Source organism: Escherichia sp. WS3227_2 (assembly GCF_046486495.1).
Lineage (GTDB): Bacteria > Pseudomonadota > Gammaproteobacteria > Enterobacterales > Enterobacteriaceae > Escherichia > Escherichia coli.
This window is the reverse complement of record NZ_JBJQLG010000017.1, coordinates 1-57,049: the sequence shown is the minus strand read 5'-3', so window position 1 is coordinate 57,049 and position 57,049 is coordinate 1. Positions and strand designations below refer to the sequence as shown.

The 57,049-nt window shown below is 51.7% G+C and carries 53 protein-coding genes, 4 tRNA genes and 2 pseudogenes (1 of these 59 cut by a window edge); 37 read left to right on the top strand and 22 right to left on the bottom strand.

All coding sequences use genetic code 11. From position 1 onward, the window contains the following. From thrP to ACJHXB_RS20775, 6 genes are all read left to right on the top strand, one after another. Positions 1 to 696, top strand: the 3' portion of a protein-coding gene (gene thrP, locus ACJHXB_RS20800) for a bifunctional threonine/serine APC transporter ThrP (RefSeq protein ID WP_000774739.1). The gene continues 690 nt to the left of window position 1, outside the view; 696 of the gene's 1,386 nt are visible here — the last part of the coding sequence; its start codon lies off the left edge, out of view; its stop codon occupies positions 694 to 696. A gap of 102 nt (positions 697 to 798) precedes the next feature. Beyond that, positions 799 to 875, top strand: a tRNA-Arg gene (locus ACJHXB_RS20795). A 58-nt stretch (positions 876 to 933) separates the two neighbouring features. Continuing rightward, positions 934 to 1,009: transfer RNA gene (locus tag ACJHXB_RS20790), tRNA-His, on the top strand. Between the two features lie 20 nt (positions 1,010 to 1,029). Further along, a tRNA-Leu gene (locus tag ACJHXB_RS20785) sits at positions 1,030 to 1,116 on the top strand. A 42-nt stretch (positions 1,117 to 1,158) separates the two neighbouring features. After that, positions 1,159 to 1,235, top strand: a tRNA-Pro gene (locus ACJHXB_RS20780). Between the two features lie 146 nt (positions 1,236 to 1,381). Further along, the gene (locus tag ACJHXB_RS20775; protein WP_000941560.1) at positions 1,382 to 2,617 is read left to right on the top strand and encodes an anaerobic sulfatase maturase; all 1,236 of its coding nucleotides are present in this window, start codon (positions 1,382 to 1,384) and stop codon (positions 2,615 to 2,617) included. Between the two features lie 101 nt (positions 2,618 to 2,718). Here ACJHXB_RS20775 and aslA read toward each other — a convergent pair whose 3' ends face one another. The 5 genes from aslA to hemC form a co-directional block, all read right to left on the bottom strand. Further along, on the bottom strand, positions 2,719 to 4,374 hold the full coding sequence (gene aslA / locus ACJHXB_RS20770; protein ID WP_000395846.1) for an arylsulfatase AslA: 1,656 nt from the start codon (positions 4,372 to 4,374) through the stop codon (positions 2,719 to 2,721). Positions 4,375 to 5,052: 678 nt separating this feature from the next. Continuing rightward, positions 5,053 to 6,249, bottom strand: a complete 1,197-nt coding sequence (gene hemY, locus ACJHXB_RS20765; protein ID WP_000921783.1) for a protoheme IX biogenesis protein HemY — start codon at positions 6,247 to 6,249, stop codon at positions 5,053 to 5,055. Positions 6,250 to 6,251: 2 nt separating this feature from the next. Further along, positions 6,252 to 7,463: a uroporphyrinogen-III C-methyltransferase gene (gene hemX, locus ACJHXB_RS20760; RefSeq protein WP_000139107.1), complete on the bottom strand. Its 1,212-nt coding sequence runs from the start codon at positions 7,461 to 7,463 to the stop codon at positions 6,252 to 6,254. A 21-nt stretch (positions 7,464 to 7,484) separates the two neighbouring features. Continuing rightward, positions 7,485 to 8,225 carry a uroporphyrinogen-III synthase gene (hemD, locus tag ACJHXB_RS20755; protein ID WP_000026078.1) on the bottom strand — a complete coding sequence of 247 codons (741 nt, stop codon included), beginning with the start codon at positions 8,223 to 8,225 and terminating at the stop codon, positions 7,485 to 7,487. Continuing rightward, complete coding sequence (gene hemC, locus ACJHXB_RS20750; RefSeq protein ID WP_001303155.1) at positions 8,222 to 9,163, bottom strand: hydroxymethylbilane synthase; 942 nt, start codon at positions 9,161 to 9,163, stop codon at positions 8,222 to 8,224. Before hemC ends, hemD begins: the two co-directional genes overlap by 4 nt. A 386-nt stretch (positions 9,164 to 9,549) precedes the next feature. Between hemC and cyaA the strand changes: the two genes are divergently transcribed. Continuing rightward, positions 9,550 to 12,096, top strand: coding sequence for a class I adenylate cyclase (gene cyaA, locus ACJHXB_RS20745; RefSeq protein ID WP_000281680.1), 2,547 nt, complete (start codon positions 9,550 to 9,552; stop codon positions 12,094 to 12,096). A gap of 39 nt (positions 12,097 to 12,135) precedes the next feature. Here the strand turns inward: cyaA and cyaY are convergent, their stop codons facing one another. Beyond that, positions 12,136 to 12,456: an iron donor protein CyaY gene (gene cyaY / locus ACJHXB_RS20740; RefSeq protein WP_000999947.1), complete on the bottom strand. Its 321-nt coding sequence runs from the start codon at positions 12,454 to 12,456 to the stop codon at positions 12,136 to 12,138. 125 nt (positions 12,457 to 12,581) lie between these two features. Next, positions 12,582 to 12,767 (bottom strand): annotated as a pseudogene (locus ACJHXB_RS20735) (DKNYY family protein); the annotation flags it as partial. A gap of 158 nt (positions 12,768 to 12,925) precedes the next feature. Here ACJHXB_RS20735 and lptM point away from each other — a divergent pair. The 6 genes from lptM to uvrD all read left to right on the top strand — a co-directional run bounded on the left by lptM (position 12,926) and on the right by uvrD (position 18,549). Continuing rightward, positions 12,926 to 13,129: an LPS translocon maturation chaperone LptM gene (gene lptM / locus ACJHXB_RS20730; protein ID WP_000799887.1), complete on the top strand. Its 204-nt coding sequence runs from the start codon at positions 12,926 to 12,928 to the stop codon at positions 13,127 to 13,129. A gap of 36 nt (positions 13,130 to 13,165) precedes the next feature. Further along, positions 13,166 to 13,990 carry a diaminopimelate epimerase gene (dapF, locus tag ACJHXB_RS20725; RefSeq protein WP_001160658.1) on the top strand — a complete coding sequence of 275 codons (825 nt, stop codon included), beginning with the start codon at positions 13,166 to 13,168 and terminating at the stop codon, positions 13,988 to 13,990. After that, entirely contained in the window at positions 13,987 to 14,694 is a 708-nt protein-coding gene (locus tag ACJHXB_RS20720) for a DUF484 domain-containing protein (RefSeq protein ID WP_000812800.1), read from the top strand. The genes dapF and ACJHXB_RS20720 overlap by 4 nt, the downstream gene beginning before the upstream one ends. Next, positions 14,691 to 15,587: a tyrosine recombinase XerC gene (gene xerC, locus ACJHXB_RS20715; protein ID WP_000130702.1), complete on the top strand. Its 897-nt coding sequence runs from the start codon at positions 14,691 to 14,693 to the stop codon at positions 15,585 to 15,587. Before ACJHXB_RS20720 ends, xerC begins: the two co-directional genes overlap by 4 nt. Continuing rightward, positions 15,587 to 16,303: a 5-amino-6-(5-phospho-D-ribitylamino)uracil phosphatase YigB gene (gene yigB / locus ACJHXB_RS20710; RefSeq protein WP_001213584.1), complete on the top strand. Its 717-nt coding sequence runs from the start codon at positions 15,587 to 15,589 to the stop codon at positions 16,301 to 16,303. The genes xerC and yigB overlap by 1 nt, the downstream gene beginning before the upstream one ends. Positions 16,304 to 16,386: 83 nt before the next feature. After that, the gene (gene uvrD / locus ACJHXB_RS20705) at positions 16,387 to 18,549 is read left to right on the top strand and encodes a DNA helicase II (protein WP_000383407.1); all 2,163 of its coding nucleotides are present in this window, start codon (positions 16,387 to 16,389) and stop codon (positions 18,547 to 18,549) included. A gap of 54 nt (positions 18,550 to 18,603) precedes the next feature. Here uvrD and ACJHXB_RS20700 read toward each other — a convergent pair whose 3' ends face one another. Both ACJHXB_RS20700 and ACJHXB_RS20695 read right to left on the bottom strand, forming a co-directional pair. Continuing rightward, complete coding sequence (locus ACJHXB_RS20700; protein WP_087891133.1) at positions 18,604 to 19,506, bottom strand: S-adenosyl-l-methionine hydroxide adenosyltransferase family protein; 903 nt, start codon at positions 19,504 to 19,506, stop codon at positions 18,604 to 18,606. 82 nt (positions 19,507 to 19,588) lie between these two features. Beyond that, entirely contained in the window at positions 19,589 to 20,353 is a 765-nt protein-coding gene (locus ACJHXB_RS20695; protein ID WP_000951172.1) for a phosphodiester glycosidase family protein, read from the bottom strand. A gap of 161 nt (positions 20,354 to 20,514) precedes the next feature. On the opposite strand from ACJHXB_RS20695, the gene ysgD reads away from it, so the two are divergent. Together ysgD and corA are read left to right on the top strand one after the other, a co-directional pair. Then, positions 20,515 to 20,571: a protein YsgD gene (gene ysgD / locus ACJHXB_RS20690; RefSeq protein ID WP_211180520.1), complete on the top strand. Its 57-nt coding sequence runs from the start codon at positions 20,515 to 20,517 to the stop codon at positions 20,569 to 20,571. Positions 20,572 to 20,722: 151 nt separating this feature from the next. Beyond that, positions 20,723 to 21,673 carry a magnesium/cobalt transporter CorA gene (gene corA / locus ACJHXB_RS20685; RefSeq protein ID WP_000947159.1) on the top strand — a complete coding sequence of 317 codons (951 nt, stop codon included), beginning with the start codon at positions 20,723 to 20,725 and terminating at the stop codon, positions 21,671 to 21,673. 35 nt (positions 21,674 to 21,708) lie between these two features. Here the strand turns inward: corA and ACJHXB_RS20680 are convergent, their stop codons facing one another. From ACJHXB_RS20680 to yigI, 4 genes and pseudogenes are all read right to left on the bottom strand, one after another. Next, positions 21,709 to 22,206 (bottom strand): DUF943 family protein, encoded by a 498-nt coding sequence (locus tag ACJHXB_RS20680; RefSeq protein ID WP_000837551.1) that lies wholly within the window; start codon positions 22,204 to 22,206, stop codon positions 21,709 to 21,711. Beyond that, positions 22,203 to 23,051, bottom strand: a complete 849-nt coding sequence (locus ACJHXB_RS20675; RefSeq protein WP_001059676.1) for a YPO3983 family protein — start codon at positions 23,049 to 23,051, stop codon at positions 22,203 to 22,205. The genes ACJHXB_RS20680 and ACJHXB_RS20675 overlap by 4 nt, the downstream gene beginning before the upstream one ends. Positions 23,052 to 23,361: 310 nt before the next feature. Continuing rightward, positions 23,362 to 24,251, bottom strand: a pseudogene (gene rarD / locus ACJHXB_RS20670) (EamA family transporter RarD). Positions 24,252 to 24,302: 51 nt separating this feature from the next. After that, the gene (gene yigI / locus ACJHXB_RS20665) at positions 24,303 to 24,770 is read right to left on the bottom strand and encodes an acyl-CoA thioesterase YigI (protein WP_001277142.1); all 468 of its coding nucleotides are present in this window, start codon (positions 24,768 to 24,770) and stop codon (positions 24,303 to 24,305) included. 164 nt (positions 24,771 to 24,934) lie between these two features. On the opposite strand from yigI, the gene pldA reads away from it, so the two are divergent. The 3 genes from pldA to rhtC all read left to right on the top strand — a co-directional run bounded on the left by pldA (position 24,935) and on the right by rhtC (position 28,442). Next, positions 24,935 to 25,804: a phospholipase A gene (gene pldA, locus ACJHXB_RS20660; RefSeq protein ID WP_001259693.1), complete on the top strand. Its 870-nt coding sequence runs from the start codon at positions 24,935 to 24,937 to the stop codon at positions 25,802 to 25,804. 124 nt (positions 25,805 to 25,928) lie between these two features. Continuing rightward, positions 25,929 to 27,758 (top strand): ATP-dependent DNA helicase RecQ, encoded by a 1,830-nt coding sequence (recQ, locus tag ACJHXB_RS20655; protein ID WP_024177878.1) that lies wholly within the window; start codon positions 25,929 to 25,931, stop codon positions 27,756 to 27,758. Between the two features lie 63 nt (positions 27,759 to 27,821). After that, positions 27,822 to 28,442, top strand: coding sequence for a threonine export protein RhtC (gene rhtC / locus ACJHXB_RS20650; protein ID WP_000928844.1), 621 nt, complete (start codon positions 27,822 to 27,824; stop codon positions 28,440 to 28,442). 61 nt (positions 28,443 to 28,503) lie between these two features. On the opposite strand, the gene rhtB is transcribed toward rhtC, so the two are convergent. Continuing rightward, positions 28,504 to 29,124 (bottom strand): homoserine/homoserine lactone efflux protein, encoded by a 621-nt coding sequence (gene rhtB, locus ACJHXB_RS20645; protein WP_000171710.1) that lies wholly within the window; start codon positions 29,122 to 29,124, stop codon positions 28,504 to 28,506. 110 nt (positions 29,125 to 29,234) lie between these two features. On the opposite strand from rhtB, the gene pldB reads away from it, so the two are divergent. The 3 genes from pldB (at position 29,235) to bioP (ending at position 32,040) form a co-directional block, all read left to right on the top strand. Continuing rightward, positions 29,235 to 30,257, top strand: coding sequence for a lysophospholipase L2 (pldB, locus tag ACJHXB_RS20640; RefSeq protein ID WP_000487671.1), 1,023 nt, complete (start codon positions 29,235 to 29,237; stop codon positions 30,255 to 30,257). A 7-nt stretch (positions 30,258 to 30,264) separates the two neighbouring features. Continuing rightward, positions 30,265 to 31,065, top strand: coding sequence for a sugar/pyridoxal phosphate phosphatase YigL (yigL, locus tag ACJHXB_RS20635; protein WP_000285353.1), 801 nt, complete (start codon positions 30,265 to 30,267; stop codon positions 31,063 to 31,065). A 75-nt stretch (positions 31,066 to 31,140) separates the two neighbouring features. After that, entirely contained in the window at positions 31,141 to 32,040 is a 900-nt protein-coding gene (bioP, locus tag ACJHXB_RS20630) for a biotin transporter (RefSeq protein ID WP_001196244.1), read from the top strand. Here the strand turns inward: bioP and metR are convergent. Continuing rightward, positions 31,928 to 32,881 (bottom strand): HTH-type transcriptional regulator MetR, encoded by a 954-nt coding sequence (gene metR, locus ACJHXB_RS20625; RefSeq protein ID WP_000573612.1) that lies wholly within the window; start codon positions 32,879 to 32,881, stop codon positions 31,928 to 31,930. The two genes, bioP and metR, sit on opposite strands and share 113 nt — an antisense overlap. Before the next feature lie 117 nt (positions 32,882 to 32,998). Between metR and metE the strand changes: the two genes are divergently transcribed. Beyond that, complete coding sequence (metE, locus tag ACJHXB_RS20620) at positions 32,999 to 35,260, top strand: 5-methyltetrahydropteroyltriglutamate--homocysteine S-methyltransferase (RefSeq protein WP_000153942.1); 2,262 nt, start codon at positions 32,999 to 33,001, stop codon at positions 35,258 to 35,260. Positions 35,261 to 35,381: 121 nt separating this feature from the next. Here the strand turns inward: metE and ACJHXB_RS20615 are convergent, their stop codons facing one another. The 4 genes from ACJHXB_RS20615 to ACJHXB_RS20600 all read right to left on the bottom strand — a co-directional run bounded on the left by ACJHXB_RS20615 (position 35,382) and on the right by ACJHXB_RS20600 (position 38,134). Beyond that, positions 35,382 to 35,504 carry a hypothetical protein gene (locus tag ACJHXB_RS20615; RefSeq protein WP_410233534.1) on the bottom strand — a complete coding sequence of 41 codons (123 nt, stop codon included), beginning with the start codon at positions 35,502 to 35,504 and terminating at the stop codon, positions 35,382 to 35,384. Positions 35,505 to 35,544: 40 nt separating this feature from the next. Continuing rightward, on the bottom strand, positions 35,545 to 35,790 hold the full coding sequence (locus ACJHXB_RS20610; RefSeq protein WP_000627420.1) for a hypothetical protein: 246 nt from the start codon (positions 35,788 to 35,790) through the stop codon (positions 35,545 to 35,547). Continuing rightward, positions 35,780 to 36,928, bottom strand: a complete 1,149-nt coding sequence (tssD, locus tag ACJHXB_RS20605; RefSeq protein ID WP_001280045.1) for a type VI secretion system tube protein TssD — start codon at positions 36,926 to 36,928, stop codon at positions 35,780 to 35,782. Before tssD ends, ACJHXB_RS20610 begins: the two co-directional genes overlap by 11 nt. A gap of 393 nt (positions 36,929 to 37,321) precedes the next feature. After that, complete coding sequence (locus tag ACJHXB_RS20600; protein ID WP_001366745.1) at positions 37,322 to 38,134, bottom strand: dienelactone hydrolase family protein; 813 nt, start codon at positions 38,132 to 38,134, stop codon at positions 37,322 to 37,324. Positions 38,135 to 38,395: 261 nt separating this feature from the next. On the opposite strand from ACJHXB_RS20600, the gene udp reads away from it, so the two are divergent. The 9 genes from udp to tatD all read left to right on the top strand — a co-directional run bounded on the left by udp (position 38,396) and on the right by tatD (position 46,301). Further along, complete coding sequence (gene udp, locus ACJHXB_RS20595; protein ID WP_000045180.1) at positions 38,396 to 39,157, top strand: uridine phosphorylase; 762 nt, start codon at positions 38,396 to 38,398, stop codon at positions 39,155 to 39,157. Between the two features lie 140 nt (positions 39,158 to 39,297). Further along, entirely contained in the window at positions 39,298 to 40,725 is a 1,428-nt protein-coding gene (rmuC, locus tag ACJHXB_RS20590; RefSeq protein ID WP_000347717.1) for a DNA recombination protein RmuC, read from the top strand. A gap of 94 nt (positions 40,726 to 40,819) precedes the next feature. Next, a complete protein-coding gene (gene ubiE, locus ACJHXB_RS20585) occupies positions 40,820 to 41,575 on the top strand; it encodes a bifunctional demethylmenaquinone methyltransferase/2-methoxy-6-polyprenyl-1,4-benzoquinol methylase UbiE (protein WP_000227958.1) in 756 nt (251 codons plus the stop codon). A gap of 13 nt (positions 41,576 to 41,588) precedes the next feature. After that, complete coding sequence (gene ubiJ, locus ACJHXB_RS20580; RefSeq protein ID WP_001295259.1) at positions 41,589 to 42,194, top strand: ubiquinone biosynthesis protein UbiJ; 606 nt, start codon at positions 41,589 to 41,591, stop codon at positions 42,192 to 42,194. Further along, positions 42,191 to 43,831 (top strand): ubiquinone biosynthesis regulatory protein kinase UbiB, encoded by a 1,641-nt coding sequence (gene ubiB, locus ACJHXB_RS20575; RefSeq protein WP_000187543.1) that lies wholly within the window; start codon positions 42,191 to 42,193, stop codon positions 43,829 to 43,831. The genes ubiJ and ubiB overlap by 4 nt, the downstream gene beginning before the upstream one ends. A gap of 78 nt (positions 43,832 to 43,909) precedes the next feature. Next, the gene (gene tatA, locus ACJHXB_RS20570; RefSeq protein ID WP_001295260.1) at positions 43,910 to 44,179 is read left to right on the top strand and encodes a Sec-independent protein translocase subunit TatA; all 270 of its coding nucleotides are present in this window, start codon (positions 43,910 to 43,912) and stop codon (positions 44,177 to 44,179) included. Between the two features lie 3 nt (positions 44,180 to 44,182). Further along, positions 44,183 to 44,698 carry a Sec-independent protein translocase protein TatB gene (tatB, locus tag ACJHXB_RS20565; protein ID WP_000459594.1) on the top strand — a complete coding sequence of 172 codons (516 nt, stop codon included), beginning with the start codon at positions 44,183 to 44,185 and terminating at the stop codon, positions 44,696 to 44,698. A gap of 2 nt (positions 44,699 to 44,700) precedes the next feature. Next, entirely contained in the window at positions 44,701 to 45,477 is a 777-nt protein-coding gene (gene tatC, locus ACJHXB_RS20560; RefSeq protein WP_000109943.1) for a Sec-independent protein translocase subunit TatC, read from the top strand. Positions 45,478 to 45,518: 41 nt separating this feature from the next. Beyond that, positions 45,519 to 46,301, top strand: a complete 783-nt coding sequence (gene tatD / locus ACJHXB_RS20555; protein WP_001299486.1) for a 3'-5' ssDNA/RNA exonuclease TatD — start codon at positions 45,519 to 45,521, stop codon at positions 46,299 to 46,301. Here tatD and rfaH read toward each other — a convergent pair. Next, entirely contained in the window at positions 46,298 to 46,786 is a 489-nt protein-coding gene (rfaH, locus tag ACJHXB_RS20550; protein WP_001192406.1) for a transcription/translation regulatory transformer protein RfaH, read from the bottom strand. The genes tatD and rfaH overlap by 4 nt on opposite strands. Before the next feature lie 166 nt (positions 46,787 to 46,952). On the opposite strand from rfaH, the gene ubiD reads away from it, so the two are divergent. Together ubiD and fre are read left to right on the top strand one after the other, a co-directional pair. Next, a complete protein-coding gene (gene ubiD / locus ACJHXB_RS20545) occupies positions 46,953 to 48,446 on the top strand; it encodes a 4-hydroxy-3-polyprenylbenzoate decarboxylase (protein WP_000339783.1) in 1,494 nt (497 codons plus the stop codon). A gap of 45 nt (positions 48,447 to 48,491) precedes the next feature. Then, complete coding sequence (gene fre, locus ACJHXB_RS20540; protein ID WP_001469374.1) at positions 48,492 to 49,193, top strand: NAD(P)H-flavin reductase; 702 nt, start codon at positions 48,492 to 48,494, stop codon at positions 49,191 to 49,193. Positions 49,194 to 49,382: 189 nt separating this feature from the next. On the opposite strand, the gene fadA is transcribed toward fre, so the two are convergent. Together fadA and fadB are read right to left on the bottom strand one after the other, a co-directional pair. Beyond that, positions 49,383 to 50,546, bottom strand: a complete 1,164-nt coding sequence (gene fadA, locus ACJHXB_RS20535; protein WP_000438698.1) for an acetyl-CoA C-acyltransferase FadA — start codon at positions 50,544 to 50,546, stop codon at positions 49,383 to 49,385. A 9-nt stretch (positions 50,547 to 50,555) separates the two neighbouring features. Further along, complete coding sequence (gene fadB / locus ACJHXB_RS20530; protein ID WP_001525976.1) at positions 50,556 to 52,745, bottom strand: fatty acid oxidation complex subunit alpha FadB; 2,190 nt, start codon at positions 52,743 to 52,745, stop codon at positions 50,556 to 50,558. A gap of 189 nt (positions 52,746 to 52,934) precedes the next feature. On the opposite strand from fadB, the gene pepQ reads away from it, so the two are divergent. From pepQ to hemG, 4 genes are read left to right on the top strand one after another with little or no spacing between them, the layout of a single operon-like run. Then, positions 52,935 to 54,266, top strand: coding sequence for a Xaa-Pro dipeptidase (gene pepQ, locus ACJHXB_RS20525; RefSeq protein WP_000444560.1), 1,332 nt, complete (start codon positions 52,935 to 52,937; stop codon positions 54,264 to 54,266). Then, positions 54,266 to 54,880: an IMPACT family protein gene (locus ACJHXB_RS20520; RefSeq protein WP_001366764.1), complete on the top strand. Its 615-nt coding sequence runs from the start codon at positions 54,266 to 54,268 to the stop codon at positions 54,878 to 54,880. The genes pepQ and ACJHXB_RS20520 overlap by 1 nt, the downstream gene beginning before the upstream one ends. 38 nt (positions 54,881 to 54,918) lie before the next feature. After that, the gene (gene trkH / locus ACJHXB_RS20515; protein ID WP_000545669.1) at positions 54,919 to 56,370 is read left to right on the top strand and encodes a Trk system potassium transporter TrkH; all 1,452 of its coding nucleotides are present in this window, start codon (positions 54,919 to 54,921) and stop codon (positions 56,368 to 56,370) included. Positions 56,371 to 56,381: 11 nt separating this feature from the next. Further along, positions 56,382 to 56,927, top strand: coding sequence for a menaquinone-dependent protoporphyrinogen IX dehydrogenase (gene hemG / locus ACJHXB_RS20510; RefSeq protein ID WP_000853963.1), 546 nt, complete (start codon positions 56,382 to 56,384; stop codon positions 56,925 to 56,927). Positions 56,928 to 57,049: the final 122 nt, after the last annotated feature.

Sequence of the window (57,049 nt, the reverse complement as noted above, 5' to 3'; positions counted from 1 at the left end):
GTGACGCTGCGCAGTGCCGTAGGCAAAGTGCTGTGGCGTATCCTGATTTTCTACGTAGGCGCGATTTTCGTTATCGTCACCATCTTCCCGTGGAATGAAATAGGCAGTAACGGCAGCCCGTTCGTACTGACTTTCGCCAAAATCGGCATTACCGCAGCGGCGGGCATTATCAACTTTGTGGTGCTGACGGCTGCGCTCTCTGGCTGTAACAGCGGCATGTACAGTTGCGGACGTATGCTCTATGCACTGGCGAAAAACCGTCAGTTACCGACGGCGATGGCGAAAGTTTCCCGTCACGGCGTACCGGTTGCGGGTGTGGCAGTATCTATTGCTATCCTGTTAATTGGCTCATGCCTGAACTACATCATTCCCAATCCGCAGCGTGTGTTTGTCTACGTCTACAGTGCCAGCGTGCTTCCGGGGATGGTGCCATGGTTTGTGATATTGATAAGCCAGCTGCGTTTTCGTCGTGCGCATAAAGCGGCGATTGCCAGCCATCCGTTCCGCTCAATCCTGTTCCCGTGGGCCAACTACGTAACAATGGCATTCCTGATTTGCGTTTTGATCGGCATGTACTTTAATGAAGATACGCGTATGTCGCTGTTTGTCGGCATCATCTTTATGCTGGCGGTGACGGCGATTTATAAAATTTTTGGGCTTAATCGCCACGGTAAAGCGCATAAACTGGAGGAATAAGCAGCAAAACGCACAAACCGTAACCAAACGCGCAATTTATTTAAAAAGGGACTAGACAGAGGGGTGGGAAGTCCGTATTATCCACCCCCGCAACGGCGCTAAGCGCCCGTAGCTCAGCTGGATAGAGCGCTGCCCTCCGGAGGCAGAGGTCTCAGGTTCGAATCCTGTCGGGCGCGCCATTTAGTCCCGGCGCTTGAGCTGCGGTGGTAGTAATACCGCGTAACAAGATTTGTAGTGGTGGCTATAGCTCAGTTGGTAGAGCCCTGGATTGTGATTCCAGTTGTCGTGGGTTCGAATCCCATTAGCCACCCCATTATTAGAAGTTGTGACAATGCGAAGGTGGCGGAATTGGTAGACGCGCTAGCTTCAGGTGTTAGTGTCCTTACGGACGTGGGGGTTCAAGTCCCCCCCCTCGCACCACGACTTTAAAGAATTGAACTAAAAATTCAAAAAGCAGTATTTCGGCGAGTAGCGCAGCTTGGTAGCGCAACTGGTTTGGGACCAGTGGGTCGGAGGTTCGAATCCTCTCTCGCCGACCAATTTTGAACCCCGCTTCGGCGGGGTTTTTTGTTTTCTGTGCATTTCGTCACTTTCCCTTCGCAATAAACGCCCGTAATAACTCATTGCGCCACGGTATGATTTCGCCCTTAACTTATTGAAGGATGACTTCAGGCAAGGAGCGACCATGCTGCAACAGGTTCCAACGCGTGCTTTTCATGTGATGGCGAAACCGAGCGGTTCCGATTGTAATCTGAACTGTGACTACTGTTTTTATCTCGAAAAACAATCCCTTTACCGCGAAAAGCCAGTCACGCATATGGACGATGACACGCTGGAAGCGTATGTCCGTCACTATATCGCTGCCAGCGAAACCCAAAACGAAGTGGCTTTTACCTGGCAGGGCGGCGAACCAACGTTACTCGGGCTGGATTTTTACCGCCGTGCCGTGGTGCTACAGGCGAAATATGGTGCTGGCAGGAAGATAAGTAACAGCTTCCAGACTAACGGCGTGCTGCTCGATGACGAATGGTGTGCATTTCTGGCAGAAAATCATTTTCTTGTTGGGTTATCGCTGGATGGTCCGGCTGAGATCCACAATCAATATCGCGTGACCAAAGGCGGCAGACCAACGCATAAACTGGTGATGCGTGCCCTGACGCTCCTGCAAAAACATCATGTCGACTATAACGTGCTGGTCTGCGTTAATCGCACCAGTGCGTTACAACCTTTGCAAGTCTATGATTTTCTGTGTGATGCAGGCGCTGAGTTCATCCAGTTTATTCCGGTGGTCGAGCGCCTGGCTGATGAAACGGCTGCTCATGCTGGACTTATGCTACATGCTCCCGGCGATATTCAGGGCGAACTGACGGAATGGTCGGTACGCCCCGATGAGTTCGGTGAATTTTTGGTGGCGATATTCGACCACTGGATCAAACGCGACGTCGGCAAGATTTTCGTGATGAATATCGAATGGGCGTTTGCCAATTTTGTCGGTGCGCCAGGAGCGGTTTGCCATCATCAGCCAACCTGTGGACGCTCGGTGATTGTTGAACACAACGGCGACGTTTACGCCTGCGATCACTATGTTTATCCGCAATATCGACTGGGGAATATGCTTCAGCAGACAATTGCAGAAATGGTAGATTCCCCGCAACAGCAGGTGTTTGGTGAAGATAAATTTAAGCAGTTACCGGCGCAGTGTCGCAGTTGCTACGTGTTAAAAGCGTGCTGGGGAGGCTGTCCGAAACACCGCTTTATGCTCGATGCCAGCGGCAAACCCGGGCTGAATTATTTGTGTGCCGGGTATCAGCGTTATTTCCGCCATCTACCGCCATATCTTAAAGCAATGGCTGATTTGCTGGCGCACGGTCGTCCGGCCAGCGACATTATGCAGGCGCATTTGATGGTGGTGAATAAGTAAAAAAGCGGCCATTTTGTGGCCGCCTGCGGTTGATTGCCGGATAAGGCGTTCACGCCGCATCCGGCAAGGTCAGTGTGGCCCGATGTAGCGATAGCGCCGGCTTAATCAGATTTAATCTGCGCGCGTGGTGGATATTTTTTCAGGATCTCCATATACGCATGCATTTCGGTCTGTAGCGGTACACCCATTGGGATATGGCGCACGCCGATAGAGTCGCTTTCCTGCGGATCGGTGTACAGGTTAAACACCGACGATCCCGCCGTTTGCATTACTGTGCCGGTGAATCCACCCTGATACCCGCTCTGGGTATACGCGTACGGTTGCTGGATCAGGACGTGATACTTGAACTCATCCATACGCACAGCAGAAAGTTTACCGTTGAGGAAGTAGTGCTCGGCCTTACGGTTAGACTGACCATTTGTTCCCAGGAAGAAAGATGTCTGGTCCACACCATCGATAAAGGTGGTTTTCGGTACTAAATTCGCTACTTTCGCCCCAGGATGCCCCGCCAGATCCAGCGCCGTAGGGAAGAGATCCGCCAGATCGACAATGCCGTCAGATTTACGCGGTTGGATCATGCCTTTCCAGTAAACGAAGGTTGGCACACGAACGCCGCCTTCCCATGTAGAACCTTTCGCACCGCGGAACGGCGTGCGACCGTGCGGCGGAACTTCGGCTTCCGGACCGTTATCAGAGGTGAACACAATCAGCGTGTTATCAAGCTGACCGTTTTTCTCCAGTGCTTTATACAGATTGGCGAAGATATCGTTCATCTCCACCATGCAGTCGCCGTAAGAGGTGCGCGCCGGAGAGCTACCCGCATATTTCGCATTTGGGTAGTTATCGAAGTGACAGCCGCGAGTGCCGTAGTAGAGGAAGAAAGGCTTATCGCTCTTCGCCATCTTGTCGAGGAACTTAACGCCATATTCCATCCAGCGTTGATCCAGGTCTTCCATATATTTCGGCGTAATGTCGGCAATGGCTTCCTGTTCACCGCCGCGCACGGCATGAACGTCATCTTTGCTGAACGGCAGTTTTTGGATGTATTCAGAACGATCCGGGCTCAGGGCGACTTCCGGGTTGACGTGAACATCACGCCATTCGGTATACATATCGGATACCGAGTTAAAGCCGCGGAAATCATCAAAGCCAACGTTCTGCGGCTGCGACTCTTTGTTTTCCCCCATATGCCATTTCCCGATGGCCTGAGTGACGTAGCCCTGATCGTGCAGCAACTGCGGCAGAGTGGTTAACCCTTGCAGACCGCCCGGTTGCCCGTACATTGGCGGCATCAGAATGCCGTGGTGGATGGAGTATTGTCCGGTAAGAATCGTGGCGCGGGTTGGGGAAGAACTCGGTTGAGAATACGCCGAAGTTAAAATCAGCCCCTGGCTGGCAACGGCGTCGATATCTGGTGTAGGGTTACCCACCGCCACGCCGCCGCCGTTAAAGCCAACATCCATCCAGCCCACATCATCCAGCAAGAAAACAACCACGTTCGGTTTCTTACCGGTTTTTTTCTCAAGTTCTGCCAGGTTCTGCTGGGTTTCTTTGTCTTGTGCAGGATGCTGCATCACCGGCATCATGTTGTCGGCAATAGTGGTCGCCGGTTTAACCAGATACTGGTTTGGGTGATCGTATCCGGCAAAGCCTTTGCGTGCGGTGGCGGTTGACGGGGTATCTGCTGCGTTGGCCATGAGTGGAAGAGCGGCGGCGACAGCCACAACAAGAAGTTTGGGTGAAAACGAAAATTCCATGCAAAATGCTCCGGTTTCATGTCGTCAAAATGTTGACGTAATTAAGCATTGATAATTGAGATCCCTCTCCCTGACAGGATGATTGCATAAATAATAGTGATGAAAATAAATTATTTATTTATCCAGATAATGAATTGGAAAATCAGGAGAGCGTTTTCAATCCTACCTCTGGCGCAGGTGATATGTAAGGCGGTGATGTTATATCGCGTTGATTATTGATGCTGTTTTTAATTTTAACGGCAATTAATATATATGTTATTAATTGAATGAATTTTATTATTCATTATATATATGTGTAGAATCGTGCGCAGGAGAAATATTCACTCAGGAAGTTATTACTCAGGAAGCAAAGAGGATTACAGAATTATCTCATAACAAGTGTTAAGGGATGTTATTTCCCAGTTCTCTGTGGCATAATAAACGAGTAGATGCTCATTCCATCTCTTATGTTCGCCTTAGTGCCTCATAAACTCCGGAATGACGCAGAGCCGTTTACGGTGCTTATCGTCCACTGACAGATGTCGCTTATGCCTCATCAGACACCATGGACACAACGTTGAGTGAAGCACCCACTTGTTGTCATACAGACCTGTTTTAACGCCTGCTCCGTAATAAGAGCAGGCGTTTTTTTATGTATCAGAAAGGTCCCGGAGGTGCTTGCCTCCGGGTGAGAAAGAACTACTGTGGCGGGTTGTTCTGCAACGTTAACATCAAACCGTCGCGGCGCATCGCTGCAGCTTCTTCTGGTTTGTGCAGTCTGTCCAGCGCGTCGGCGAGCCATGCGTAATCGTAGGCGTCCGGACGTTGTTTCAGCGCCGCGCGGAAGGCGAGCGATGCTTCCTGCCATTCACCGTGCTTCATCAGTGACTGACCCAATGTGCTCCACAACAGCGGGCGATCACCGACGTTTTTGATTTGCTGGCGTAGCACTTTTTCCAGCTGTTCCGGGTTATTGGTTTTCAGACGCGGGATCGGCAGCAGCAGACGATCATCATACTGGCGTTTCAGGCCGTCGATGATAATTTGCTGAGCAGTATCATGATCGTCACATTCAATAAGATGTTCCGCCATTGCCACCTGTAACGCCACCTGATGACGCGTTTTCCGGCTTTGGTTTTTCCACCAGTTTCGCAAACCTTCGCTACCGTCATCGGCGCGCGCCTGATCCATCAGGCCAATCCATGCCTGTTGTTCCAGCATTGCACGATGTTCTTCATCACCAACATGGGCTTTCGCCATTGATGGGATGATATCCAGCAGCGAACTCCATGCACCTGTGCGGATATACGCCTGTTCCGCCAGACGTAATACTTCCGGATGGCGTGGCGTAACTTCCAGCAGCTTATCCACGCCGTGGCGTGCAGCATGGTTTTCATTACGGGCCAGTTGCAGACGTACACGGGTGATTTCTACCGGAATGGTGTCATTGCCGGCCAGCTCCGCTGCGCGTTCCAGATGTTGGTTGGCGCGTGCTTCATCACCACGTTGTTGCGCGGCTTCGGCAGCCAGTAGATAGTTCACCACCGGTTGTTCAGCGTGATCGGCATTTTTCGCCATCAGCTTTTCAACTTGCTGATAATCGCCTTCCGCTAGTTTCAGCAGCGCCTGTTCGGTCTGCTTACGGGCACGGCGACGCTTACGTCCGACAAACCACCCACGGGTGTGTGCGCCTGTGCGGAAGATCCGCCGCAGTAGCCACTCAATGGCAAACAGCACTACCATCGCCAGAATCAAAATAATCGCCAGGCCAGTGACGCTGGTTTCAATATTGTAGTTGTCGGTCTGGATCAGCACGTAACCCTGATGACCGGCAATCATCGGGCCAACCACTATCCCCGCAATCAGCAAAACAAAGAGCAATAACACTTTTAGCATGGTTATTCTCCTTGCGGCGCGGCTGCCGGAGTATCAGCTTGCGGTGCAGGTGCAGGTGCAGGTGCAGGTGCAGGTGCAGGTGCAGGTTTAGCTTCCGTTGTCCCCGCTGCCGGTTGTGCCAGCAGGTTACGCACGCGAGTCTGCATCAGTTTTTCCAGCATCGCCTGGCTTTGCAGGGTTTCCGGAAGATCCATCGAGATATTTTGCTGGCTTAACTGGTCCACCTCGTCGAGGAACGCTTTGGTGGTGGCATCATCAGTATCGTAGTAAGCACGTACCCAGGTGGAGACGTTCTCCAGCGCCTGGCGATAAGTCTCTTGCTGGTGACGCGGTACAGCTTGTGCTGCGACCAGCAGGCGAGAGCGAATATTTTCGCGCAGATAGATATCCTGATTCGGCGCTAACAGCGGTACGGCGGTGTCATCACGACGGCGAATCGTAATGAAGTTGTCCATAAAGTTCTGCCAGCTTTTTTGCAGATTGATACGCCATTCGCTGAGGGAACTGGAAAGCTCTTCACCGTCGGAATCCATCGGCGAACCATCGCTATCATTATCGGCCAGACGCAGATTATCTACCTGATTAGAAAGCTGATTCAGCTTAAGGATGATGCCGTCATAATCCACCTGCGATACCGCAGAAAGGCTGGCGATATCATCAGTAATTGCCCGGCGAACGGTAATCAGACTCGGGTCATTCATATCCGCCAGGCTGGCGTCTGCACTTTTCAGCAACGCTGCAGCGGTCGTGACGTCCTGATCGCTCCACAGCTTCCGTCCGGCGAGTTTCACCAGAAAATCAGCCTGAGCCAGCAGCCAGGTTTTAGCATCGCTGCCGGAAATGGTGGCGACCTTTTGTTGGACTTCATCCAACTGTTTTGCCAGCGTTTCTTGCTGACGATTCGCCTGCTCAAGCTGTACAGCTTGTTGCTTGATAATGCCTTCCAGCTCGGCTTTTTGGCTCTCCTGGGCTTTTTGCAGTGCCGTAAGTTGGTTAGCCAGGGCATCGCTGGTGGCGGTCTGATTGACGGCCTGTTGTTTACCCCAGCCATACAAACCGACGCCCGCCGCCAGAGCAATAGCGATAGCCACCGCGCTGAGAATCAATGCGGTATTGTTCTTACTCTTTTTTTCTGTTGCGACAGGTTGTGACGTGGTGTCCACGGCCTCCCTGGTCTCTTCAACCACGGCGGAGGTTTTTTCTTGTTCCGTCATTATGGCTTCCTGTTATGAGAGTTATTGTAATGCCCGTAAAAGCGCATCGTTGTCAGCGTTATCGGCGACCTTAATGTCTTGCCAGCCCAGTTCCCGGGCGAGTTTCGCCAAACGCTCACTGACGACCAATAGTCGACAGCGTAGTAACCAGTGCTCACGATACCATTGTGGGATCAGCGACCAGAGTTGCTGCAACATTTCACCGCTGGTAACAACGACCGTCGTCACCTCGCGGGATTGCCAGCGCATCGCTTCTTCTGCACCATCGTAATGGATTGCGCATCGTTGATAACATTCACAAAAAGTGACCTCAGCACCGCGCGCCGTCAGGGTATCCCCAATTAGCTCACGACCGCCATTGCCACGTAATATCAGCGCACGTTTGCCCGCAATATTTTGTAATTCAGGTAATTGTAGCAAGACTTCGCTGATTTCCCGATCCTGCGGGTAGAGAATCTTCTGTCCGCTTACGGTATGTAGCGCCAGTGCGGTGGTGCGTCCAATGGCGAAATAATCAGGTTGTCGGGGCCATTTACGATCTTGCTGATGCAGCTGTGATTGGGCAAAAGCAACCGCGTGTTGCGAGAGGGCAAACAACAGATCGCTCTCCCCCAGCGCTGCCAGTTGATCAGCAAGTTGCGGTAATTGTCGACCCGGAGAAAACTCAATCAGCGGAAAATGCCAGGCCACCTGCCCCAGTGTGCGCAGACGGCTCACTAACTCTTCTCCAGCGGGAGACGGGCGGGTGACCAGGATACTCATGCCGGGGCGTCTCCGTTATAGACTTCAGCAAGGATCTCGCGCGCGCCGTTATTCAGTAGCTCTTCTGCCAGCGAAATCCCCATTTGTTCGGCATCTTGCGGCGCACCGCGGCGTTCACCGCGAATAATCTGCGAACCGTCCGGCGCGCCGACCAGCGCACGCAGCCAGATTTCGCCATCAATAAGCTCGGCGTAGCTACCAATTGGCACCTGACATCCGCCTTCGAGACGGGTATTCATGGCGCGTTCTGCGGTAACGCGCAGTGCAGTTTCGTGGTGATTCAGCGCGGCAAGCAGCTCGCGAGTGCGTGTATCATCAAGGCGGCATTCAATACCGACCGCACCTTGTCCTACCGCCGGAAGAGAAATCTCAGGTGGCAACGCGGCGCGAATGCGTGATTCCAGACCTAAACGTTTTAGTCCGGCTACGGCAAGAATGATGGCATCGTATTCGCCGTTATCCAGTTTGCTCAGGCGAGTGCCGACGTTGCCGCGCAGGGAGCGGATAATCAGATCCGGGCGGCGTTCAGCCAGTTGGCACTGGCGACGTAAACTGGACGTTCCGACGATACTGCCTGCCGGTAACGCATCCAGACTGTCATAGTTATTGGACACAAAGGCATCGCGAGGATCTTCACGCTCACAAATAGTGACCAGTCCCAGACCTTGCGGGAATTCAACCGGCACATCTTTCATTGAATGTACGGCGATATCGGCGCGATTCTCCAGGAGCGCGACTTCCAGCTCTTTTACAAATAAGCCTTTTCCGCCTACTTTCGCCAGCGGCGTATCAAGAATCACATCGCCGCGCGTCACCATCGGTACCAGTTCAACGACCAGGCCCGGATGGCTCGCCATCAACTTGTCTTTGACATAGTGTGCCTGCCAGAGTGCAAGTGGGCTTTGGCGTGTGGCAATTCTTAAAACATTGTCTAACATGCTTGTTACCGTCATTATCATCCGTGGTCCATCCTAACATCCTTGCCAGAGCGATGTCAGTGTTGTGGTGAAACGTAGACGCCTGCGCAAACCGTAAAATGAGGTCTGGCAGTGGATCCTGACAGGCGTTTCACGCCGTCGTAATAAGGAATTTACAGAGAATAAACGGTGCTACACTTGTATGTAGCGCATCTTTCTTTACGGTCAATCAGCAAGGTGTTAAATTGATCACGTTTTAGACCATTTTTTCGTCGTGAAACTAAAAAAACCAGGCGCGAAAAGTGGTAACGGTTACCTTTGACATACGAAATATCCCGAATGCCGCGTGTTACCGTTGATGTTGGCGGAATCACAGTCATGACGGGTAGCAAATCAGGCGATACGTCTTGTACCTCTATATTGAGACTCTGAAACAGAGACTGGATGCCATAAATCAATTGCGTGTGGATCGCGCGCTTGCTGCTATGGGGCCTGCATTCCAACAGGTCTACAGTCTACTGCCGACATTGTTGCACTATCACCATCCGCTAATGCCGGGTTACCTTGATGGTAACGTTCCCAAAGGCATTTGCCTTTACACGCCTGATGAAACTCAACGCCACTACCTGAACGAGCTTGAACTGTATCGTGGAATGTCAGTACAGGACCCGCCGAAAGGTGAGCTTCCAATTACTGGTGTATACACCATGGGCAGCACCTCGTCCGTAGGGCAAAGTTGTTCCTCTGACCTGGATATCTGGGTCTGTCATCAATCCTGGCTTGATAGCGAAGAGCGCCAGTTACTACAACGTAAATGCAGCCTGCTGGAAAGCTGGGCCGCCTCGCTGGGCGTGGAAGTTAGCTTCTTCCTGATTGATGAAAACCGCTTCCGTCATAATGAAAGCGGCAGCCTGGGGGGCGAAGATTGTGGCTCCACCCAGCATATACTGCTGCTTGACGAATTTTACCGTACCGCCGTGCGTCTCGCCGGTAAGCGTATTCTGTGGAATATGGTGCCGTGCGACGAAGAAGAGCATTACGACGACTATGTGATGACGCTTTACGCGCAGGGCGTGCTGACGCCAAATGAATGGCTGGATCTCGGTGGCTTAAGCTCGCTTTCTGCTGAAGAGTACTTTGGTGCCAGCCTTTGGCAGCTCTACAAGAGTATCGATTCCCCATACAAAGCGGTACTGAAAACACTGCTGCTGGAAGCCTATTCCTGGGAATACCCGAACCCACGACTGCTGGCGAAAGATATCAAACAGCGTTTGCACGATGGCGAGATTGTATCGTTTGGCCTCGATCCGTACTGCATGATGCTGGAGCGTGTTACTGAATACCTGACGGCGATTGAAGATTTTACCCGTCTGGATTTAGTACGTCGCTGCTTCTATTTAAAAGTGTGCGAAAAGCTCAGCCGTGAACGCGCCTGCGTAGGCTGGCGTCGCGCAGTGTTGAGCCAGTTAGTGAGCGAGTGGGGTTGGGACGAAGCTCGTCTGGCAATGCTCGATAACCGCGCTAACTGGAAGATTGATCAGGTGCGTGAGGCGCACAACGAGCTGCTCGACGCGATGATGCAGAGCTACCGTAATCTGATCCGCTTTGCGCGTCGCAATAACCTTAGCGTCTCCGCCAGCCCACAGGATATCGGTGTTCTGACGCGTAAACTGTACGCCGCGTTTGAAGCATTGCCAGGTAAAGTGACGCTGGTAAACCCGCAGATTTCGCCCGATCTCTCGGAACCGAATCTGACCTTTATTTATGTGCCGCCGGGCCGGGCTAACCGTTCAGGTTGGTATCTGTATAACCGCGCGCCAAATATTGAGTCGATCATCAGCCATCAGCCGCTGGAATATAACCGTTACCTGAATAAACTGGTGGCGTGGGCATGGTTTAACGGCCTGCTGACCTCGCGTACCCGCTTGTATATTAAAGGCAACGGCATTGTCGATTTGCCTAAGTTGCAGGAGATGGTCGCCGATGTGTCACACCATTTCCCGCTGCGCCTGCCTGCACCGACACCGAAGGCGCTCTACAGCCCGTGTGAAATTCGCCATCTGGCGATTATCGTTAACCTGGAATATGACCCGACAGCTGCGTTCCGCAATCAGGTGGTGCATTTTGATTTCCGTAAGCTGGACGTCTTCAGCTTTGGCGAGAATCAAAATTGCCTGGTAGGTAGCGTGGACCTGCTGTACCGCAACTCGTGGAACGAAGTGCGTACGTTGCACTTCAACGGCGAGCAGTCGATGATCGAAGCCCTGAAAACTATTCTCGGCAAAATGCATCAGGACGCCGCACCGCCAGATAGCGTGGAAGTCTTCTGCTACAGCCAGCATCTGCGCGGATTAATCCGTACTCGCGTGCAGCAACTGGTTTCTGAGTGCATTGAACTGCGTCTTTCCAGCACCCGCCAGGAAACCGGGCGCTTCAAGGCGCTGCGCGTTTCTGGTCAAACCTGGGGCTTATTCTTCGAGCGCCTGAATGTATCGGTACAGAAACTAGAAAATGCCATCGAGTTTTATGGCGCTATTTCGCATAACAAACTGCACGGCCTGTCAGTGCAGGTTGAAACCAATCACGTCAAATTACCGGCGGTGGTGGACGGCTTTGCCAGCGAAGGGATCATCCAGTTCTTCTTCGAAGAAACGCAAGACGAGAATGGCTTTAATATCTACATTCTCGACGAAAGCAACCGGGTTGAGGTGTATCACCACTGCGAAGGCAGCAAAGAGGAGCTGGTGCGTGACGTCAGTCGCTTCTACTCGTCATCGCACGACCGTTTTACCTACGGCTCAAGCTTCATCAACTTCAACCTGCCGCAGTTCTATCAGATTGTGAAGGTTGATGGTCGTGAACAGGTGATTCCGTTCCGCACCAAATCGATTGGCAACATGCCGCCTGCCAATCAGGATCACGATACGCCGCTATTACAGCAGTATTTTTCGTGATGAACGTGCCGGAAAGCGAGGCTTATCCGGCATGCAATCTTAGCGGAAACTGACTGTTTCACCCGCCTGCTGCGTCGCCGCCTGTTCCAGCAAATCCCAGAAGGTTTCGCCGCTGCGATCGCAAATCCACTCATCGCCTTTCAGATCAAAATGGTAGCCGCCTTGTTTGGTTGCCAGCCATACCTGGTGCAGCGGCTCCTGGCGGTTGATAATGATTTTGCTGCCGTTTTCAAAGGTAATGGTCAGTACACCGCCGTTGATTTCGCAGTCGATATCGCTATCGCCATCCCAGTCGTCCAGACGCTCTTCAATGGTCAGCCACAGTTGATCAGCCAGGCGATGAAATTCACTGTCGTTCATTGTTGTATCCTGTTTTTAAGTGATGGCGGCAGTATAGCGGCATGGGGTCAGGGCTTCAAAGTTTGCACCTCTGCGGCTGCGTTCCGGCATGATTCATCTGTCAACGGAATAATAATGTCTCTATATAGCGAAAGATTGGTCTTTTCATAAGGGCGCAAATACACCACGCCTTTTCCCTGTTTCTGGTAAATATTATGTTCAGGCGCGGAAAGCCGACATCCCCATGCCGACGATAAAAACAACGAACAAGACAACAAACAAACCACATTGCGATAGTGCATAAAGCCATCCTGGCGCGAGGTGCCGATCACGAAACTGCCAGCAAAACATAAATCGCCACGTGTAAGCGTTATACTCGCAGCATTTCCTCACTTTTCAGACTTCATAAAGAGTCGCTAAACGCTTGCTTTTACGCCTTCTCCTGCGATGATAGAAAGCAGAAAGCGATGAACTTTACAGGCAATCCATAATGAAAAACGTGTTTAAGGCACTCACTGTATTACTTACTCTCTTCAGCCTGACGGGCTGCGGTCTGAAAGGTCCGCTCTATTTCCCGCCTGCAGATAAAAACGCACCACCGCCGACCAAACCGGTAGAGATGCAAACGCAATCCACGGTGCCGGATAAAAACGACCGCGCCACTGGCGATGGTCCATCCCAGGTGAATTACTAAAAGTCAGTTTCTGTACCCGCGTGATTGGAGTAAATGATGCAGTTCTCGAAAATGCATGGCCTTGGCAACGATTTTATGGTCGTCGACGCGGTAACGCAGAATGTCTTTTTTTCACCGGAGCTGATTCGTCGCCTGGCGGATCGGCACCTGGGGGTAGGGTTTGACCAACTGCTGGTGGTTGAGCCACCGTATGATCCTGAACTGGATTTTCACTATCGCATTTTCAATGCTGATGGCAGTGAAGTGGCGCAGTGCGGCAACGGCGCGCGCTGCTTTGCCCGTTTTGTGCGTCTGAAAGGGCTGACCAATAAGCGCGATATCCGCGTCAGCACCGCCAACGGACGGATGGTTCTGACCGTCACCAATGATGATCTGGTCCGCGTCAATATGGGCGAACCCAACTTCGAACCTTCTGCCGTGCCATTTCGCGCTAACAAAGCGGAAAAGACCTATATTATGCGCGCCGCCGAGCAGACAATCTTATGTGGCGTGGTGTCGATGGGAAATCCGCACTGCGTGATTCAGGTCGATGATGTCGATACCGCGGCGGTAGAAACGCTTGGTCCTGTTCTGGAAAGCCACGAGCGTTTTCCGGAGCGCGCCAATATCGGTTTTATGCAAGTGGTTAAGCGCGAGCATATTCGTTTACGCGTTTATGAGCGTGGGGCAGGAGAAACCCAGGCCTGCGGCAGCGGCGCATGTGCGGCGGTGGCGGTAGGGATTCAGCAAGGTTTGCTGGCCGAAGAAGTACGCGTGGAACTCCCCGGCGGTCGTCTTGATATCGCCTGGAAAGGTCCGGGTCACCCGTTATATATGACTGGCCCGGCGGTACATGTCTACGACGGATTTATTCATCTATGAAGCAACCAGGGGAAGAACTGCAGGAAACACTCACGGAGCTTGATGACCGGGCGGTTGTCGATTATCTGATTAAAAATCCTGAGTTTTTTATCCGCAATGCGCGCGCAGTTGAAGCGATACGTGTGCCGCATCCGGTACGCGGCACCGTTTCGTTGGTCGAGTGGCACATGGCCCGCGCGCGTAATCACATTCATGTTCTGGAAGAGAACATGGCGTTGTTGATGGAACAGGCTATTGCCAACGAAGGCCTGTTTTATCGCTTACTCTACTTGCAGCGCAGTCTCACCGCCGCCAGCAGTCTCGATGATATGCTGATGCGCTTTCACCGCTGGGCGCGCGATCTCGGCCTGGCAGGGGCGAGTCTGCGGCTGTTTCCGGATCGCTGGCGCTTAGGTGCGCCGTCGAACCACACTTATCTGGCATTAAGCCGTCAGTCTTTCGAACCGCTGCGTATTCAGCGTCTGGGGCAGGAACAGCACTATCTGGGGCCGCTTAACGGACCGGAGCTTCTGGTGGTGCTACCGGAAGCGAAAGCGGTGGGATCGGTGGCGATGTCGATGCTGGGAAGCGATGCTGATTTGGGTGTTGTGCTGTTTACTAGTCGCGATGCCAGTCACTATCAACAAGGGCAGGGAACGCAGTTACTTCATGAAATTGCGCTGATGTTGCCGGAGCTTCTGGAGCGTTGGATTGAACGCGTATGACCGATTTACACACCGATGTAGAACGCTACCTACGTTATCTGAGCGTGGAGCGTCAGCTTAGCCCGATAACCCTGCTTAACTATCAACGTCAGCTTGAGGCGATCATCAATTTTGCCAGCGAAAACGGCCTGCGAAGCTGGCAGCAATGCGATGCAACGATGGTGCGCAATTTTGCTGTACGCAGTCGCCGTAAAGGGCTGGGAGCTGCAAGTCTGGCGTTACGGCTTTCTGCGCTACGTAGCTTTTTTGACTGGCTGGTCAGCCAGAACGAGCTCAAAGCCAACCCGGCGAAAGGTGTTTCGGCACCGAAAGCGCCGCGTCATCTGCCGAAAAACATCGACGTCGATGATATGAATCGGCTGCTGGATATTGATATCAACGATCCCCTCGCCGTGCGCGATCGGGCAATGCTGGAAGTGATGTACGGCGCGGGTCTGCGTCTTTCCGAACTGGTGGGGCTCGATATCAAACACCTCGACCTGGAGTCTGGTGAAGTGTGGGTGATGGGAAAAGGCAGCAAAGAGCGCCGCCTGCCGATTGGTCGCAACGCTGTGGCGTGGATTGAGCACTGGCTTGATTTGCGCGACCTGTTTGGTAGCGAAGACGACGCGCTTTTTCTGTCGAAACTGGGCAAGCGTATCTCCGCGCGTAATGTGCAGAAACGCTTTGCCGAATGGGGCATCAAACAAGGGCTGAATAATCACGTTCACCCGCATAAATTACGTCACTCGTTCGCTACGCATATGCTGGAGTCGAGCGGCGATCTTCGTGGTGTGCAGGAGCTGCTGGGTCATGCCAACCTCTCCACCACGCAAATCTATACTCATCTTGATTTTCAACACCTTGCCTCGGTGTACGATGCGGCGCATCCACGCGCCAAACGGGGGAAATAATGCGTTTTTACCGGCCTTTGGGGCGCATCTCGGCGCTCACCTTTGACCTGGATGATACCCTTTACGATAACCGTCCGGTGATTTTGCGCACCGAGCGAGAGGCGCTTACCTTTGTGCAAAATTACCATCCGGCGCTGCGCAGCTTCCAGAATGAAGATCTGCAACGCCTGCGCCAGGCGGTACGGGAAGCGGAACCCGAGATTTATCACGACGTGACGCGCTGGCGTTTTCGTTCGATTGAACAAGCGATGCTCGACGCCGGGCTGAGTGCCGAAGAAGCCAGTGCAGGCGCACACGCAGCAATGATCAACTTTGCCAAATGGCGCAGCCGAATCGATGTCCCGCAGCAAACCCACGACACCTTAAAACAGCTGGCGAAGAAATGGCCGCTGGTGGCGATCACCAACGGTAACGCCCAGCCGGAGCTGTTTGGTTTAGGGGATTATTTTGAGTTTGTGTTGCGCGCTGGCCCGCACGGGCGCTCAAAACCGTTCAGCGATATGTACTTCCTGGCGGCGGAAAAACTCAACGTGCCGATCGGCGAGATCTTACATGTCGGGGACGATCTCACCACTGACGTGGGTGGGGCAATTCGCAGCGGAATGCAGGCCTGTTGGATCAGACCGGAAAATGGCGATCTGATGCAAACCTGGGACAGCCGTTTACTCCCGCATCTGGAAATTTCCCGGTTGGCATCTCTGACCTCGCTGATATAATCAGCAAATCTGTATATATACCCAGCTTTTTGGCGGAGGGCGTTGCGCTTCTCCGCCCAACCTATTTTTACGCGGCGGTGCCAATGGACGTTTCTTACCTGCTCGACAGCCTTAATGACAAACAGCGCGAAGCGGTGGCCGCGCCACGCAGCAACCTTCTGGTGCTGGCGGGCGCGGGCAGTGGTAAGACGCGCGTACTGGTGCATCGTATCGCCTGGCTGATGAGCGTGGAAAACTGCTCGCCATATTCGATTATGGCGGTAACGTTTACCAACAAAGCGGCGGCGGAGATGCGTCATCGTATCGGGCAGCTGATGGGCACCAGCCAGGGCGGCATGTGGGTCGGCACCTTCCACGGGCTGGCGCACCGTCTGCTGCGTGCGCACCATATGGACGCCAATCTGCCGCAGGATTTTCAGATCCTCGACAGCGAGGACCAGCTACGCCTGCTCAAACGCCTAATCAAGGCGATGAACCTCGACGAGAAGCAGTGGCCGCCGCGCCAGGCAATGTGGTACATCAACAGCCAGAAAGATGAAGGCCTGCGTCCGCATCATATTCAAAGCTACGGTAATCCGGTGGAGCAGACCTGGCAGAAGGTGTATCAGGCGTATCAGGAAGCGTGCGATCGTGCGGGCCTGGTGGACTTCGCCGAGCTGCTGCTACGTGCTCACGAGTTGTGGCTTAACAAGCCGCATATCCTTCAGCACTATCGCGAACGGTTTACCAATATCCTGGTGGACGAATTCCAGGATACCAACAACATTCAGTATGCGTGGATCCGCCTGCTGGCGGGCGATACCGGCAAAGTGATGATCGTTGGCGATGACGATCAGTCAATCTACGGCTGGCGTGGAGCGCAGGTGGAGAATATTCAGCGTTTCCTCAATGATTTCCCCGGTGCTGAAACTATCCGTCTGGAGCAGAACTACCGCTCTACCAGCAATATTCTGAGCGCCGCGAACGCCCTGATTGAAAACAACAACGGGCGTTTGGGTAAAAAACTGTGGACCGATGGCGCGGATGGTGAGCCTATTTCCCTCTATTGCGCTTTTAACGAACTCGATGAAGCGCGTTTTGTGGTTAACCGTATCAAAACCTGGCAGGACAACGGCGGGGCGCTTGCCGAGTGCGCCATTCTCTACCGCAGCAACGCCCAGTCGCGTGTGCTGGAAGAAGCACTGTTACAGGCAAGTATGCCGTACCGTATTTACGGCGGGATGCGATTCTTCGAACGCCAGGAAATCAAAGATGCGCTCTCGTATCTGCGCCTGATTGCCAACCGTAATGACGACGCGGCCTTTGAGCGCGTGGTGAATACACCAACGCGGGGTATTGGTGACCGGACGCTGGACGTGGTACGTCAGACATCGCGCGATCGCCAGTTAACACTCTGGCAGGCATGTCGTGAACTGTTGCAGGAAAAAGCCCTCGCCGGACGTGCTGCCAGTGCCTTACAGCGGTTTATGGAACTGATCGACGCCTTAGCGCAGGAAACTGCCGATATGCCGCTGCATGTACAGACTGACCGGGTAATTAAAGACTCCGGCCTGCGCACAATGTACGAGCAGGAGAAAGGCGAAAAAGGCCAGACGCGTATCGAAAACTTAGAGGAACTGGTGACGGCGACGCGCCAGTTCAGCTACAACGAAGAAGACGAAGATTTAATGCCGCTGCAGGCGTTCCTCTCCCATGCGGCACTGGAAGCAGGTGAAGGGCAGGCGGATACCTGGCAGGACGCGGTGCAGTTGATGACGCTACACTCGGCGAAAGGGCTGGAGTTCCCGCAGGTGTTTATCGTCGGTATGGAAGAGGGTATGTTCCCAAGTCAGATGTCGCTGGATGAAGGCGGACGTCTGGAAGAAGAACGCCGTCTGGCCTACGTTGGCGTAACCCGCGCGATGCAGAAACTGACGCTGACCTACGCGGAAACCCGCCGTCTGTATGGCAAAGAGGTTTACCATCGCCCGTCGCGCTTTATCGGCGAGCTGCCGGAAGAGTGTGTGGAAGAGGTGCGCCTGCGCGCCACGGTAAGCCGCCCGGTCAGCCATCAACGGATGGGTACGCCGATGGTCGAGAACGACAGCGGCTACAAGCTCGGCCAGCGCGTACGCCACGCTAAGTTTGGTGAAGGCACCATCGTCAATATGGAAGGCAGCGGTGAGCATAGCCGTTTGCAGGTGGCATTCCAGGGCCAGGGTATTAAATGGCTGGTGGCGGCTTACGCCCGGTTGGAGACGGTGTAATTTACAACTCCGTTGCCGGATGCGGTGCGCCACACCGCATCCGGCATCAGCACCTTACTTAGCGCACTTCTTCACATCAATATTCCAGTCAGCACCAGACGCAACCTGATGTTTCTGCGAAAAATTATCCATATTCAGCGCCACGGAAACATTCAATAAGCTGTTCAGATACACCATCGGCTGGCCTTCCGGCACATCGCCGAAGCTTGCGACATACGGCATTTTCCCTGCGTATTTTTGCTGGGAACCTTCGGAAATGGTCACACACAACGTGTCGTTGAGTTTGATTCCTGCCTGATTCAGCAACTCGTCGCTGATATTGCTCCAGACGTTGCCGTACTGAATATCGAGAATCGGGATATTGCCCTTCACTTCACCTTTTGTTGCTTTTGCTTTCTGATAAGAAAGTTCGACAACTTTTGCAGGAAGCTCTGGCCCCACCTGTTCGAACGTGATCGCTCCGGAAGCCAGACGCGCACCGGTGTAGGCATATACATCGCGACCATGGAAGGTATATGACTTTTCAGAACCTTTCAGGCGGTTAGCTTTTTCGTCGATTTCCCGGACGCTATCAATACCCAGAGTTTGTGCCACCAAAGTGAGCGTACCGTTATCTGGTGAAACGAAGTATTGACCGTTTTTGGTTTTCAGCACTACCGATTTACGGTCAGTGCCTACGCCCGGATCGACCACGCTAACAAACACCGAACCTTGCGGCCAGTAACTGGCAGTCTGATACAGGCGATAAGCGCCTTCCCAGATGTTATACGGTGGAATTTCGTGTGTTAAATCAAAGATTTTAAGATTATGGTCAACGCCGAATGCGACCCCTTTCATCGCCGAGACGGCACCATCTTTCAGGCTAAAATCAGTTTGTAAAATCAAAGCGTTATCCGCATAGGCGGATGATGATCCCAGACACGTTAATAAAAATAACGTTGCGAGCGTTTTTTTCATTTTTGTTTCCCTTCATTTATCTGATGATTTTCCAGCTGTGTAGCCAGTCCCAGTTTGTCTGGCCTCCTCGAGTGTATAATGCTTAACCTTTCCACTCGACGGAAATCATGGTGACAAAAGGATAGCGTTGCCACGGGATTGCCCCGCCTTTCATATAAATATGTGAAATTGTGCCATCAAGATAAAGCAACTGCTCAACGTTCAGTTTCGCTTTGGCATAACAGGCAAAATCATAAAAATTTGTCGCCTGCTGGCTCAACAAAAACACGGCGTTCCCTTGTTTATTAATCCCAACACCGTTACGAATTTTACGTGAGGCGACGTTGGGATGAATACGCGGATTAATTACGCCGTTTTCTAATAACATTGGCCCTGACTGCACCGCAAACTGAATCTCTTTACTGGTTTTAAAGGCATCCAGACGAACGATGCCGACTTTATCTCCCGCGACATAAAACACGCCGCCAGGACGAATAAAGAAATTCCCTTCACCTGAAGCGAGATTTAACGCCACCTCCTGCTGACCGTTTTCGATGTACAAACCGAGCGGCGCATAGCTTTCATCATAGATGCCGCCGTTCATTGCCATCTGCACCTGACCCTGACTATTAATATCCGCCAGCAGAGCATGTAACGTTCCCCACGCTTCGCCATTGGCTTTTTGCCAGTACATTTTCACCCGCTCTGTTTGAGGATTAACGGTATACGCCTGTACGGTCAGCGCCGGATCTGAGAGTGCGCAATCATCAGCGGCAACAGCAAATAAGGGAAGTAAGGTGAGGGTGAGAAAAATCCGTTTGAGATTCAAGGTGATCATTCCTTTACCAATGAGTAGCCGATGCGCCATTATAGGTCCTGGATGTGGGATTTTTTTATCCTGTTAGCGACCTTGACGAGTACCAAAAAGCGCGAAGTTCAACTATTGTTCTGTGGTGTTCTGTTGCGTGTTGACGGCAAAATTTTGCTGGCGTAACATGCGCGCACGATCACTCTAAGAGGACATTCGCCTTGGACACACCCAGTAGATACTGGCTCACTATCCTGTCATCCAGGATCAACTCCTAAGGCTATCCCTTTTTGCTGATAGCCTTAGCGGTTGTCAGCGACCTCAATTTTTCCCGTCGCGCTGAGTCAGGCTGTTTAATGGTCTGAAACCCAATTTGTTTCTGTGTGCCCACCGAACTGTCCGATATTTTAAGCATTGGGAGTCCCGGTCATGCTGAGCGCATTTCAACTGGAAAATAACCGACTGACCCGGCTGGAAGTCGAAGAGTCACAACCCCTTGTAAATGCAGTATGGATTGATCTTGTCGAACCGGACGACGACGAGCGACTGCGCGTACAATCTGAACTTGGCCAGAGCCTGGCAACCCGCCCGGAACTGGAAGACATCGAAGCATCGGCACGTTTCTTTGAAGACGATGACGGCCTGCATATTCACTCCTTCTTCTTCTTTGAAGATGCGGAAGATCACGCCGGTAACTCCACTGTGGCATTTACCATCCGTGATGGTCGTCTGTTTACTCTGCGTGAGCGTGAACTGCCTGCATTCCGTCTGTATCGTATGCGTGCCCGTAGCCAGTCGATGGTAGACGGTAATGCCTACGAGCTGCTGCTGGATCTGTTCGAAACCAAAATCGAACAGTTGGCAGATGAAATTGAAAATATCTACAGCGACCTGGAGCAGTTGAGCCGGGTAATTATGGAAGGGCATCAGGGCGATGAGTACGACGAGGCGCTCTCCACGCTGGCGGAACTGGAAGATATCGGCTGGAAAGTTCGCCTGTGTCTGATGGATACCCAGCGTGCGCTCAACTTCCTGGTACGCAAGGCGCGTTTACCGGGTGGTCAACTGGAGCAGGCGCGTGAAATCCTGCGAGATATCGAATCCCTGCTGCCGCATAACGAATCCCTGTTCCAGAAGGTGAACTTCCTGATGCAGGCGGCGATGGGCTTTATCAACATCGAGCAGAACCGCATCATCAAAATCTTCTCGGTGGTATCCGTGGTGTTCCTGCCACCGACGCTGGTGGCTTCCAGCTATGGCATGAACTTTGAGTTTATGCCGGAACTGAAGTGGAGTTTCGGCTACCCTGGCGCGATTATCTTTATGATCCTCGCGGGCCTGGCACCGTATCTGTACTTTAAACGGAAGAACTGGTTGTAATATAAATGCCGGGTAAAGATTGTTCTTTATCCGGCTTATTGCTGAAAATTGTCTTTTTCAAAGTCATGCGGGTTGAACACTCGCTCTATCTTATTTTCCTGGGTTAGTTGATACTCATTGTTATCAGCAATAAAAAAATGAGTATTACGGTAAGGATATTCATTAATAACCATTAAATAGTTTTTTACGATGCAATTATCATTGCTCTTAATCGTCGGGAAACAGTAGAGATCTTCATACGGCCCTTCGATATATTTTTTATAGTCAGTGAAGCCATTACCGATATCAATAACATACCAGGTATGCCAACTACCTTCTGGTAGGGGATTTTGACTTTTAATTTCATCCTGATGCTTCAGATACCAATTTATTTTATCGCTATCAGTCCATGGCAGATGATCAACGACCAGAAAGACTGAATTGCCAGCATCAGAGTATGTATACAAAATCTGTACAGGACGCAATGTCCATAAATTATAGATGCAGCATAGAAGAAATAAACATAATATAATTTTCTGGAGTTTGCTTTTCATAGATAATTTTCGATTCTTTCGATAGTGTTAAAATTGGTGAAAAAAGGTTTGAAAGCAAAGTCTTTATGCCGTTGTAAAAAGAACCATATGCGAAAAAATCTATACTTGTTGTAAATCTTGTTTTTTATATCAGTCACATCCAAACCAAAGTGGTCTTGTGCTATGAAATGAATGGTAGCGCTCCAGCCCATAGGATATTTTTGAAAATTTAAAAGAGATATTTTTTGAGCTGAGATATCATGAATGCTGATTCCCAGGCCATTAAAATTATCTTTAAAATCATTGAATTTATTTAGTCTTGATGAAAGTAATTCGGTCTTAATCTTTTGTAGGAGAAGAGGCCGGTATCCTATCGTAGGTGTTGAAGAAATATCATTTTCGATACATTCTTTGATTACACGTATTGGGCTATTATAATCATATTTGTTTATTCGTTCATGAAAAGATAAGTTCAATTCCTGGCTATGGAAACTGTTGCCATTTCCATATCTAAAATGATCAATCAGATCCTGGATGAGTGTTTTGTATTGTCCAAAAAAGGAAAACATTTTTGCCAGATCTTTCATTTCTGCAAATAAAATATCAATACATTCACTTTGTGATATTTTTGTTCCAGAAGTTGGAACACTAAAAGCACCATAAGTAGAATTCGGCCCAGGAAAATGGTATTTAATGAGGCGGTAAGGATCAACTTTTGCAGAGATGTCGCTTAAGCCGAGTGAGAGAAAATCTTGTTCTTCCATATCCCCATATTGCATATCATCAGCAGAAAAATCATCGAATAAAGTAATAGTTTCGAAAAGTGTACAGGGCATATTAATTGATGAGCCTAATATGTTGTTCATTTATATTCTCCTTTCTTATAATTAAGGGTAATGTTAATTTGATAAGAAATAATAGGCTAAAAAATTTTTAAAAAAGAAATGCACTTCACATTTTTCATTACATTCTGAAGAGAACTTGGTTAATGATTGGTCTTGCTCATCGCTAATAACATAATGCTGAATTTACCAAAAATGAAATTTATTAAAGCAAATGAAAATATACAACGACGTCTGGAAATTCTGCCTTTCCTTATGTGAGTCTCCTGTCAGCATGGCAATATGCCCACTCTCATGCAAGAGTCGGCATATTTTTTCAGAATATATTTATTTTTTATTTGGACGTTCTACGCTCGTATAAATCGCATCCATCACAAAAATTGCCAGCGCCACCCAAATAAAGGCGAAGGTCACCATTTTATCGGTACCCGGTTTTTCACCATAAAACGTCACAGCCAGCAGGAACATCAGCGTCGGGCCAATGTACTGGAAAAAGCCTAACGTTGAGAGACGCAAGCGCGTGGCAGCGGCAGTAAAACACAACAGCGGTACGGTAGTGACAATACCGGCGGCGATCAGCAGTAAATTCAGCGACATCGGGTTTTGCCCCATATGGCTGGTTGAGCTGTCGGCAATAGCAAACAGGTAAATCGCCGCCACGGGCAGCAGCCACATGGTTTCGATTAACATGCCGGTTTGCGCTTCAACGGCAATCTTCTTGCGTACCAGGCCGTAGAAGGCAAAACTAAACGCCAGCCCCAGCGCGATGATCGGCAGTGAACCAAAAGTCCACAACTGAACCAACACGCCACATATCGCCAGAATCACCGCCAGCCATTGCATCCGGCGGAATCGCTCGCCGAGGAAAATCATCCCTAGCACAATGTTCACCAGCGGGTTAATAAAGTAACCAAGGCTCGCTTCCAGCATATGGTGATTGTTCACCGCCCAGATAAACAGTAGCCAGTTGCCACCAATCAGCACGGCAGAGACTGCCAGCATAAAAATTTTCTGTGGCGTCTGAATCAGCGTTTTTAAATAGGACCACTGGCGGCAGATGCTCATCAGCACCACCATAAAGAAAAACGACCAGATCACGCGATGCGTCAGGATCTCATCGGCGGGCACGTAGTAAATTAGCTTGAAGTACGCTGGCGCAATACCCCAAATAAAATAAGCGGCAAGAGCGAGTAATACGCCCTGCCGCGTTTGTTTTGCATCCATCGGGAATACTCATTTTTAATTGGTAACAGCAGTTTACCTGCTTTTACGTTATCAACCTACCATATAGGTGGCTGTAGCACTGGCAATATAAAGCTGTTCTTCATTGTGTAATTCAACGCGGGCGACGGCGACTTTATTGCCTGCACGTAACAGGCTACTGGTAGCAGTAAAACGCTCGCCTCTGCCTGGGCGCAGATAATCGACGCGAAGATCAATGGTCCCCATCCGCGATAGCCGCTGGCGTAGTTCATCTTCACTGATGGTTTCGTGGCGGGTTAAGGTACTTCCCACGCACACCAGACCTGCGGCGACATCCAGCGCCGACGCAATGACCCCGCCGTGCAAAATGCTTTGCGCCCAGTTACCCACCATCATTGGCTGATTTTTAAAGGCCAGCTGTGCGAACTCTTTTTCGTAACGCTCCAGTTCCATCCCCAATGCGCGGTTAAATGGCATGTGATAAACAAACATCTCACCCACTAATTTCAGGGCTTGTTCAGCGGTCAGTACGGCAGACATATCATCCTTACACTTCATTAGTTAATGAAATGTTGATTTTATGCTTCTTTGTTGTTGGTTTCTACTTTAGGAAGGGATAACTAACGGCTATGGAGTTAAGTATGTAAAATAGCCCGCAGAAAAATATTCACCTTATCAATAATTCGTTACGGAGAACACGAGCGATGCGGACTCTGCAGGGCTGGTTGTTGCCGGTGTTTATGTTGCCTATGGCAGTATATGCACAAGAGGCAACGGTGAAAGAGGTGCATGACGCGCCAGCGGTGCGTGGCAGTATTATCGCCAATATGCTGCAGGAGCATGACAATCCGTTCACCCTTTATCCTTATGACACCAACTACATCATCTATACCCAAACCAGCGATCTGAATAAAGAAGCGATTGCCAGTTACGACTGGGCGGAAAATGCGCGTAAGGATGAAGTAAAGTTTCAGTTGAGCCTGGCGTTTCCGCTGTGGCGTGGGATTTTAGGCCCGAACTCGGTGTTGGGTGCGTCTTATACGCAAAAATCCTGGTGGCAACTGTCCAATAGCGAAGAGTCTTCACCGTTTCGTGAAACTAACTACGAACCGCAATTGTTCCTCGGTTTTGCCACGGATTACAACTTTGCTGGCTGGACGCTGCGCGATGTGGAAATGGGCTACAACCACGACTCAAACGGGCGTTCAGACCCGACTTCCCGCAGCTGGAACCGCCTTTATACCCGCCTGATGGCAGAAAACGGTAACTGGCTGGTAGAGGTGAAGCCGTGGTATGTGGTGGGGAATACGGACGATAACCCGGACATCACCAAATATATGGGCTATTACCAGCTTAAAATCGGCTATCACCTCGGTGATGCGGTACTGAGCGCGAAAGGGCAGTACAACTGGAACACCGGTTACGGTGGTGCGGAGTTAGGCTTAAGTTACCCGATCACCAAACATGTGCGCCTTTATACTCAGGTTTACAGTGGTTACGGCGAATCGCTCATCGACTATAACTTCAACCAGACCCGCGTTGGTGTGGGAGTTATGCTAAACGACCTGTTTTGATGAATGGTTGTCAAATCTGGAATCCAGCATCCAACATTATCCAGCCAGACGCTAAAAGCATTGCAGTTTCTCGCGCAGGCGCTGAAAATAGCGCCTGTTTTTATTTCAGGCAATCGGGGTGAATGTGGCGCAGGCGGAAGTGTTGAATCTGGAGTCCGGAGCTAAACAGGTTTTACAAGAAACCTTTGGCTACCAACAGTTTCGCCCCGGCCAGGAAGAGATTATCGACACTGTGCTTTCCGGTCGCGATTGCCTGGTCGTCATGCCCACTGGTGGCGGAAAATCCCTTTGCTATCAAATTCCTGCTTTATTGCTAAACGGCCTTACCGTGGTTGTTTCACCGCTGATTTCGTTGATGAAAGATCAGGTGGATCAACTGCAAGCCAACGGCGTGGCGGCGGCGTGCCTTAACTCGACGCAAACCCGCGAACAGCAACTTGAAGTGATGACAGGCTGCCGCACCGGGCAAATTCGTCTGCTTTATATCGCCCCGGAACGCCTGATGCTGGATAACTTTCTTGAGCATCTGGCGCACTGGAATCCGGTGTTATTAGCCGTTGATGAAGCGCACTGTATCTCCCAATGGGGCCACGATTTCCGCCCGGAATATGCCGCGCTCGGTCAGTTGCGCCAGCGGTTCCCGACGCTGCCGTTTATGGCGCTGACCGCCACAGCCGACGACACCACGCGGCAGGATATCGTGCGCCTGCTGGGGCTGAACGATCCGCTGATTCAAATCAGCAGTTTTGACCGTCCGAATATTCGCTACATGCTGATGGAGAAATTCAAACCGCTCGATCAGTTGATGCGCTACGTGCAGGAACAACGCGGTAAGTCGGGGATTATTTACTGCAACAGCCGGGCGAAAGTAGAAGACACCGCTGCGCGCCTGCAAAGCAAGGGAATTAGCGCGGCGGCCTATCATGCCGGGCTGGAAAATAATATTCGCGCCGACGTGCAGGAGAAATTCCAGCGCGATGACCTGCAAATTGTGGTGGCGACGGTGGCGTTCGGCATGGGCATCAACAAGCCTAACGTTCGCTTCGTGGTGCATTTTGATATTCCGCGCAATATCGAATCCTATTATCAGGAAACCGGTCGCGCCGGGCGTGATGGCCTGCCCGCGGAAGCGATGCTGTTTTACGATCCGGCCGATATGGCGTGGCTACGCCGTTGTCTGGAAGAGAAGCCGCAGGGGCAATTGCAGGATATCGAGCGCCATAAACTCAATGCGATGGGCGCGTTTGCCGAAGCGCAAACTTGCCGTCGTCTGGTATTGCTGAACTATTTTGGCGAAGGGCGGCAGGAGCCGTGCGGGAACTGCGATATCTGCCTCGATCCGCCGAAACAATACGATGGTTCAACCGATGCTCAGATTGCCCTTTCCACCATTGGTCGGGTGAATCAGCGGTTTGGGATGGGTTATGTGGTGGAAGTGATTCGTGGCGCTAATAACCAGCGTATCCGCGACTATGGTCATGACAAACTGAAAGTCTATGGCATGGGCCGTGATAAAAGCCATGAACATTGGGTGAGCGTGATCCGCCAGCTGATTCACCTCGGCCTGGTGACGCAAAATATTGCCCAGCATTCTGCCCTACAACTGACAGAGGCTGCGCGTCCGGTGCTGCGCGGCGAATCCTCTTTGCAACTTGCCGTGCCACGTATCGTGGCGCTCAAACCGAAAGCGATGCAGAAATCCTTCGGCGGCAACTACGATCGCAAACTGTTCGCCAAATTACGCAAACTGCGTAAATCGATTGCCGATGAAAGCAATGTCCCGCCGTACGTGGTGTTTAACGACGCAACCTTGATTGAGATGGCTGAACAGATGCCGATCACCGCCAGCGAAATGCTCAGCGTTAACGGCGTTGGGATGCGCAAGCTGGAACGCTTTGGCAAACCGTTTATGGCGCTGATTCGTGCGCATGTCGATGGTGACGACGAAGAGTAGTCAGCAGCATAAAAAAGTGCCAGGATGAAGACTCCGTAAACGTTTCCCCCGCGAGTCTAATGTATGTTGATGTTATTCCTCACCGTCGCCATGGTGCACATTGTGGCGCTTATGAGCCCCGGTCCCGATTTCTTTTTTGTCTCTCAGACCGCTGTTAGTCGTTCCCGTAAAGAAGCGATGATGGGCGTGCTGGGCATTACCTGCGGCGTAATGGTTTGGGCTGGGATTGCGTTGCTTGGCCTACATTTGATTATCGAAAAAATGGCCTGGCTGCATACGCTGATTATGGTGGGCGGTGGCCTGTATCTCTGCTGGATGGGTTATCAGATGCTGCGTAGCGCACTGAAAAAAGAGGTCGTTTCTGCGCCTGCGCCACAGGTAGAACTGGCAAAAAGCGGACGCAGTTTCCTGAAAGGCTTACTGACCAATCTCGCCAATCCGAAAGCGATTATCTACTTTGGTTCGGTATTCTCGCTGTTTGTCGGCGATAACGTCGGCACCACTGAGCGCTGGGGCATTTTCGCGTTGATTATTATCGAAACACTGGCGTGGTTTACCGTCGTTGCCAGCCTGTTTGCCCTGCCGCAAATGCGCCGTGGTTATCAACGTCTGGCGAAGTGGATTGATGGTTTTGCCGGGGCGTTATTTGCCGGATTTGGCATTCATTTGATTATTTCGCGTTGATGCCAGACGCGTCATCAGAGTAAGTCGGATAAGGCGTTTACGCCGCATCCGACATTATTTTTCACGCATGCCTCGCCGATGCTAACAGCGCTCCCACCAGCATAAACAACGAGCCGAAAATCTTATTCAGCGCCTTCATCTGCTTTGGTCCTTTAATCCATAGAGCAATCCGTTGAGCAAGGGTGGCGTAACCGATCATCACAATAATATCGACCACAATAGTGGTGACGCCGAGCACGATATACTGCATCAGTTGTGGCTGCTGCGGCATGATGAATTGCGGAAATAGCGCCGCCAGAAACACAATACTTTTGGGATTGGTAAGATTCACAAAAACTGCGCGCTGGAACAAATGTCGGCGCGATTGAGTAGAGGCTAGCGATTTAAGGTCAATTGCACCAGCGGCGCGCCATTGCTGTATTCCCAGCCAAATCAAGTAAGCTGCGCCTGCCCACTTCAACACTTCAAACGCAATCACTGAGCGGGAAAATAGCGTCCCCAAACCCACGCCAACCAGCACAATATGAATCGCCAGTCCGGTCTGAAGCCCAGCAATAGACGCCACCGCACCGCGATAACCGTGGTTGAGCGAGGTGGTCATGGTGTTGATTGCGCCAGAGCCTGGCGACAGGCTTAAAATGATCGATGTCAGCAGGTAGGCAAACCACCATTCTAAGGTCATGATGAACTCCCGGTGTGTCTATTTTTGTGCCACAATACGCTACTGTCGCAGCGTTGTGTCAGGCACGCTTAAAAAAACGATTTTACGTGGTTTAAGAGGCAGATTACCCGATGTTTCAGCAGCAAAAAGACTGGGAAACAAGAGAAAACGCGTTTGCTGCTTTTACCATGGGACCGCTGACTGATTTCTGGCGTCAGCGTGATGAAGCAGAATTTACTGGTGTGGATGACATTCCGGTGCGCTTTGTCCGTTTTAGCGCAAAGCACCATGACCGGGTGGTAGTCATCTGCCCGGGGCGTATTGAGAGCTACGTAAAATATGCGGAACTGGCCTACGATTTGTTCCATTTGGAGTTTGATGTCTTAATCATCGACCATCGCGGGCAGGGACGTTCCGGTCGCCTGTTAGCCGATCCGCATCTCGGGCATGTTAATCGCTTTAATGATTATGTTGATGATCTGGCGGCATTCTGGCAACAGGAGGTCCAGCCCGGTCCGTGGCGTAAACGCTATATACTGGCACATTCGATGGGCGGTGCGATCTCCACATTATTTCTGCAACGCCATCCAGGTGTATGTGACGCCATTGCGCTAACTGCGCCAATGTTTGGGATCGTGATTCGTATGCCGTCATTTATGGCACGGCAAATCCTCAACTGGGCCGAAGCGCATCCACGTTTCCGTGATGGCTATGCAATAGGCACTGGGCGCTGGCGCGCGTTGCCGTTTGCTATCAACGTACTGACCCACAGCAGACAGCGATATCGACGTAACTTACGCTTTTATGCTGATGACCCAACGATTCGCGTCGGTGGGCCGACCTACCATTGGGTACGCGAAAGTATTCTGGCTGGCGAACAGGTGTTAGCCGGTGCGGGTGATGACACCACACCAACGCTTCTCTTACAAGCTGAAGAGGAACGCGTGGTGGATAACCGCATGCATGACCGTTTTTGTGAACTCCGCACCGCTGCGGGCCATCCTGTCGAAGGAGGACGGCCGTTGGTAATTAAAGGTGCGTACCATGAGATCCTTTTTGAAAAGGACGCAATGCGCTCAGTCGCGCTCCACGCCATCGTTGATTTTTTCAACAGGCATAACTCACCCAGCGGAAACCGCTCTACAGAGGTTTAAATTTCTTATGTACCAGGTTGTTGCGTCTGATTTAGATGGCACGTTACTTTCTCCCGACCATACGTTATCCCCTTACGCCAAAGAAACTCTGAAGCTGCTCACCGCGCGCGGCATCAACTTTGTGTTTGCGACCGGTCGTCACCACGTTGATGTGGGGCAAATTCGCGATAATCTGGAGATTAAGTCTTACATGATTACCTCCAATGGCGCGCGCGTTCATGATCTGGATGGCAATCTGATTTTTGCTCATAACCTGGATCGCGACATTGCCAGCGATCTGTTTGGCGTAGTCAACGACAATCCGGACATCATTACTAACGTTTATCGCGACGACGAATGGTTTATGAATCGCCATCGCCCGGAAGAGATGCGCTTTTTTAAAGAAGCGGTGTTCAAATATGCGCTGTATGAGCCGGGATTACTGGAGCCGGAAGGCGTCAGCAAAGTGTTCTTCACCTGCGATTCCCATGAACAACTTCTGCCGCTGGAGCAGGCGATCAACGCTCGCTGGGGCGATCGCGTCAACGTTAGTTTCTCTACCTTAACCTGTCTGGAAGTGATGGCGGGCGGCGTGTCGAAAGGCCATGCACTGGAAGCGGTGGCGAAGAAACTGGGCTACAGCCTGAAGGATTGTATTGCATTTGGTGACGGGATGAACGACGCCGAAATGCTGTCGATGGCGGGGAAAGGCTGCATTATGGGCAGTGCGCATCAGCGTCTGAAAGATCTGCATCCGGAGCTGGAAGTGATTGGTACTAATGCCGAAGACGCGGTGCCGCATTATCTGCGTAAACTCTATTTATCGTAATCGTTCTTTATTTGGTCAGTTGTCAACCTGATATTTCGCTACAATGGATACTCGTTAATCAAAGAGTTTTCCATTGTGGCGCTACTTATCATCACCACGATTCTGTGGGCCTTCTCCTTTAGCTTTTATGGCGAGTACCTTGCGGGGCACGTCGATAGCTATTTTGCGGTGCTGGTGCGCGTTGGCCTGGCGGCACTCGTTTTTCTGCCGTTTCTGCGTACCCGTGGCAATAGCCTGAAAACGGTCGGCCTGTATATGCTGGTGGGCGCGATGCAGCTCGGCGTGATGTATATGCTGAGTTTTCGCGCCTATCTCTACCTGACGGTCTCCGAGCTGCTGCTGTTCACCGTACTGACGCCGCTCTACATCACGTTGATTTATGACATCATGAGTCAGCGCCGTCTGCGCTGGGGCTATGCTTTTAGCGCCTTGTTGGCGGTGATTGGTGCCGGGATTATTCGCTATGATCAGGTCACCGACCACTTCTGGACTGGCCTGCTGCTGGTGCAGCTCTCCAATATCACTTTTGCCATCGGCATGGTGGGTTACAAACGTCTGATGGAAACTCGCCCGATGCCGCAGCATAACGCCTTTGCGTGGTTCTATCTTGGCGCGTTCCTGGTGGCGGTGATTGCATGGTTCTTGCTGGGAAATGCGCAGAAAATGCCACAAACCACGCTGCAATGGGGCATTCTGGTGTTTCTTGGCGTGGTGGCTTCCGGGATTGGCTACTTTATGTGGAACTACGGCGCAACCCAAGTAGACGCCGGAACGCTGGGCATTATGAATAATATGCACGTTCCGGCAGGGCTGCTGGTAAACCTGGCTATCTGGCACCAACAGCCGCACTGGCCAACGTTTATTACAGGCGCGCTGGTGATCCTGGCCTCACTGTGGGTGCATCGTAAGTGGGTCGCTCCGCGCTCTTCACAAACGGCAGATGATCGCAGGCGTGATTGCGCGCTGAGCGAATAAACGCTTCTGTAATCGGCTGACGCTGCTCGCCATCACGCACGGCGGCGTACAGTCGGCTCCACAAGCCTTCGCCCAGGGTTTTGGTCACCACCAGACCCTGGCGTTCAAAACTCTCCACCACCCAATGCGGTAGTGCGGCAATACCCATCCGTGCGGCAACCATCTGAATCAACAATAAGGTGTTATCGACGCTTTTCAGTGACGGGCTGATGCCTGCTGGCTGAAGAAAATGCCGCCAGACATCCAGTCGACTACGCTGCACCGGATAAATCAACAGCGTCTCGCTGGCGAGATCTTCCGGTGTAATACGCGTTTTCGCCGCCAGTGGATGGTCAGGTGCCAATACCAGACGCACTTCATAGTCGAACATCGGCGAATAATGCAGGCCACTGCGCGGCAGAATATCGGACGTCATCACCAGATCCAGCTCGCCCTGTTGCAACGCAGGCTGCGGGTCAAACGTCACGCCCGATTTAAAGTCCATCTCGACCTGCGGCCAGTTCTTATGGAAATTTTCTAACGCGGGTGTCAGCCACTGAATACAGCTATGGCACTCAATGGCAATGCGCAGACGCGTCTGCTGCGGTTCATTGCAGGCTTGCAGTGCCTGGCTGATTTGCGGCAGCACCTGATTTGCCAGTTGCAACAGGATTTCTCCCTGCGGTGTAAAGCGAAGCGGCTGGCTTTTACGCACAAATAGCCGGAAGCCAAGGCGTTGTTCCAGATCGCTAAACTGGTGAGACAGGGCGGATTGCGTCTGATGCAACGTCGCCGCAGCGGCTGCGAGCGAGCCGCAGTTCCGCAACGCTTGTAGCGTTTTCAGGTGTTTTACTTCGATCATGAAAGTCCTTCACTTCGGCATGAATAATTTGCGCTTGAGGAATATACAGTAACCGCCAATTATGGATGTGTAAACATCTGGACGGCTAAATACTAAAAATTCCATAAGGGGCATATAATGACAATTCTTAATCACACCCTCGGTTTCCCTCGCGTTGGCCTGCGTCGCGAGCTGAAAAAAGCGCAAGAAAGTTATTGGGCGGGGAACTCCACGCGTGAAGAACTGCTGGCGGTTGGGCGTGAATTACGTGCCCGTCACTGGGATCAACAAAAGCAGGCGGGTATCGACCTGCTGCCGGTGGGCGATTTTGCCTGGTACGATCATGTACTGACCACCAGTCTGCTGCTGGGTAATGTTCCGCCACGTCATCAGAACAAAGATGGTTCGGTAGATATCGACACCCTGTTCCGTATTGGTCGTGGACGTGCGCCGACTGGTGAACCTGCGGCGGCAGCGGAAATGACCAAATGGTTTAACACCAACTATCACTACATGGTGCCGGAGTTCGTTAAAGGCCAACAGTTCAAACTGACCTGGACGCAGCTGCTGGAGGAAGTGGACGAGGCGCTGGCGCTGGGCCACAAGGTGAAACCTGTGCTGCTGGGGCCGGTTACCTACCTGTGGCTGGGTAAAGTGAAAGGTGAACAGTTTGATCGCCTGAGCCTGCTGAACGACATTCTGCCGGTTTATCAGCAGGTGCTGGCAGAGCTGGCGAAACGCGGCATCGAGTGGGTACAGATTGATGAACCCGCGCTGGTACTGGAACTGCCGCAGGCGTGGCTGGACGCATACAAACCCGCTTACGACGCGCTCCAGGGACAGGTGAAACTGCTGCTGACCACCTATTTTGAAGGCGTAACGCCAAATCTCGACACGATTACTGCGCTGCCTGTTCAGGGTCTGCATGTCGATCTTGTACATGGTAAAGATGACGTTGCTGAACTGCACAAGCGTCTGCCTTCTGACTGGCTGCTGTCTGCGGGTCTGATCAATGGTCGTAACGTCTGGCGCGCCGATCTTACCGAGAAATATGCGCAAATTAAGGACATTGTCGGCAAACGTGATTTGTGGGTGGCATCTTCCTGCTCGTTGCTGCACAGCCCAATCGATCTGAGCGTGGAGACGCGTCTGGATGCGGAGGTGAAAAGCTGGTTTGCCTTCGCTCTGCAAAAATGTGAAGAACTGGTGCTGTTGCGCGATGCGCTCAATAGCGGTGATACGTCTGCGCTGGCAGCGTGGAGCGCTCCGATTCAGGCGCGTCGTCACTCTACCCGTGTCCATAATCCGGCGGTAGAAAAGCGTCTGGCGGCGATCACCGCCCAGGACAGTCAGCGTACGAATGTCTATGAAGTGCGTGCTGAAGCCCAGCGTGCGCGTTTTAAACTGCCCGCGTGGCCGACCACCACGATTGGTTCCTTCCCGCAAACCACGGAAATTCGTACCCTGCGTCTGGATTTCAAAAAGGGTAATCTCGACGCCAACAACTACCGCACGGGCATTGCGGAACATATCAAGCAGGCCATTGTTGAGCAGGAACGTTTAGGTCTGGATGTGCTGGTGCATGGCGAGGCCGAGCGTAATGACATGGTGGAATACTTTGGCGAGCATCTCGACGGTTTTGTCTTTACGCAAAACGGTTGGGTACAGAGCTACGGTTCCCGCTGCGTGAAGCCGCCGATTGTCATTGGTGACGTTAGCCGCCCGGCACCGATTACCATTGAGTGGGCGAAGTATGCGCAATCGCTGACTGACAAACCGGTGAAAGGGATGCTGACCGGCCCGGTGACCATTCTCTGCTGGTCGTTCCCGCGTGAAGATGTCAGCCGTGAAACCATCGCCAAACAAATTGCGCTGGCGCTGCGTGATGAAGTGGCGGACCTGGAAGCCGCAGGAATTGGCATCATCCAGATTGATGAACCGGCGCTGCGCGAAGGTTTACCGCTGCGTCGCAGCGACTGGGATGCCTATCTCCAGTGGGGCGTGGAGGCTTTCCGTATCAACGCCGCCGTGGCGAAAGATGACACACAAATCCACACTCACATGTGTTACTGCGAGTTCAACGACATCATGGATTCGATTGCGGCGCTGGACGCAGACGTCATCACCATCGAAACCTCGCGTTCCGACATGGAGTTGCTGGAGTCGTTTGAAGAGTTTGATTATCCAAATGAAATTGGTCCAGGCGTCTATGACATTCACTCGCCAAACGTACCGAGCGTAGAATGGATTGAAGCCTTGCTGAAGAAAGCGGCAAAACGCATTCCGGCAGAGCGTCTGTGGGTCAACCCGGACTGTGGCCTGAAAACGCGCGGCTGGCCAGAAACCCGCGCGGCACTGGCGAACATGGTGCAGGCGGCGCAGAATTTGCGTCGGGGATGATGAATATTAACGAGTCACTGTAAATTGCAGTACGATGAAAGAGGCAAAACTGCCTGATACCAGGCCTACATAATTTATGCAATTTATTGAATTTTTGGGTTTTGTTGGCCGGACAAGGCGTTCACGCCGCATCCGGCATGAACAACGCGCACTTTGCCAATAATCTGATGGCTTCCATCACCGGAAGCCATTTTGCTATCTGCACCCGTTCAGATACAGAAATAACCGAATCATTTTTACGCAAAATATAATCCTGAGCGATTTGTTCAGTAATCAACGCTACGTTATTTATTCTCACTTTTCACGAAATTGTATCCCTTTTCAGTAACGTGGTAGTGAGGCATAGACTTATGTCCGCTATCCTCAATAATAACCAAACCCTCGTTAGCTAATTTGTTAATAATGTTAACAACATTACCGAATCCTGGAATTTGCCTTATGGATAGTGTGCGATCGAGATTCATCCAGTTCCAGTTTATATCTTTCTCAGCCATAACTTTCAGTACGTTAATTTCAGTTTCAGTTATCATAGTCAAGTGCATCCTGGTGGTATAAGTCATTAAGTTCTCCCTTAAGTTTATAATCTTCTAGAGTAGCAGTATGCGTATGATTCCAGAGTGCATAGCCTGCGTCACCATCAGGTTGTCCTGTTTCCCAACCAAGATTACAGTAACGCTGATATTCCCGACACTCATGAGTATAGAAGTTAAGATCTACTTGTTCTGGGGGGATTTTTCCTTTCTCAATGTCTTTCAGTCTATTGATCATCACTTCATTTACAGGATCATGACCAAATCTGGCTATATGTTTTTCAACAATAGCGATACCTTCCCTGTTGATTGTTACGCCATCTGTCGTCAGGTTTTCTATTGGACCACCGGCAAGCTCGGGATTAAATGGTCTTCCTGATACTGCTCCTCTGGCTCCGAAATGCTCAAGTGATTCCAAATCAGGGAGTCTCATTCTTCCCAGAACAACTCCAGCAACTATTGAAGCACCAGCGATGAGTAACCCTTTGTTATCCATAACTTGATCGTAACCAGCAGGTGCATCTCCTCCCAACTTGTTTGCTGTTTCCCTGAATCCTTCGATATTCCCATTGTATATGCCGCCAGCAGCAAGCAGTCTGCCAACCGCTTTACTATTGAGTGTTTTGAGGCCATTATCATCTTTAGTTTTTGGCCGTGGTATAAACAGACGGTTGTAGTTATCGGGAAATGCCAAATAACTAAATTCAGTATTAGCAATCAGATGCCTGGAGAGTATATATTCATAACTGACAGTGATGGTTTCTGTATCCAGATTGTTCTCAGTAAACAGGTGATTGATTGCTGATAAGAGCGCGCCGCGAAGTTGAATGTTGTAATATTTCTCCCATCGACCAAATCTATTGATCCGATAGAAGTCAAACTCCATGAACAACTGCTCGTTATTGTTAATAGCGTTAATAAGTAACGGGGAGCTTTTGTCAATCAATTTACAGAAACTAAGGCCATGCAATTGTGACCCTTTGTCTGTATTCGTAATACTATTAGAGAGCGAGAACGCGAAGATTTCATCTTCATGGCCAATCTGCCAGCGATTACCTATTGATGCGCTCGTTCCACAACGAGAGGAAATACATCCTTGTTGTTCTCCGGTTATGTTCAGGTAAATAATATCACTCATCCTTGAAAAACCTTTTGTTAATTCTTTTGTGAAAGAGAAATAGTATTGTTGTTTTTTTTACCTTTATTTACGCCTAAAAGTGATGAACTAAAATGTGAAAAACAAAATGTTTCACTTTAATATCTTTTTATCAGGAAGGTCTGAGATGATTTATAATTAATGTGAATGTGTTGATAATAATTAATGTTTGTTTGTGAATGGGAGTTGATGGTAAATCTCTAAGGTGTCTGCCATTGAAGAGACTCATTTATGACTATGACTTGCCGACTTTCTTAAGGTCAAATAGCGGAGTCGTAATCTCCAATCAATTCATACTGATTATTTTTTGGGGGACAGAGATGGCAGCAAAACGCACTCGTTCACTCACCATCTCAAATATAGACTAAGAGGAAACTAACTCCGCTTCCCACCATACTGCTTAAACCATTCCAGCATACGCTGCCAGCCATCTTTTGCAGATTCGGCATGATAGCTCGGGCGATAATCGGCGTTGAATGCATGCCCGGCATCCGGGTAGACGATAATCTCTGCTTTCGCATTAGCAGCCCGCAGCGCCTGGCGCATGGTTTCAACGCTCTCCTGCGGAATGCTGTTATCCTGACCACCATATAAGCCGAGAACCGGCGCGTTAAGATCGGTTGCGATATCAACAGGTTGTTTCGGTGAATTCAGCGACTTATCGCCTGTCAGTTTGCCGTACCATGCCACCGCCGCTTTCAGTTGCGGGTTATGCGCAGCATACAGCCAGGTGATACGTCCACCCCAGCAGAATCCGGTGATCATTAAACGATGAACATCGCCGCCGTTGCGGGAAGCCCAACTGGCGACATGATCGAGATCGGCCAGCACCTGCGAGTCAGGCACTTTTGCTACCAGACCGCTAAGCAACGTGGGGATATCGGCAAAATCATTCGGATCGCCTTCGCGGAAGTAAAGTTCAGGTGCGATAGCCAGATACCCCTCCAGCGCCAGACGGCGACAAATATCGCGGATATGTTCATGCACGCCAAAAATTTCCTGCACTACAATGACCACTGGCAGTGGGCCATCGCTCTGCTTTGGTCTGGCATGGTAAGCAGGCATGTTATCCCCTTGTGAGGGGATAGAGGTGAAGCCCGCCGCAATCGCGTCGTCCGGGGTCTGAACGATGGTTGAAGCGAGAGGCGATGCAGCAGGTGCAAATCCAGATTGTTGTGTTGTTGCCATGGTATTCTCCGTACCCTTATAAAAATGTTGCGCAATGTTAACTATAGTCAGCATGCAACAAATCACATTGCCTGAATCGGCTCATCTTTTATGCAGTCCTGCAGAATGAAGAGTGATTTATGTGATTTGCATCACTTTTGGTGGGTAAATTTATGCAACGCATTTGCGTCATGGTGATGAGTATCACGAAAAAATGTTAAACCCTTCGGTAAAGTGTCTTTTTGCTTCTTCTGACTAAACCGATTCACAGAGGAGTTGTATATGTCCAAGTCTGATGTTTTTCATCTCGGCCTCACTAAAAACGATTTACAAGGGGCTACGCTTGCCATCGTCCCTGGCGACCCGGATCGTGTGGAAAAGATCGCCGCGCTGATGGATAAGCCGGTTAAGCTGGCATCTCACCGCGAATTCACCACCTGGCGTGCAGAGCTGGATGGTAAACCTGTTATCGTCTGCTCTACCGGTATCGGCGGCCCGTCTACCTCTATTGCTGTTGAAGAGCTGGCACAGCTGGGCATTCGCACCTTCCTGCGTATCGGTACAACGGGCGCTATTCAGCCGCATATTAATGTTGGCGATGTCCTGGTTACCACGGCGTCTGTTCGTCTGGATGGCGCGAGCCTGCACTTCGCACCGCTGGAATTCCCGGCTGTCGCTGATTTCGAATGTACGACTGCGCTGGTTGAGGCTGCGAAATCCATTGGCGCGACGACTCACGTTGGCGTGACGGCTTCTTCTGATACCTTCTACCCAGGTCAGGAACGTTACGATACTTACTCTGGTCGCGTAGTTCGTCACTTTAAAGGTTCTATGGAAGAGTGGCAGGCGATGGGCGTAATGAACTATGAAATGGAATCTGCAACCCTGCTGACCATGTGTGCAAGTCAGGGCCTGCGTGCCGGTATGGTAGCGGGTGTTATCGTTAACCGCACCCAGCAAGAGATCCCGAATGCTGAGACGATGAAACAAACTGAAAGCCAAGCGGTGAAAATCGTGGTGGAAGCGGCGCGTCGTCTGCTGTAATTCTCTTCTCCTGTCTGAAGGCCGACGCGTTCGGCCTTTTGTATTTTTGCGTAGCGCCTCGCAGGAAATGCCTTTCCAACTGGACGTTTGTACAGCACAATTCTATTTTGTGCGGGTAAGTTGTTGCGTCAGGAGGCGTTGTGGATTTCTCAATCATGGTTTACGCAGTTATTGCATTGGTGGGTGTGGCAATTGGCTGGCTGTTTGCCAGTTATCAACATGCGCAGCAAAAAGCCGAGCAATTAGCTGAACGTGAAGAGATGGTCGCGGAGTTAAGCGCGGCAAAACAACAAATTACTCAAAGCGAGCACTGGCGCGCTGAGTGCGAGTTACTCAATAACGAAGTGCGCAGCCTGCAAAGTATTAACACCTCTCTGGAAGCCGATCTGCGTGAAGTAACCACGCGGATGGAAGCTGCACAGCAACATGCTGACGATAAAATTCGCCAGATGATTAACAGCGAGCAGCGCCTCAGTGAGCAGTTTGAAAACCTCGCCAACCGTATTTTTGAGCACAGCAATCGCCGGGTTGATGAGCAAAACCGTCAGAGTCTGAACAGCCTGTTGTCGCCGCTACGTGAACAACTGGACGGTTTCCGCCGTCAGGTTCAGGACAGCTTCGGTAAAGAAGCACAGGAACGTCATACCCTGACCCACGAAATTCGCAATCTCCAGCAGCTCAACGCGCAAATGGCTCAGGAGGCGATCAACCTGACGCGTGCGCTGAAAGGCGACAATAAAACTCAGGGCAACTGGGGCGAGGTGGTATTGACGCGGGTGCTGGAGGCTTCCGGTCTGCGTGAAGGGTATGAATATGAAACTCAGGTCAGCATCGAAAATGACGCCCGCTCGCGGATGCAGCCGGATGTCATCGTGCGGTTGCCGCAGGGAAAAGATGTGGTGATCGACGCCAAAATGACGCTGGTCGCCTATGAACGCTATTTCAACGCCGAAGATGACTACACCCGCGAAAGCGCGCTACAGGAACATATCGCGTCGGTGCGTAACCATATCCGTTTGCTGGGACGCAAAGATTATCAACAGCTGCCGGGGCTGCGAACCCTGGATTACGTTCTGATGTTTATTCCCGTTGAACCCGCTTTTTTACTGGCGCTTGACCGTCAGCCGGAGCTGATCACCGAAGCGTTGAAAAACAATATCATGCTGGTTAGCCCGACTACGCTGCTGGTGGCGCTGCGCACTATCGCCAACCTGTGGCGTTATGAGCATCAAAGCCGCAACGCCCAGCAAATCGCCGATCGTGCCAGCAAGCTGTACGACAAGATGCGTTTGTTCGTCGATGACATGTCAGCGATTGGTCAAAGTCTCGACAAAGCGCAGGATAACTACCGCCAGGCAATGAAAAAACTCTCTTCAGGTCGCGGAAATGTGCTGGCGCAGGCAGAAGCGTTTCGCGGTTTAGGGGTAGAAATTAAACGCGAGATTAATCCGGATTTGGCTGAACAAGCGGTGAGCCAGGATGAAGAGTATCGACTGCGGTCGGTTCCGGAGCAGCCGAATGATGAAGCTTATCAACGCGATGATGAATATAATCAGCAGTCGCGCTAGCCCATTAGGGGTAGTTAAGCCGGGTAGAAATCTAGGGCATCGACGCCCAATCTGTTACACTTCTGGAACAATTTTTTGATGAGCAGGCATTGAGATGGTGGATAAGTCACAAGAAACGACGCACTTTGGTTTTCAGACCGTCGCGAAGGAACAAAAAGCGGATATGGTCGCCCACGTTTTCCATTCCGTGGCATCAAAATACGATGTCATGAATGATTTGATGTCATTTGGTATTCATCGTTTGTGGAAGCGATTCACGATTGATTGCAGCGGCGTACGCCGTGGGCAGACCGTGCTGGATCTGGCTGGTGGCACCGGCGACCTGACAGCGAAATTCTCCCGCCTGGTCGGAGAAACTGGCAAAGTGGTCCTTGCTGATATCAATGAATCCATGCTCAAAATGGGACGCGAGAAGCTGCGTAATATCGGTGTGATTGGCAACGTTGAGTATGTTCAGGCGAACGCTGAGGCGCTGCCGTTCCCGGATAACACCTTTGATTGCATCACCATTTCGTTTGGTCTGCGTAACGTCACCGACAAAGATAAAGCACTGCGTTCAATGTATCGCGTGCTGAAACCCGGCGGCCGCCTGCTGGTGCTTGAGTTCTCGAAGCCAATTATCGAGCCGCTGAGCAAAGCCTATGATGCATACTCCTTCCATGTGCTGCCGCGTATTGGCTCACTGGTCGCGAACGACGCCGACAGCTACCGTTATCTGGCAGAATCCATCCGTATGCATCCCGATCAGGATACCCTGAAAGCCATGATGCAGGATGCCGGATTCGAAAGTGTCGACTACTACAATCTGACGGCAGGGGTTGTGGCGCTGCATCGTGGTTATAAGTTCTGACAGGAGACCGGAAATGCCTTTTAAACCTTTAGTGACGGCAGGAATTGAAAGTCTGCTCAACACCTTCCTGTATCGCTCACCCGCGCTGAAAACAGCCCGCTCGCGTCTGCTGGGTAAAGTATTGCGCGTGGAGGTAAAAGGCTTTTCGACGTCATTGATTCTGGTGTTCAGCGAACGCCAGGTTGATGTACTGGGCGAATGGGCAGGCGATGCTGACTGCACCGTTATCGCCTACGCCAGTGTGTTGCCGAAACTTCGCGATCGCCAGCAGCTTACCGCACTGATTCGCAGTGGTGAGCTGGAAGTGCAGGGCGATATTCAGGTGGTGCAAAACTTCGTTGCGCTGGCAGATCTGGCAGAGTTCGACCCTGCGGAACTGCTGGCCCCTTATACCGGTGATATCGCCGCTGAAGGAATCAGCAAAGCCATGCGCGGAGGCGCAAAGTTCCTGCATCACGGCATTAAGCGCCAGCAACGTTATGTGGCGGAAGCCATTACTGAAGAGTGGCGTATGGCACCCGGTCCGCTTGAAGTGGCCTGGTTTGCGGAAGAGACGGCTGCCGTCGAGCGTGCTGTTGATGCCCTGACCAAACGGCTGGAAAAACTGGAGGCTAAATGACGCCAGGTGAAGTACGGCGCCTATATTTCATCATTCGCACTTTTTTAAGCTACGGACTTGATGAACTGATCCCCAAAATGCGTATCACCCTGCCGCTTCGGCTATGGCGATACTCATTATTCTGGATGCCAAATCGGCATAAAGACAAACCTTTAGGTGAGCGACTACGACTGGCCCTGCAAGAACTGGGGCCGGTATGGATCAAGTTCGGGCAAATGTTATCAACCCGCCGCGATCTTTTTCCGCCGCATATTGCCGATCAGCTGGCGTTATTGCAGGACAAAGTCGCTCCGTTTGATGGCAAGCTGGCAAAGCAGCAGATTGAAGCTGCAATGGGCGGCTTGCCGGTAGAAGCGTGGTTTGACGATTTTGAAATCAAGCCGCTGGCTTCTGCTTCTATCGCCCAGGTTCATACCGCGCGATTGAAATCGAATGGTAAAGAGGTGGTGATTAAAGTCATCCGCCCGGATATTTTGCCGGTTATTAAAGCGGATCTGAAACTTATCTACCGTCTGGCTCGCTGGGTACCGCGTTTGCTGCCGGATGGTCGCCGTCTGCGCCCAACCGAAGTGGTGCGCGAGTACGAAAAGACATTGATTGATGAACTGAATTTGCTGCGGGAATCTGCCAACGCCATTCAGCTTCGGCGCAATTTTGAAGACAGCCCGATGCTCTACATCCCGGAAGTTTACCCTGACTATTGTAGTGAAGGGATGATGGTGATGGAGCGCATTTACGGCATTCCGGTTTCAGATGTCGCAGCGCTGGAGAAAAACGGCACTAACATGAAATTGCTGGCAGAACGCGGCGTGCAGGTGTTCTTCACTCAGGTCTTTCGTGACAGCTTTTTCCATGCCGATATGCACCCTGGCAACATCTTTGTAAGCTATGAACACCCAGAAAACCCGAAATATATCGGCATTGATTGCGGGATTGTTGGCTCGCTAAACAAAGAAGATAAACGCTATCTGGCGGAAAACTTTATCGCCTTCTTTAATCGCGATTATCGCAAAGTTGCAGAGCTACACGTCGATTCAGGCTGGGTGCCGCCAGATACCAACGTTGAAGAGTTCGAATTTGCCATTCGTACGGTCTGTGAACCTATCTTTGAGAAACCGTTGGCCGAAATTTCGTTTGGACATGTGCTGTTAAATCTATTTAATACGGCGCGTCGCTTCAATATGGAAGTGCAGCCGCAACTGGTGTTACTCCAGAAAACCCTGCTCTACGTCGAAGGGGTAGGTCGCCAGCTTTATCCGCAGCTCGATTTATGGAAAACGGCGAAGCCTTTCCTGGAGTCGTGGATTAAAGATCAGGTCGGTATTCCTGCGCTGGTGAGAGCATTTAAAGAAAAAGCGCCGTTCTGGGTCGAAAAAATGCCAGAACTGCCTGAACTGGTTTACGACAGTTTGCGCCAGGGCAAGTATTTACAGCACAGTGTTGATAAGATTGCCCGCGAGCTTCAGTCAAATCATGTACGTCAGGGACAATCGCGTTATTTTCTCGGAATTGGCGCTACGTTAGTATTAAGTGGCACATTCTTGTTGGTCAGCCGACCTGAATGGGGGCTGATGCCCGGCTGGTTAATGGCAGGTGGTTTGATCGCCTGGTTTGTCGGTTGGCGCAAAACACGCTGATTTTTTCATCGCTCAAGGCGGGCCGTGTAACGTATAATGCGGCCTTGTTTAATCATCATCTACCACAGAGGAACATGTATGGGTGGTATCAGTATTTGGCAGTTATTGATTATTGCCGTCATCGTTGTACTGCTTTTTGGCACCAAAAAGCTCGGCTCCATCGGTTCCGATCTTGGTGCGTCGATCAAAGGCTTTAAAAAAGCAATGAGCGATGATGAACCAAAGCAGGATAAAACCAGTCAGGATGCTGATTTTACTGCGAAAACTATCGCCGATAAGCAGGCGGATACGAATCAGGAACAGGCTAAAACAGAAGACGCGAAGCGCCACGATAAAGAGCAGGTGTAATCCGTGTTTGATATCGGTTTTAGCGAACTGCTATTGGTGTTCATCATCGGCCTCGTTGTTCTGGGGCCGCAACGACTGCCTGTGGCGGTAAAAACGGTCGCGGGCTGGATTCGCGCGTTGCGTTCACTGGCGACAACGGTGCAGAACGAACTGACCCAGGAGTTAAAACTCCAGGAGTTTCAGGACAGTCTGAAAAAGGTTGAAAAGGCGAGCCTCACTAACCTGACGCCCGAACTGAAAGCGTCGATGGATGAACTACGCCAGGCCGCGGAGTCGATGAAGCGTTCCTACGTTGCAAACGATCCAGAAAAGGCGAGCGATGAAGCGCACACCATCCATAACCCGGTGGTGAAAGATAATGAAGCTGCGCATGAGGGCGTAACGCCTGCCGCTGCACAAACGCAGGCCAGTTCGCCGGAACAGAAGCCAGAAACCACGCCAGAGCCGGTGGTAAAACCTGCTGCGGACGCTGAACCGAAAACCGCTGCACCTTCCCCTTCGTCGAGTGATAAACCGTAAACATGTCTGTAGAAGATACTCAACCGCTTATCACGCATCTAATTGAGCTGCGTAAGCGTCTGCTGAACTGCATTATCGCGGTGATCGTGATATTCCTGTGTCTGGTCTATTTCGCCAATGACATCTATCACCTGGTATCCGCGCCATTGATCAAGCAGTTGCCGCAAGGTTCAACGATGATCGCCACCGACGTGGCCTCGCCGTTCTTTACGCCGATCAAGCTGACCTTTATGGTGTCGCTGATTCTGTCAGCGCCGGTGATTCTCTATCAGGTGTGGGCATTTATCGCCCCAGCGCTGTATAAGCATGAACGTCGCCTGGTGGTGCCGCTGCTGGTTTCCAGCTCTCTGCTGTTTTATATCGGCATGGCATTCGCCTACTTTGTGGTCTTTCCGCTGGCATTTGGCTTCCTTGCCAATACCGCGCCGGAAGGGGTGCAGGTATCCACCGACATCGCCAGCTATTTAAGCTTCGTTATGGCGCTGTTTATGGCGTTTGGTGTCTCCTTTGAAGTGCCGGTGGCAATTGTGCTGCTGTGCTGGATGGGGATTACCTCGCCAGAAGACTTACGCAAAAAACGCCCGTATGTGCTGGTTGGTGCATTCGTTGTCGGGATGTTGCTGACGCCGCCGGATGTCTTCTCGCAAACGCTATTGGCGATCCCGATGTACTGTCTGTTTGAAATCGGTGTCTTCTTCTCACGCTTTTACGTTGGTAAAGGGCGAAATCGGGAAGAGGAAAACGACGCTGAAGCAGAAAGCGAAAAAACTGAAGAATAAATTCAACCGCCCGTCAGGGCGGTTGTCATATGGAGTACAGGATGTTTGATATCGGCGTTAATTTGACCAGTTCGCAATTTGCGAAAGACCGTGATGATGTTGTAGCGCGCGCTTTTGACGCGGGAGTTAATGGGCTACTCATCACCGGCACTAACCTGCGTGAAAGCCAGCAGGCGCAAAAGCTGGCGCGTCAGTATTCGTCCTGTTGGTCAACGGCGGGCGTACATCCTCACGACAGCAGCCAGTGGCAAGCTGCGACTGAAGAAGCGATTATTGAGCTGGCCGCGCAGCCAGAAGTGGTGGCGATTGGTGAATGTGGTCTCGACTTTAACCGCAACTTTTCGACGCCGGAAGAGCAGGAACGCGCTTTTGTTGCTCAGCTACGCATTGCCGCAGAATTAAACATGCCGGTATTTATGCACTGTCGCGATGCCCACGAGCGGTTTATGACATTGCTGGAGCCGTGGCTGGATAAACTGCCTGGTGCGGTTCTTCATTGCTTTACCGGCACACGCGAAGAGATGCAGGCGTGCGTGGCGCGTGGAATTTATATCGGCATTACCGGTTGGGTTTGCGATGAACGACGCGGGCTGGAGCTGCGGGAATTGTTGCCGTTGATTCCGGCGGAGAAATTGCTGATCGAAACTGATGCGCCGTATCTGCTCCCGCGCGATCTCACGCCGAAACCATCATCCCGGCGCAACGAGCCAGCCCATCTGCCCCATATTTTGCAACGAATTGCGCACTGGCGTGGAGAAGATGCCGCATGGCTGGCTGCCACCACGGATGCCAATGTTAAAACACTGTTTGGGATTGCGTTTTAGAGTTTGCGGAACTCGGTGTTCTTCACACTGTGCTTAATCTCTTTATTGATAAGATTAAGTAACAGCATGGAGCGAGCCTCGCCGTCGGGTTCGGTGAAAATGGCCTGAAAACCTTCGAACGCGCCTTCGGTAATAATCACCTTATCACCCGGATAAGGGGTTGCCGGATCGACAATGTCTTTCGGTTTATATACCGATAGCTGATGAATCACCGCCGATGGGACTATCGCTGGCGATGCGCCAAAGCGCACGAAGTGGCTGACACCGCGGGTCGCGTTGATAGTCGTGGTATGAATCACTTCTGGATCAAATTCCACAAACAGGTAGTTGGGGAACAATGGCTCACTGACTGCAGTACGTTTGCCACGCACCATTTTTTCCAGGGTGATCATCGGTGCCAGGCAATTCACAGCCTGTCTTTCGAGGTGTTCCTGGGCACGTTGAAGTTGCCCGCGCTTGCAGTACAGTAAATACCAGGATTGCATAATGACTCTTATCCGTTTAATCGGGGCGCAAGGATAGCAAAAGCTTTACGCTAAGTTAATTATATTCCCCGGTTTGCGTTATACCGTCAGAGTTCACGCTAATTTAACAAATTTACAGCATCGCAAAGATGAACGCCGTATAATGGGCGCAGATTAAGAGGCTACAATGGACGCCATGAAATATAACGATTTACGCGACTTCTTGACGCTGCTTGAACAGCAGGGTGAGCTAAAACGTATCACGCTCCCGGTGGATCCGCATTTGGAAATCACTGAAATTGCTGACCGTACTTTGCGTGCCGGTGGGCCTGCGCTGTTGTTCGAAAACCCTAAAGGCTACTCAATGCCGGTGCTGTGCAACCTGTTCGGTACGCCAAAGCGCGTGGCGATGGGCATGGGGCAGGAAGATGTTTCGGCGCTGCGTGAAGTTGGTAAATTATTGGCGTTTCTGAAAGAGCCGGAGCCGCCAAAAGGTTTCCGCGACCTGTTTGATAAACTGCCGCAGTTTAAGCAAGTATTGAACATGCCGACAAAGCGACTGCGTGGTGCGCCGTGTCAGCAAAAAATTATCTCCGGCGATGACGTCGATCTTCACCGTATCCCCATTATGACCTGCTGGCCGGAAGATGCCGCGCCGCTGATTACCTGGGGGCTGACCGTAACGCGCGGCCCGCATAAAGAGCGGCAGAATCTGGGCATTTATCGCCAGCAGCTAATTGGTAAAAACAAATTGATTATGCGCTGGCTGTCGCATCGCGGCGGCGCGCTGGATTTCCAGGAGTGGTGTGCGGCGCATCCGGGCGAACGTTTCCCGGTTTCTGTGGCACTGGGTGCTGATCCCGCCACAATTCTCGGTGCAGTCACCCCCGTTCCAGATACGCTTTCAGAGTATGCGTTTGCCGGATTGCTGCGCGGCACCAAGACCGAAGTGGTGAAGTGTATCTCCAATGACCTTGAAGTGCCCGCCAGTGCGGAGATTGTGCTGGAAGGGTATATCGAACAAGGCGAAACTGCGCCGGAAGGGCCGTATGGCGACCACACCGGTTACTATAACGAAGTTGATAGTTTCCCGGTATTCACCGTGACGCATATTACCCAGCGTGAAGATGCGATTTACCATTCCACCTATACCGGGCGTCCGCCTGATGAGCCTGCGGTACTGGGCGTGGCGTTGAACGAAGTGTTTGTGCCGATTCTGCAAAAACAGTTCCCGGAAATTGTCGATTTTTACCTGCCGCCGGAAGGCTGCTCTTATCGCCTGGCGGTAGTGACGATCAAAAAACAGTACGCCGGACACGCGAAGCGCGTCATGATGGGCGTCTGGTCGTTCTTACGCCAGTTTATGTACACTAAATTTGTGATCGTTTGCGATGATGACGTCAACGCACGCGACTGGAACGATGTGATTTGGGCGATTACCACCCGTATGGACCCGGCGCGGGACACGGTGTTGGTCGAAAATACGCCTATTGATTATCTGGATTTTGCCTCGCCTGTGTCCGGGCTGGGTTCAAAAATGGGGCTGGATGCCACGAATAAATGGCCAGGGGAAACCCAGCGTGAATGGGGACGTCCCATCAAAAAAGATCCGGATGTTGTCGCGCATATTGACGCCATCTGGGATGAACTGGCTATTTTTAACAACGGTAAAAGCGCCTGATGCGCGTTTGTTTTGCCCTATTTATCGATCCGACAGAGAAAGCGCATGACAACCTTAAGCTGTAAAGTGACCTTGGTAGAAGCTATCACGGATACCGTATATCGTGTCCGAATCGTACCAGACGCGGCCTTTTCTTTTCGTGCTGGTCAGTATTTGATGGTAGTGATGGATGAGCGCGACAAACGTCCGTTCTCAATGGCTTCGACGCCGGATGAAAAAGGTTTCATCGAGCTGCATATTGGCGCTTCTGAAATCAACCTTTACGCGAAAGCAGTCATGGACCGCATTCTTAAAGATCATCAAATCGTGGTCGATATTCCCCACGGAGAAGCGTGGCTGCGTGATGATGAAGAACGTCCGATGATTTTGATTGCGGGTGGCACCGGGTTCTCTTATGCGCGCTCGATTTTGCTGACGGCGCTGGCGCGTAACCCAAACCGTGATATCACCATTTACTGGGGCGGGCGTGAAGAGCAGCATCTTTATGATCTCTCCGAGCTTGAGGCGCTTTCGCTTAAGCATCCAGGTTTGCAAGTGGTGCCGGTGGTTGAACAACCGGAAGCGGGCTGGCGTGGGCGTACTGGCACCGTGTTAACGGCGGTATTGCAGGATCACGGTACGCTGGCAGAGCATGATATCTATATTGCCGGACGTTTTGAGATGGCGAAAATTGCCCGTGACCTGTTTTGCAGTGAGCGTAATGCGCGGGAAGATCGCCTGTTTGGCGATGCGTTTGCATTTATCTGAGATATAAAAAACCCGCCCCTGACAGGCGGGAAGAACGGCAACTAAAACTTTATTCAGTGGCATTTAGATCTATGTCGCATCCGGCATTCGGCATACGCTGCCTGATGCGACGCTGGCGCGTCTTATCAGGCCTACATTGGTGCAGGATCGGTAGACCGGATAAGGCGTCACGCCGCATCCGGCACGTGGTTAAATCCGCTCAAACACCGTCGCAATACCCTGACCCAGACCGATACACATCGTCGCCAGACCAAACTGGGCATCTTTGCGCTCCATCAGATTCAGCAGCGTGGTGCTGATACGCGCACCGGAACAACCCAGCGGATGACCCAGCGCGATCGCGCCACCGTTGAGGTTGATCTTCTCGTCAATCTGCTCAATCAGTCCCAGATCTTTAATACATGGCAGGATCTGCGCGGCAAAGGCTTCGTTCATCTCAAACACGCCGATATCACTGGCAGAAAGCCCCGCTTTTTTCAGCGCCAGCTTCGAGGCCGGAACCGGGCCGTAACCCATAATCGATGGGTCACAACCAACGACCGCCATCGAACGCACGCGGGCGCGCGGCTTAAGACCCAATTCACGGGCGCGGCTTTCACTCATCACCAGTATGGCTGCTGCACCATCGGAAAGCGCAGAAGATGTACCCGCCGTTACCGTACCGCTGACAGGATCAAAAGCCGGACGCAGCGTGGCGAGGGCTTCCACGGTGGTTTCCGGGCGAATCACTTCGTCGTAATTAAACTGCTTCAATACGCCGTCGGCATCGTGACCACCGGTCGGGATTATTTCATTTTTAAATGCGCCCGACTGCGTGGCGGCCCAGGCGCGGGCGTGTGACCGCGCGGCAAAGGCATCCTGCATTTCACGGCTGATGCCGTGCATACGCGCCAGCATTTCTGCCGTTAAGCCCATCATGCCCGCCGCTTTGGCGACATTGCGGCTAAGGCCGGGGTGAAAATCGACGCCGTGGCTCATCGGCACATGACCCATATGCTCCACGCCGCCGACCAGACATGCCTGCGCATCGCCGGTCATGATCATTCGTGCTGCGTCATGTAATGCTTGCATGGATGAACCACACAGGCGATTGACGGTCACCGCCGGGACAGAGTGTGGTACTTCTGCCAACAGCGCCGCGTTACGGGCGATATTAAAACCTTGCTCCAGCGTCTGCTGTACACAGCCCCAGTAAATATCGTCGAGGGCCGCCGCTTCCAGCGCCGGATTACGCGCCAGCAGGCTACGCATTAAATGAGCGGAGAGATCTTCCGCACGCACGTGACGAAAAGCACCGCCCTTCGAACGGCCCATCGGGGTGCGAATAGCATCGACAATGACAACCTGTTCCATTGTGACTCCTTAAGCCGTTTTCAGGTCGCCAACCGGACGGGCTGGCTCAACCGGGGGATAGTACGGTTCGTTATGACGCGCTTTATTACGCAGACCTTCCGGCACTTCATACAGCGGGCCGAGGTGCTGATATTGTTGTGCCATATCGAGGTATTTTGCGCTACCGAGGGTGTCCAGCCAGCGGAACGCACCACCGTGGAACGGAGGGAAGCCCAGGCCGTAGACCAGCGCCATATCCGCTTCTGCCGGAGTGGCGATAATGCCTTCTTCCAGACAGCGCACCACTTCGTTGACCATCGGGATCATCATGCGGGCGATAATCTCTTCTTCGCTGAAATCGCGCTTCGGCTGGCTCACTTCTGCCAGCAGGTCGTCAACGACGGCGTCTTCTTCTTTCTTCGGCTTACCTTTGCTGTCTTCTTTATAACGCCAGAAACCGAGGCCGTTCTTCTGACCAAAGCGGTTGGCATCAAACAGCGCGTCGATGGCATCGCGATAATCTTTCTGCATCCGCTGCGGGAAGCCTGCTGCCATGACAGCCTGGGCATGATGCGCGGTGTCAATGCCCACAACGTCCAGCAGATATGCCGGACCCATAGGCCAGCCAAACTGTTTTTCCATCACTTTGTCGATCTTGCGGAAATCCGCGCCGTCGCGCAGCAGCTGGCTGAAACCGGCGAAATACGGGAACAGCACGCGGTTAACAAAGAAGCCGGGGCAGTCGTTAACCACAATCGGCGTCTTGCCCATCTTGCTCGCCCAGGCGACAACTTTCGCGATGGTTTCGTCGGAGCTTTTCTCGCCGCGAATAATTTCCACCAACGGCATTCGGTGGACCGGGTTAAAGAAGTGCATCCCGCAGAAGTTTTCCGGACGCTCCAGCGCGTTGGCCAGTTCGCTGATAGGAATGGTTGAAGTGTTAGACGCCAGCACGGTATCCGGGCGTACTTTTTGTTCGGTTTCTGCCAGTACGGCTTTTTTCACTTTCGGGTTTTCGACAACCGCTTCTACCACAACATCCACGCGGTCAAAACCAGAGTAATCGAGCGTTGGGTGGATCGTGGAGATCACGCCAGCCAGTTTCAGACCATCGATCTTGCCGCGCTCAAGCTGCTTGTTCAGCAGTTTCGCGGCTTCGGTCATGCCGAGGGTTAACGACTTGTCGTTGATATCTTTCATGACAACCGGTACGCCTTTCCACGCAGACTGGTAAGCGATGCCGCCACCCATAATGCCTGCGCCCAGCACAGCGGCCTGTTTCGGGGTTTCAACGTCTTTGGTGAGTTTCTTCGCTTTGCCTTTTACATATTGATCGTTAAGGAAAATGCCGACCAGTGCGCGAGCTTCGTTGGTATGCGCCAGCGGGACAAAACTTTTGTTTTCCAGATTTAAGGCTTCTTCACGACCAAAACGGGCCGCCGCTTCAATGGTTTTTACTGCGGTGATGGGGGCCGGATAATGTTTCCCCGCCGTTTGTGCGACCATCCCTTTAGCGATGGTGAAACTCATGGTGGCTTCAATCTTGCTCAGTTTTAGCGGTTCCAGCTTCGGCTGACGTTTCGCTTTCCAGTCGAGGTCGCCGTTAATGGCCTGGCGTAAAATCGCCATCGCCCCTTCAACCAGTTTTTCTGCTTTGACTACACCATCCACCAGACCGATTTTCAGCGCCTGATCCGCGCCGACATCTTTACCGGCGGCAATGATCTCCAGCGCACTGTCAGCGCCCAGCATACGTGGCATACGTACAGAACCGCCAAAGCCCGGCATGATGCCCAGTTTGGTTTCCGGCAGACCGATGCGCAGATCCGGCGTCGCCAGACGATAATCGGTCGCCAGCACGCATTCGCAGCCACCGCCCAGCGCATAGCCGTTGACGGCGGCAATGGTCGGCACCGGCAGATCTTCCAGGCGATTAAACACGCTATTGGCAAAGTGCAGCCACTGACTTAACTGTTCTTCAGGAACGAGGAACAGGGACAAAAATTCGGTGATATCAGCACCGACGATAAAGGCTGCTTTGTTCGAACGTAGCAGCAGCCCTTTTAGATCTGATTGCTGTTCCAGCACGCCGATGGCCTCGCCGAGGCTGGCGACGGTCGCAGTGTCGAGTTTATTAACTGAACCTGGGGCATCAAATACCAGTTCGGCAATGCCATCTTCCAGCCAGTCAAGGTACAGGGTGTCGCCTTTGTAAAGCATGTCAGTCTCCTGAATCCGCAAGGTGATCTGGTCGTACCAGATGCATCGAAGTGTGTATTTTGTGTTAAAAATATGCAAATAAAAGATTAAAGAAATGCCGATCTGATCACGCTCGGCAGAAATCACGCTCTGGATGAACGATGTGCTAAGATGCGGAGACTTAAGGTCAAAAAAACAGAAGGGTAAAAAATGGAATCACTGGCCTCACTCTATAAAAATCATATAGCTACCTTACAAGAACGGACTCGCGATGCGCTGGCGCGCTTCAAACTGGATGCGTTACTTATTCACTCCGGCGAACTGTTCAACGTTTTTCTCGACGATCATCCCTATCCGTTTAAAGTGAACCCGCAATTCAAAGCGTGGGTGCCGGTAACTCAGGTGCCAAACTGCTGGCTGCTGGTGGATGGCGTGAACAAGCCGAAACTGTGGTTCTATCTGCCGGTTGATTACTGGCACAACGTCGAACCGCTGCCGACCTCCTTCTGGACTGAAGATGTAGAAGTGATCGCGCTGCCGAAAGCCGATGGCATTGGTAGCCTGCTGCCTGCTGCGCGCGGGAATATCGGTTATATCGGTCCGGTGCCGGAGCGTGCGCTGCAACTGGGTATTGAGGCCAGCAATATCAACCCGAAAGGGGTGATCGACTACCTGCATTACTACCGCTCCTTCAAAACCGAGTACGAACTGGCCTGTATGCGTGAAGCGCAGAAAATGGCGGTCAACGGTCATCGTGCGGCAGAAGAAGCGTTCCGTTCTGGCATGAGCGAGTTCGATATCAATATTGCCTATCTGACCGCGACCGGTCATCGTGATACCGACGTACCTTACAGCAACATTGTGGCGCTTAACGAACACGCTGCGGTGTTGCATTACACCAAACTGGACCACCAGGCACCGGAAGAGATGCGCAGCTTCCTGCTGGATGCCGGGGCCGAATATAACGGCTATGCGGCTGACCTGACCCGTACCTGGTCGGCAAAAAGCGATAACGACTACGCACAGCTGGTGAAAGACGTAAATGATGAACAACTGGCGCTGATCGCCACCATGAAAGCAGGCGTCAGCTATGTGGATTACCACATCCAGTTCCATCAGCGCATCGCCAAACTGCTGCGTAAACATCAAATCATCACCGATATGAGTGAAGAAGCGATGGTCGAAAACGATCTCACCGGACCGTTTATGCCGCACGGTATCGGCCATCCGCTGGGCCTGCAGGTGCATGACGTAGCCGGTTTTATGCAGGATGATAGTGGTACGCACCTCGCGGCACCGGCAAAATATCCGTACCTGCGCTGCACCCGTATTCTCCAGCCGGGCATGGTGTTAACCATCGAACCGGGTATCTACTTCATCGAATCGCTGCTGGCACCGTGGCGTGACGGGCAGTTCAGCAAACACTTCAACTGGCAGAAAATTGAAGCACTGAAACCGTTCGGCGGCATTCGTATTGAAGACAACGTGGTGATCCACGAAAACAACGTGGAAAACATGACCCGGGATCTGAAACTGGCGTGATGGAAAGCTGGTTAATTCCTGCGGCACCTGTCACGGTCGTTGAAGAGATCAAAAAGAGCCGCTTCATAACGATGTTGGCGCATACCGATGGCGTTGAGGCGGCGAAAGCGTTTGTTGAATCGGTGCGAGCAGAACACCCCGATGCCCGCCACCATTGCGTGGCGTGGGTGGCGGGTGCGCCGGATGATTCTCAACAGCTGGGTTTCTCTGACGATGGGGAGCCGGCGGGAACGGCCGGTAAACCGATGCTCGCCCAGCTAATGGGCAGCGGCGTCGGGGAAATTACCGCTGTGGTAGTGCGCTACTACGGCGGCATATTGCTTGGCACCGGTGGGTTAGTGAAAGCGTATGGTGGCGGCGTGAATCAGGCGCTGCGCCAGCTAACGACCCAACGCAAGACGCCATTAACCGAATATACTTTGCAATGTGAATATAGTCAGTTAACCGGCATTGAAGCGTTGCTGGGGCAGTGTGACGGCAAAATTATCAACAGTGATTATCAGGCATTCGTTCTGCTGCGGGTGGCGCTTCCGGCGGCGAAAGTGGCTGAATTTTCCGCAAAGCTGGCGGATTTTAGCCGTGGTTTATTGCAATTGTTAGCGATTGAAGAATAATCCCCACTTCGTTTTGCAGAACTAAGGAAGCGGCAGAGATGCATTTTCGCGCCATTACCCGAATCGTTGGACTACTGGTCATCTTATTTTCAGGGACCATGATTATCCCTGGACTGGTAGCACTCATCTACCGGGATGGAGCGGGCCGCGCTTTTACCCAGACCTTTTTTGTCGCCCTCGCCATTGGCTCTATGCTGTGGTGGCCGAACCGTAAAGAGAAGGGCGAACTGAAATCCCGTGAGGGGTTTCTGATAGTGGTGCTGTTCTGGACCGTGCTGGGTAGTGTCGGTGCGCTCCCTTTTATCTTCTCGGAAAGCCCGAACCTCACGATTACCGATGCGTTTTTTGAATCTTTCTCTGGCCTGACCACCACGGGGGCCACTACGCTGGTGGGGCTGGATTCGCTCCCTCACGCCATCCTATTTTATCGCCAGATGCTGCAATGGTTTGGCGGGATGGGGATCATCGTGTTGGCGGTTGCGATACTGCCTATCCTCGGCGTGGGTGGGATGCAGCTCTATCGCGCAGAAATGCCCGGCCCGCTGAAAGATAACAAAATGCGCCCGCGAATTGCGGAAACGGCGAAAACCCTGTGGTTGATTTATGTCTTGCTGACCGTCGCCTGTGCGCTGGCGTTGTGGTTTGCCGGAATGGATGCCTTTGATGCCATCGGCCATAGCTTTGCGACTATCGCTATTGGCGGCTTCTCGACACATGATGCCAGTATCGGTTATTTCGACAGCCCGACTATTAACACTATCATTGCTATCTTCCTGCTGATCTCCGGCTGTAACTACGGTCTGCACTTTTCACTGTTAAGTGGGCGTAGTCTGAAGGTTTATTGGCGCGATCCGGAATTTCGCATGTTTATCGGCGTACAGTTTACGCTGGTGATTATTTGTACACTCGTACTGTGGTTTCATAATGTCTACAGTTCGGCGCTGATGACAATTAACCAGGCGTTTTTCCAGGTGGTATCGATGGCGACAACCGCCGGGTTTACGACTGACAGCATTGCCCGCTGGCCGCTCTTTTTGCCGGTACTGCTTTTATGTTCAGCTTTTATCGGCGGTTGCGCCGGGTCAACGGGCGGTGGCCTGAAAGTGATCCGCATCCTGCTGCTGTTTAAGCAGGGGAACCGTGAGCTGAAACGACTGGTGCATCCGAACGCCGTCTATAGCATTAAGCTGGGGAATCGCGCACTGCCGGAACGTATCCTCGAAGCCGTTTGGGGATTTTTCTCCGCCTATGCATTGGTGTTTATTGTCAGTATGCTGGCGATTATCGCCACGGGCGTGGATGACTTTTCTGCCTTTGCCTCAGTTGTTGCGACATTGAATAACCTGGGGCCAGGACTTGGCGTGGTTGCTGATAACTTTACCAGTATGAACCCGGTGGCTAAATGGATCCTGATTGCCAACATGCTGTTTGGTCGTCTTGAGGTCTTTACATTGCTGGTGCTCTTTACCCCGACTTTCTGGCGTGAATGATGGAGTAATACGTGAAAACATTAATTCTTTTCTCAACAAGGGACGGACAAACGCGCGAGATTGCCTCCTACCTGGCTTCGGAACTGAAAGAACTGGGGATCCAGGCGGATGTCGCCAATGTGCACCGCATTGAAGAACCACAGTGGGAAAACTACGACCGTGTGGTCATTGGTGCTTCTATTCGCTATGGTCACTACCACTCTGCGTTCCAGGAATTTGTCAAAAAGCATGCGACGCGGCTGAATTCGATGCCGAGCGCCTTTTACTCCGTAAACCTGGTGGCGCGTAAACCTGAGAAGCGTACTCCACAGACCAACAGCTACGCGCGGAAGTTTCTGATGAGTTCACAATGGCGTCCCGATCGCTGCGCGGTCATTGCCGGGGCGCTGCGTTACCCACGTTATCGCTGGTACGACCGTTTTATGATCAAGCTGATTATGAAGATGTCAGGCGGTGAAACGGATACGCGCAAAGAAGTTGTCTATACCGATTGGGAGCAGGTGGCGAATTTCGCCCGAGAAATCGCCCATTTAACCGACAAACCGACGCTGAAATAAGCATAAAGAATAAAAAATGCGCGGTCAGAAAATTATTTTAAATTTCCTCTTGTCAGGCCGGAATAACTCCCTATAATGCGCCACCACTGACACGGAACAACGGCAAACACGCCGCCGGGTCA

What these genes read in the sequence shown, in the direction of transcription:
- ACJHXB_RS20775 (WP_000941560.1), top strand. Translation starts at nt 1,382, where the DNA reads ATGCTGCAACAGGTTCCAACGCGTGCTTTTCATGTGATGGCGAAACCG.
- aslA (WP_000395846.1), bottom strand. Translation starts at nt 4,374, where the DNA reads ATGGAATTTTCGTTTTCACCCAAACTTCTTGTTGTGGCTGTCGCCGCC.
- hemY (WP_000921783.1), bottom strand. Translation starts at nt 6,249, where the DNA reads ATGCTAAAAGTGTTATTGCTCTTTGTTTTGCTGATTGCGGGGATAGTG.
- hemX (WP_000139107.1), bottom strand. Translation starts at nt 7,463, where the DNA reads ATGACGGAACAAGAAAAAACCTCCGCCGTGGTTGAAGAGACCAGGGAG.
- hemD (WP_000026078.1), bottom strand. Translation starts at nt 8,225, where the DNA reads ATGAGTATCCTGGTCACCCGCCCGTCTCCCGCTGGAGAAGAGTTAGTG.
- hemC (WP_001303155.1), bottom strand. Translation starts at nt 9,163, where the DNA reads ATGTTAGACAATGTTTTAAGAATTGCCACACGCCAAAGCCCACTTGCA.
- cyaY (WP_000999947.1), bottom strand. Translation starts at nt 12,456, where the DNA reads ATGAACGACAGTGAATTTCATCGCCTGGCTGATCAACTGTGGCTGACC.
- lptM (WP_000799887.1), top strand. Translation starts at nt 12,926, where the DNA reads ATGAAAAACGTGTTTAAGGCACTCACTGTATTACTTACTCTCTTCAGC.
- dapF (WP_001160658.1), top strand. Translation starts at nt 13,166, where the DNA reads ATGCAGTTCTCGAAAATGCATGGCCTTGGCAACGATTTTATGGTCGTC.
- ACJHXB_RS20720 (WP_000812800.1), top strand. Translation starts at nt 13,987, where the DNA reads ATGAAGCAACCAGGGGAAGAACTGCAGGAAACACTCACGGAGCTTGAT.
- xerC (WP_000130702.1), top strand. Translation starts at nt 14,691, where the DNA reads ATGACCGATTTACACACCGATGTAGAACGCTACCTACGTTATCTGAGC.
- yigB (WP_001213584.1), top strand. Translation starts at nt 15,587, where the DNA reads ATGCGTTTTTACCGGCCTTTGGGGCGCATCTCGGCGCTCACCTTTGAC.
- uvrD (WP_000383407.1), top strand. Translation starts at nt 16,387, where the DNA reads ATGGACGTTTCTTACCTGCTCGACAGCCTTAATGACAAACAGCGCGAA.
- ACJHXB_RS20700 (WP_087891133.1), bottom strand. Translation starts at nt 19,506, where the DNA reads ATGAAAAAAACGCTCGCAACGTTATTTTTATTAACGTGTCTGGGATCA.
- ACJHXB_RS20695 (WP_000951172.1), bottom strand. Translation starts at nt 20,353, where the DNA reads ATGGCGCATCGGCTACTCATTGGTAAAGGAATGATCACCTTGAATCTC.
- corA (WP_000947159.1), top strand. Translation starts at nt 20,723, where the DNA reads ATGCTGAGCGCATTTCAACTGGAAAATAACCGACTGACCCGGCTGGAA.
- ACJHXB_RS20680 (WP_000837551.1), bottom strand. Translation starts at nt 22,206, where the DNA reads ATGAAAAGCAAACTCCAGAAAATTATATTATGTTTATTTCTTCTATGC.
- ACJHXB_RS20675 (WP_001059676.1), bottom strand. Translation starts at nt 23,051, where the DNA reads ATGAACAACATATTAGGCTCATCAATTAATATGCCCTGTACACTTTTC.
- yigI (WP_001277142.1), bottom strand. Translation starts at nt 24,770, where the DNA reads ATGTCTGCCGTACTGACCGCTGAACAAGCCCTGAAATTAGTGGGTGAG.
- pldA (WP_001259693.1), top strand. Translation starts at nt 24,935, where the DNA reads ATGCGGACTCTGCAGGGCTGGTTGTTGCCGGTGTTTATGTTGCCTATG.
- rhtC (WP_000928844.1), top strand. Translation starts at nt 27,822, where the DNA reads ATGTTGATGTTATTCCTCACCGTCGCCATGGTGCACATTGTGGCGCTT.
- rhtB (WP_000171710.1), bottom strand. Translation starts at nt 29,124, where the DNA reads ATGACCTTAGAATGGTGGTTTGCCTACCTGCTGACATCGATCATTTTA.
- pldB (WP_000487671.1), top strand. Translation starts at nt 29,235, where the DNA reads ATGTTTCAGCAGCAAAAAGACTGGGAAACAAGAGAAAACGCGTTTGCT.
- yigL (WP_000285353.1), top strand. Translation starts at nt 30,265, where the DNA reads ATGTACCAGGTTGTTGCGTCTGATTTAGATGGCACGTTACTTTCTCCC.
- metR (WP_000573612.1), bottom strand. Translation starts at nt 32,881, where the DNA reads ATGATCGAAGTAAAACACCTGAAAACGCTACAAGCGTTGCGGAACTGC.
- metE (WP_000153942.1), top strand. Translation starts at nt 32,999, where the DNA reads ATGACAATTCTTAATCACACCCTCGGTTTCCCTCGCGTTGGCCTGCGT.
- ACJHXB_RS20610 (WP_000627420.1), bottom strand. Translation starts at nt 35,790, where the DNA reads ATGATAACTGAAACTGAAATTAACGTACTGAAAGTTATGGCTGAGAAA.
- tssD (WP_001280045.1), bottom strand. Translation starts at nt 36,928, where the DNA reads ATGAGTGATATTATTTACCTGAACATAACCGGAGAACAACAAGGATGT.
- ACJHXB_RS20600 (WP_001366745.1), bottom strand. Translation starts at nt 38,134, where the DNA reads ATGGCAACAACACAACAATCTGGATTTGCACCTGCTGCATCGCCTCTC.
- udp (WP_000045180.1), top strand. Translation starts at nt 38,396, where the DNA reads ATGTCCAAGTCTGATGTTTTTCATCTCGGCCTCACTAAAAACGATTTA.
- ubiE (WP_000227958.1), top strand. Translation starts at nt 40,820, where the DNA reads ATGGTGGATAAGTCACAAGAAACGACGCACTTTGGTTTTCAGACCGTC.
- ubiJ (WP_001295259.1), top strand. Translation starts at nt 41,589, where the DNA reads ATGCCTTTTAAACCTTTAGTGACGGCAGGAATTGAAAGTCTGCTCAAC.
- ubiB (WP_000187543.1), top strand. Translation starts at nt 42,191, where the DNA reads ATGACGCCAGGTGAAGTACGGCGCCTATATTTCATCATTCGCACTTTT.
- tatA (WP_001295260.1), top strand. Translation starts at nt 43,910, where the DNA reads ATGGGTGGTATCAGTATTTGGCAGTTATTGATTATTGCCGTCATCGTT.
- tatC (WP_000109943.1), top strand. Translation starts at nt 44,701, where the DNA reads ATGTCTGTAGAAGATACTCAACCGCTTATCACGCATCTAATTGAGCTG.
- tatD (WP_001299486.1), top strand. Translation starts at nt 45,519, where the DNA reads ATGTTTGATATCGGCGTTAATTTGACCAGTTCGCAATTTGCGAAAGAC.
- rfaH (WP_001192406.1), bottom strand. Translation starts at nt 46,786, where the DNA reads ATGCAATCCTGGTATTTACTGTACTGCAAGCGCGGGCAACTTCAACGT.
- ubiD (WP_000339783.1), top strand. Translation starts at nt 46,953, where the DNA reads ATGGACGCCATGAAATATAACGATTTACGCGACTTCTTGACGCTGCTT.
- fre (WP_001469374.1), top strand. Translation starts at nt 48,492, where the DNA reads ATGACAACCTTAAGCTGTAAAGTGACCTTGGTAGAAGCTATCACGGAT.
- fadA (WP_000438698.1), bottom strand. Translation starts at nt 50,546, where the DNA reads ATGGAACAGGTTGTCATTGTCGATGCTATTCGCACCCCGATGGGCCGT.
- fadB (WP_001525976.1), bottom strand. Translation starts at nt 52,745, where the DNA reads ATGCTTTACAAAGGCGACACCCTGTACCTTGACTGGCTGGAAGATGGC.
- pepQ (WP_000444560.1), top strand. Translation starts at nt 52,935, where the DNA reads ATGGAATCACTGGCCTCACTCTATAAAAATCATATAGCTACCTTACAA.
- ACJHXB_RS20520 (WP_001366764.1), top strand. Translation starts at nt 54,266, where the DNA reads ATGGAAAGCTGGTTAATTCCTGCGGCACCTGTCACGGTCGTTGAAGAG.
- trkH (WP_000545669.1), top strand. Translation starts at nt 54,919, where the DNA reads ATGCATTTTCGCGCCATTACCCGAATCGTTGGACTACTGGTCATCTTA.